Here is a 57,671-nt window from a genome sequence, read left to right as displayed (position 1 = left end):
AAGGTCATATCGTCCGTTTCACGGAAACCGGCATCATCTGGTGTAAACAGCCAATAGTTTAATTGGGGTTCCCGATAAATTGCCATTTGTGCCTTTTTACCGTTGGCATTGGTATATTCCCAAACCCACATTTCGGAAAAATTGTATTGTTGGGCAAATGTATTCGCAGTGAAAAGCAGAAAAATGAAGAAGAATAGTTGTTTCATCACTTTGGGCTTTTAATAAATAAAGTCTTCTTTTTCGCTTCCCAATGCCTGAAATACAGGATAATTCATAGTAATAGTTCCTTCGTAGGATTTCCATTTTTCGGGGTTTTCCGCATCTGCCGAGCTTCCGGTTTTACCTTTTACTTTTATGACTATTTTGTCTTTTTGCAGCGAAACGATTTCGCCCTCGGCTTCAAAAGACAGTTGCACATCCATTGCATTATCCGTTACTCTGGTTATCGAAAATGTAAATCCGTCATTTTCGCCTTTAACCATTTTACCTGCAATGGGGCGTAAGGCAGTAAGGTCTTTTCCGGTAAAGCCAATCAGGATATTGTCTTGCCCGTTATCGACTTGGGCAATGGTAATAGCAATGGTTTCTTTGGAAGCGGTAATGCTCCCGAAACCTTTTTTGAAATGGTCTTGCAGGTTTTCATCGCCTATGGTTACATCTACTACTGCATTGTTGTCTTCGATGTGGTTCACATCCAAGGCATCCACTTTATTACCTGTGGCGGCTTCGATGGTTTTTTCTACCAATGAAGTACCTGCTTTATTACCCGTATCACCACACCCCGACAAAATAAGCGAGGCACCGAATAGTGTAAGGAGTATTTTATTCATAATGTATCGTATTTGTTGTTAAAAATTATCGCCCGATGCTTTTATAACCTGCCGTGTTAAAGCTGTAACTGCCATTTTCGATTGCTGTTATACGGAATTTAATATCCGGACCGGAAATTTCCATTACGGAATAGGCAATGCCATCCACCGCAATATATCCAAGATTGAAAAAGCCGAGCGCATCAAATTTTCCCGGTGGCAAACACACGTCATAAGACGGCCCTAACCAAAAAACAAGCGGTTTACCTTCATCATCTTTACCGCGGTATTCATATTGAAAATCAGGCGTATTGAGATGTGGTCTTTTGTTTCCTGTTGCTTTAAAATCTCTTTTGAACCGGGCTTCATTTTCCTTGTCGTTTCCAAAGCTCATCACACTCGTACCAATAGGCATATTGCTTTTCCATTTGCCACTTTCGGGATGGTTGAGGTAGGAAATGTATTGGTAATCTTTGAAAAAAGCATCAACCGTCATTTCCGAAAAACCTTCTTGTCCTGCGTAAAGTTGCTGAAAAGCGTCGTTCGGCATATAGGCTTCTTTTTTGTCCCAACTGATAAAAAAATAGCTGTTGCCCGAAAATTCCGGAGATGAAACACTAACACTGATTTTTTTAGTCGGATTAGGACAAGGCAAACATTGGTTTTGTTTGAGGTACTTTTCCAAATCAAAATCTGCTATTTTCTTTGCTTCGCCTTTTCCGCCATATTGCGTATGCAGTTGCGGTATGGTCAGCTTGTTCTCCTCTTTGAAATCGCATTTTTCAATGACCAAAATGGAATTTTCTTTTCTATCCGAAAACAAATCCGGTCTTTTGAGAATTTGTGCTATTTCATTTTTATCGTACTTTTTCAGCACTTCGGTACAGCCATTTCCCTTTTCGCATATCGCAATGGTGAGATTGCCTTTTTGTTTCTGCGAACAAGCGGTAAGGCTCATCAGCAGGGATATTATTAAGAGCAAATTTTTCATCTGGATATTATTTACATTTGTTCAATACGAATTCCGCCAATTTTATGGCGGTCGATTTGTTCTTTTCGTTGTCGTTGCTGATGTCTGCCACGATTTCAAACTTTACCCCTTTCTGCAAAACAACCAGCTCGTTGGTAACGACATTCCAGGTTGCGGCATCGCCTAATCCTTCTACGGTTCTGTAACCTTCGGAAACCTCTTTGAACATCCCCGTCAAAGCCCCACCGGTTTTTTTGATTTGCTCTTTACTTACATTCTGCTCTTTTGCCTTTTGCAAAGCTTTATCTGCATCCGCATCGCCCGAATTGCCTTCGGCAATTTCATCAAGAGCATCGTTTGCCGCCTGCATTTGCTCGTCTGTTATGGCTTGGTAGCTTTGGTTAAAGGTTGCAAGCGACATTGGTTTTATGGAGCGGATGCTTACCACATCAGGCAACTCCATTTCCCGGTCCCAACCTCGTACTTTGCCTACCCTGCCATTCTTGAATTTGTACAGAAATTCGTGGTGTTCAGCGTTCTTTAAAACCTTATTGTATTTTGTTTCCATCACGTCTTTAGAAAATCCGGTAGCATTTAAAACATCGGTTTCCTCAAGAAGCGCATCATACTTGCTCAGATAATCCAAAAGGCATTCGTTGTCGCCTTTGGCATTGGTATCATTGGATTTACTATTGATAACGGCATCTAAATTGATTTCGTTGCCGTTTTGTTTCTTGTCATCGTTATTTCCGCAGGAAAACAGAGTAAGGCAAAGCACAGTTATTGCAGCTGATATTTTTATTAATTTCATTTTTTCATTTTTTTAATTTTCTATTCGAGGCACTTTTGGTCTTGGATTATCTTCCAATCTTGGAACGTTCGGCATAGAATTGTCTTCCAATCTCGGTACATTTGGCTTCGGATTATTGCCTGGTTTTATGGGAAGCAGGTCATCTCCTTTAGGATTTACAGGGAGCAGGTTGTCATCGCCTTTAGGTTTCACTGGTAATAAGTCATCATCTGCAGGATCGTCACTTCCAAAAGGGTCTGCTGATGGTTTTTCTTTTACGAGTGTAAAGGTTACGGGAACTTTACCTATGCAGGTTTCTTTTGTAGGCACTTTTATTTCTATTGTATAAAAGGTTTCTATTTTTTTCCTGCTTACAATGGTAATAGTATAGTACATTTTCATACCTCCGGATTTATTGGAATTAAAATCGAGTATGCCTTTGTAGGTATTGTATCCCGTCTTTACCCATCGCATTTCGTTGGAAGGAAACAATTGCGCCGGATTAAAAGGAGATTGAAAGTTGACATTCCCTTTTCCAACGGTTCCAGGTGTAATTTTACTCCGGATAAAAGAACCGATATTGCCGATACCATAGCAATCATTTCCAGCGGAAGCCCCGTATGACACATTCCAAACACCATCTATAGGTTGCAGATACGGGTTGAAAAGACCGATTTGTGTGTAACCATCGCCGCCCCACTCCCTGTCAATATCTTCTCTGGATTTTTTGTCCAAATACAGCAGGTCTTCGCCATTTTTCTTTTTTCCCAATACAATGATGTCATCGGGCTGTATGTCCCTGCCAAAATCATTATTAAACAAGTTGCTTTCAAAATCCGAAAGTTCAAAAGTGCAACCACCACCTTCGGAGCAGTTGGCAATAATGACTTTTTCGGCAAATGCAGATACCGAAATCAGCATCGCAATCATCAAAAAATAGAGTTTCACATCCGGTAATTTTAAGGGTTCAAAATAGCGTTTACAAGTTCGGATGCTTTTTTCTTTGCTAACGCCTCGTCATCGCCAAAATTGGCAGTAATGGTAAAGGCAGCGTCTTTCGCCAGTACGTGCAAGGCATTCATCGGGGTTTCCCAAAATGACATTGTAGCTACGTTTTCGAGCTTTTCCGTTTTGCGCCTGCCTGCATAGTCGGCAATGTATTTTGATTCTACGGTTCCGGTTTCTTTGTTGAAATGTTCCTGCTTCGCCATATTATTTACCTGCATCTGTAACCCTTCATTCGTTCCGTAATATTGCTCAAATTCCGCAAGGGTCATTTTCTTTATAAAGCCAATGCTGAAACTGTTATAATCATCAATCTCGTGTTTGCCACCGGCTACCTTTTTCTTATTTCCGTTAGCCCAGCTATACAATATGGTATATTGTCCTTGTTGGTTAATATTGTTTTCGATGTGTTCGCCAATCTTATCAACAGGCACACCTGCAACTGCCGCTACCATTTCTTTGGTCAGGATTTTTTGCAGGTTGTTTTGCTGGGAAATAATCGTTTCAGCATTGAAATCATTGGGAACACTCACATTTTCGGTATTGCCACTGCAGGAAGCAACGACAAAGGCTACAATGATTAATTTTAGTGCGTTGTTCATTACCGCCAGTTTTATTGTTTGATAAATTCCACTCTGCGGTTCTGCGCCTTTCCCGAAGCAGTGTTGTTCGAGGTTACAGGCTGGCTTTCTCCTTTACCATCGGAAATTAACCGGGAAGCCTCTATTCCAAATTCTCTTACCAAAGTATTTTTTACCGAAGCAGCACGGCTTTGTGATAGCTTCAAGTTGGCATCGTCAGGACCGTCGCTGTCTGTGTGTCCAACAATTAAAATGTTTCCTGATGTGGCTTTAATGGCTTGTGCGGTATTGTTAAGTGTTGCCCAGCTTTCGGGTTTGATGCGTGAAGAATTGACATCAAAGTAAATGGAATTGGTAACGAATTTTCCGGCAGTTTTTATTTCCTGTGTGGCATTCGGTATGTTTCCGGCAAGGCGGATATTGCTCATATACATTCCATCGCCCCACATATTGGTGGAAAAAATAAGATTGTACTGTGCTTTTTTGGAAAGCCCGTTGGGAATGTTGAGCATTTCTTTTCCGTTGAGATAAAGTGTAACCTGTTTTCCGTTGCGGTCTATGGATACACGGTTTATTGCACCGGTATTCCAATCAGATTTGAATGTATTCTCAAACAGCAATTCTTTTTTGGATATATTGGAATTGTACTCGGATTGGGCGGAAATATATACAAATTTTGTACTTCCGTGCGGATGCACATCCAGCTCTATGGAAGGTTCCGATGCAAAGTACATATTGTATTCCTTACGGTCATCCAATGCCACGAAATTAGCCCGTAAGCCACCTTCCATTTCAGACATCGTCTGCGGATCTGCGTAGAGGTCAAACTCAAGTGTAAACTGATCGGGCAGATTTTTAAAGCTATTCGGGAATACAAATCCTTTGCGGGGCATTTTCAGCCAGTTTCCACCTGATGCGGAAATAGTTCTGACATTGGGTCTTTCAAAATCTGCGGACGGATCATATTCGTACATATGCCAGTTGGTATTACCCGTGCCTAATCTTGCCGTTGCAAAATCTTCAAAGAACAGCACATTTTTTCCGGGAATAAAGGTAGAACCCTTGTATTGGCTATAATCTGTATTTCCGTTTTGGGTGGTATTTTGATTAGCACCGGAACTGTTAGTATTGCCGGATTGGGAATTGCTATTATTAGATTTATCTTTTTTCTTGAAGATGTTTTCGATGCCTTCTTCCACTTTGTCGAGACCTTTGTCTACAATATCGCCACTCTTATTTTCTGCCTTCCGCTCTGCAGTATTTTTCGCTGCATTTTTTATCCGGTCAAAGATCTGAGCATTGCCTGTAAATATGCCAAACAATAAAAATGAGGTAAGTAATGATTTTTTCATAACAAAATTTTATTTTTTAATGAATTTTTTGATTTCCTTTTTTTGTTCGTTGATGATTTTGAGGTAATAAATTCCCGATGCAAGATTCTTCACATCTACTGATTTACAGCTGTTTTGCGTTTTCAATAATCTTCCGTTTTGATCGGTTATTTCTATTTTGTCTGCTTTTTCGGAGAGATTCAGGATGTCGGAAACGGGATTTGGATGAATTTTGATATCAGATTTTTTTTCAGAACTTACTGAAAGAACAGATGGGTTTATCCGGAAAGTCCTATCTCCATAAATAGTTCCGTCTATAGTTCCCGTAAAGAAAACATTGCCGTTCAGCTCAAAAAATTCGGCGGAAGATGATGAGCCTATTCCCGGATTGATATCGGCGATCATCGTGATCTGCAATGTTTCCAGATCTATGAAATAAGGCTCTTCTCCATATTGAAGCGTATAGGCGGTAAAAAATAATTTTCCGTCTTTTACCAAAGGTCTGTAGCCTGCCCAGAAATAATCGAGGTTGGTCAGCTTTATCGTTCCGGCTTCTGTGCCGTCAGTTTTATAAAGCTGGTTGGATGTCCCGTCGTGCTGCTGAAAATAGAGCAAGCTATTGTATTCAAAAAGAATTTCCGGCTGACTTCCGCTGTTGTTGTTTCCCGGACAGATCTCTTTTACCATCATTGTTCCGGCTCCGGTCCCGTCGGTTTTCCAAAGTTCCAGACCGTGCATATTGTCTTTTGCTACAAAAAAGATCTGACCTCCCATTTTGGTAAAATTAGATGCCGCCGAATTATCAAAATAATAATTGGAAACATAGATGTCTTTCAGAAGCTGAGTTCCGGAAGCGGTTCCGTCTGTTGTCCAAGGTTCCCATCCGTAAGTTTCGGTAATGGGCGAAAAATAAATTTTCCCATCTATATTTTTGGCGCTGTTCAGCTGTGTATAGCTGCTCAAAGCAGTTGTTGTGGTAAGGTCTATCATACTTTGGTTCACGATGCCGTTGCTCCGCCAGATCGCCCAACCGCCGGATGCTGTTCTTCCATTGAAAAGAAAGTCTGTACCATTCAGCCGGATATAACCTGTAGTATCGGTAAAAGTTGACTTTGGAGTTACCATAACTTCGCTGTTAGGATTTCCGTTCATCCGCCAGAGAAATCTGCTGCTGCCGGATTCCCTTTCCATAAAATAAATCCAGCCATTTTGCTCAAACATTGGAAAAGGTCTGACAATATCAGGATTCCACATCACGAGGTAAGTTCCGACATTAGTTCCGTCTGTCCGCCAAATCTGGTTATTATCGGTCTGGAAATAAGCAACATTCCCGACTTTCAGGAAAGAATACGGAATGCTGCCGATGGTTCCCGGTATAATGTCTTTCAGGAGATGAGTTCCAGCTTCGGTTCCGTCGGAGATCCAAAGCTCTTTTCCGTGAGTCGGATCAATTCCCATAAACAAAGCTTTACCGTTGAGAACAACTTCCGGGCGAAAAGCAAAATCAGCAATTTTTGTAATCTGAGAGGTTCCGGACAAAGAAAGCAGGACAAAAAGCAGAGAGAATTTTTTCATAAAAACATTTTATTTTGAGATTACATATTTAGAGTTAGTGCAGAAGCTTCCGGAAAGTAAACATCTGCGGAATTTTTTTTAGTTTTGTTTACTTCTAAGATATTTTTACACTAATGGACAATGAGCAGAACTTGATTGAACGATTGAAGGCAAGAGATAACGCTGCTCTGGAATTTTTTTATAAAGAGAACTGGTCTGCTTTTCTGCGGTTTTCCCGGCAGTATGATCTGGAAGAGGCGGAAGCAAAAGATATTTATCAGGATGCGGTAATTGCGGTGTATGAAAATGCACAAAAAGGAAAGCTCGATACCCTGGAAGCAAAGCTTTCCACATATCTTTTTTCTGTGGGAAAGTTTATGATCTTCCGGAGGCTGAAAAAGAAAAATAAATGGTATGCGGAAGAATCTGTTGATGAGCTTGCAGATCTTGCAGATTGGGATTTTGACGATGATAATGATGATGCGGAGATAATGAACCTGCGGCAAGCTTTTCTGAAACTGGGAAACCAGTGCAAAGAGGTTTTGAAATTGTTCTATTATGAAGAGAAAAATCTGGACGAAATTTTACAGCTCCTTGATTACAGCAGCAAAGATGTGCTGAAAAGCCAGAAATCCCGCTGTTTGAAAAAATTAAAAGAAATACTAAAAACAAAATGATGGAAAAAGAAAACCTGATAAATGCCTATTTCGAAGGTCGTCTTACTGATGAGCAAAATCTGGAATTTCAGGAGCTTCTGAGATCCGATGCTGTTTTTCTGCAAGAATTTACATTTCAGAAAAAACTGAAAAAAGCAATCGCCACAGAAGAAAGAGCGGCTCTCAAAAAACAGCTTGAATCTTTCGATAAAAAACCTTCTGCAAGAACATTCCCGATGAAATGGATTGCTGTCGCAGCTTCATTCGTTCTTTTGGTTGCGTTGGGAAGCTTGCTTTTTTATAATCACAAACCGGATTACGAAAATCTGTACACGGAAAATTTCCGGGAATTTCCGAATCTCTCACATCCTGTGGTAAGAAGCGGAACTGCGGAAAACGAAACCGACAAAGCTTTTTCTGCGTATGATAAAAAAGATTATCAAAACGCAGTGGTATGGTTCTCAAAGATCGGGAACGATGAAGCCCTTTTTTACAAAGGAATCTCAGAAATGAGCATAAGAGATCATCAAAACGCAGCCGGCGATTTTGCCAAGATCAATAAAGAAAATTTCCCGTTCAGAGAGCATCTTATCTGGTATGAAGCATTAAATTACCTGAAAACAGGGAATGCCGAAAAAGCAAAAGATAATCTTAAATCATTGGAAAACAACAGGATTTATAAAGAAAAAGCGGAGGAACTGTTGTCGGAACTCGATTAAGTTTTTCTAATCTTACAATTAACTACTAAACCCAATAAAACTATAAAAACAATTCCAAAAAGCATCCAAAAAATCCATTGATCAACATTCCCCGATATCGGATCAGTATTTCCGTTCACGATAAATCCTGCCCAAAAATAGGGATGATTTTTCAGCGGATTGTTTTTTACAAATTCCCGTTTTGCATTCGCAAGCGCTTCATCTTTTCGTTGTCCTTTTTTTAGAAATTTGTAGAAATAGCTCATTAATTCAGCCGTTTCTCGGTCGGGAATTTCCCATAAGCTGAAGACGTTGCTTTTGCTTCCCGCCAACGTGAAAGCGTGAGAGATACTCATAATTCCTTCGCCATTCTTCAGGTAGCCGTTCCCGGTATTGCAAGCGCCCAAAACGACCATTTCCGCAGGAATATTTTGGTTATAAAGCTCCTCAAAATAAAGCGGAATATTATTCTGAAACAAAAGACAGGATTTCCGGAAATTGTTCTCATCCAAAATAGAGTGCATCGAAAGATGAAGAATATCCGAAGTTTTGGCTTGTTTGTAAAAATTGGTTTTGGTGGCATCTTTGCCGGAAAATAATTTCCCGGAATAGCGCGTAAGGATGTCCTGTGCTTCTTTTTCCGCAAACTTCAAAGGCGGTGTCCCAAAACCGTTAAACTCTGATCCTGCCTGATAAAAAGGGGCGAATACAGAAATTTTGCTTTGAGTTTTCCGCTTTCCGGAATGATTCATCTGCCAGAGAGCAAGAGAATAATGATAAGAAAGATCGAAATGATCAGACAGGTATTTTCCGTTTTTTTGTAAAGATTCAAAAGGAAGATAATTCAGAAAATCATCAGAGATCAGGATGATTTTTTTTGCGGATATTTTTGGAAGCAGGACTTTTGTCAGGGCTTCGGAATTGTCCGGAAGAACTAAAGGTGTTTTAATTTTTCCTATAAAATCAGTGGTTAATTTTTTTATTCCATTGGCTTTTCCCAATTTCAGCAATTCTATTTTCCCTTTCATTATCGATACTTGAAAAATATCTTCTGTCCCGACATAAAATTTCAGAATTTGCTGGTCTTGTTCCAAGTGGTCCAGTATATTCTGAATGCTGTGTTTGTCCTCTGTCAAAATCCGGAAACTGGCGGAAACATCATCCGAAACATTTCTTTTATGAAGAAATTCTTTGTAAAGGTGCTTGGAAGAATTACGTTCTATGAGCCCGATAATTTCTGCTGTTATGCTCTGATTATTGCGGTGTTTTTCAAAAGCAATGTTCAGCAGTCCTTCCGTAATTTTGGTATGAAGGCTATGCAGCAGTGGATTAAACTCGCCTTTCAAATAAAATTCCCGGAACATCTCCGAAGAGATCAGGAATAATTTTTCCGCTTTTTCCAGATCAGGTTTTTGACGTCCCTTTTTGTACTTATCCAGAAAAATATGCCCCGAACTGACAAAGATATTAATGAAATAATTGGAGTTCAGGTCTTTGAGATCATTAAAACTCAAATCCTTTATTTTGGTTTGCTTTCCTGTCTTTTTCAGGATAATATCTGCAATGCTTTTTTCTGTAAGATCTGCTGCTTTTTCATACGCTCCCAAACCGGCAAAACCCATTGCTTTCATTATATTCAACGAATAAATGCTGGAATTGAAATCTTTTTTCTGCCTTACCAGTTCCAGAGATGAATTAATCCAGAACAGCGCTTTTTCGTAATTTTTCAGCTTCAGGTAAGAAGCGCCGATCTTGGAATAGGCGATCATCCGGTAATGCGGATAATCGGTTTTCAGAGCGTAATCTGCGGATTTTTCCGAAGCGCTGATGCATTTCAGAAAATCCTGTTCGTTGTAATAAAATCCTGCGATCTCCGAGTAGCAGGAATTGATGTAGTTCCGGTCCTCTTCGGTTCCGGAGGCGGTTTCTTTCAGGAAAATATTCAGGATAGCAATAGCTTCATCCGGATTTTTATTCATCAAGGCAACGATCATCTGCATTTTCCTGAACACTCTTCTGGCGTGCGGAAAATTTTTGTCTGTAGCAGGGATCTTATTAAATATTTCCCGGAATTTTTTTTCTGTCCGGTCCAGACCATTCAGATCATTGTAATTATTCTGATAATAAAACAGATCATTATAGGTAGAGATGATCCTGGCTTTCTCAAAAAGATGAGGCGATCCCTCCATTACCTCCAAGGCTTTCTGTGTATAAAAAATTTCGTGTTTCTGATTGTAATTCCCGCTGGCAGAATAAGCGAGCTCAAAATAAATCTTACCAAGCAGCTTTCTGTTTTTAATCAGTTCGTCTTTATGTTCTTTCACAAGAGATTGCAATATTTTTTCTGCTTCCTTATAATTCTCACATTGATTGAGAGAATACGCTTTGGTAAAATAAAAATCCGCTTTCAGCGATGAATCAATGTCCGAATTTTTATAAGAATCGAGAATAGATAACACTTTTTTGCAATCTCCGTTTTCCGTCATTTTTTCTAATTCCGAAAAGGGAATAACACTGCTCTGCTGGGAAAAACCAGCAAAAAAATTAAAGACCAGCAAATAAAATACACCGAACCTGAAAAGCATCTTGTAATGAATGCTTAAATATACCGAAAGAAAAAGAATTAAAGCACCCGGCTTTGATGAAAATCTTGGTATTTTTTATCTGATACGGAATAGGCAGAAAAAATGGAAACTTTCTGAATCTAATCGTCTTTACGCTCCGGTAATATCAAGACAACATTGTACTTATAACGAGCATCTGTAGAAATAGTCGTTCAATATTTTCTATTTTTGTATTTCGATAATAGATTAAGACTTAATTTCAAAGTCTTTTTTAGTCATTAAAAATCAGAATAAGGTTATAAGATGAATGAAATAAAAAAAGTTCCTATCGATAAGGTTGTTAAACCTATTCAGAAATTTATCCAGCAGGAAAAATCAGGCGGATTGATATTAGGTATCAGCGTAATTATTGCATTGATATTGGCAAACTCACCTTTACATCTTCAATACCACCATTTTTTTGAACAGAAATTGGGCTTTCAGTTTAATGGCAGCACTTATCTGGAATATAGCTTCCATCATTGGATAAACGATGGACTGATGGCTATTTTCTTTTTCGTGGTGGGATTGGAATTGAAAAGAGAAATCGTAGCCGGAGAACTTTCCAACCCGAGAAACGCAATGCTCCCTATTGCCGCAGCAATTGGCGGGATGCTCGTTCCTGCGCTTATTTATTTTTCACTTAATCCGACCGGCGAAGTACAAAGCGGCTGGGGAATTCCTATGGCAACGGATATTGCGTTTGCTTTGGGCGTTCTCTATCTTCTGGGCAGTCGTATTCCGTTGGCATTAAAAGTCTTTTTAACAGCTTTGGCGATTGTTGACGATTTGGGTGCTGTATTGGTTATTGCCTTTTTCTACACTTCTGATATTTCGATGATTAATCTGGCTATGGGGTTATTCTTTCTTTTGGCGATGTATATTGGCAATAAAATGGGGGTAAGAAGTATTTTATTTTACGCATTATTAGGTATTGGCGGAGTTTGGTCGTCGTTCTTACTATCGGGGGTTCACGCTACAATTGCAGCAGTTCTTGCAGCATTTACCATCCCTGCCGATGTTAAATTAAAAGAGGATATTTTCATTACAAGGATAAAAAAACATTTGGGACAATTTGCCAATGCAGATCCCGATAACTCGGCTCCGACATTGACCAATGATCAGCTGCACATCCTCGAAAATGTCAATACGGATACCAATAACGCCATTCCTCCATTGCAAAAACTGGAACACGCAATGCACCCCTTTGTGACCTTTGTTATCATTCCCATTTTTGCCTTAGCCAATGCAGGCGTTTCTGTATTGAATATTAATGTTGATGAGCTGCTCAGCACTAATGTTGCTGTTGGTGTCGCCTTGGGCTTATTGGTAGGGAAAGTTGTGGGTGTAGTAGGTTTTACGTGGTTGTGTACAAAACTGAAAATAGCCCCTTTCCCGGATGGTATGAATATTAAAAATCTTTTAGGATTAGGGCTTCTGGCTTCTATCGGGTTTACAATGTCCTTATTTGTAACCGAGCTGGCATTCTCGCACGAAGTATATAAGGTACAGGCAAAAGTCGGCATTTTTGCGGCATCTATTATTGGCGGTGTATTGGGTTATCTGGTATTAAGCAACCAAAGTAAGAAACACAATAACAGCTAAAAACCTACCTATGCCCAATTATTTTGAAAATCCTAAGAGCAAACTTGACCTGTTTCGTCAAAAAATGTACATCATCATTTATGGTGTGAATACTCCTGCTGGAAAAGCTTTTGATATCGGGCTGCTCATTGCTATTTTGTTGAGTGTTTTTACGATAATGGCGGAAACAGTGGAGGGTATTGACCATACTTATCATAAAGAACTTATTGTTTTAGAATGGATTTTTACCATTATTTTCACGCTGGAATATGCCCTCCGGATTTTTGTCAGCAAAAAGCCTTTCCGGTATATTTTCAGCTTTTATGGTATTATTGATTTTCTTTCCATTTTGCCAATGTTCCTTTCCATTTTCATTACAGGAAGCCATATACTGAGCAGTCTGAGGATTTTAAGGTTATTGCGATTATTCAGAATATTCCGTCTTATTGAATTTGTAGAAGAGTCATCAAGACTGAAAGTAGCTCTGATGGCAAGCCGGGCAAAAATCTTGGTATTTCTCTATACGGTTTTGATTATTGCCGTTTTGATTGGCACATTGATGTATTACATTGAGGGACCGGAAAACGGTTTTACAAGTATTCCGAGAAGTGTATTTTATACCATTGTTACTCTTACTACGGTGGGCTATGGCGATATGGTTCCCACAACAGCTTTGGGGCAGTTTTTGTCAATGATACTGATGGTTACAGGTTACGGTATTATTGCTGTTCCGACTGGAATAGTAGGTGTGGAAGTTGCGAAAGAAGTTGGAAAGCGTATCAGTCAGCAACAGCAGGATAAGGATAAGGATAAAGAACATAACAGGCTTAACGGAATTGTTTGCTCCCTTTGCAATCAGGAAGGTCATCGGGATGATGCCCAATATTGCTATAACTGCGGACACCATTTGAATACCTGAACAAACCAATATAACTTATGATCAATAGAATAGTTGACTTCATTAATCTTCACAAAGGGGAGGAAGAAAAAAGCAAAGTCCTCGAAAATGTTTTTAATAATATTTCATTTCGTGGTTCCAACCTGTGGATTTTGGCTTGTGCCATTATTATTGCTTCTATCGGGCTGAATGTAAATTCAACAGCCGTTATTATTGGAGCAATGTTAATTTCTCCATTGATGGGACCGATTGTAGGCGCAGGTTTCGCTTTAGGGACTTACGATTTTTCTCTACTTAAAAAATCAATGAAAAATTTACTGATTGCAACAGTTGTAAGTCTTATGGTGTCTGCGATTTATTTTTACCTTAGTCCATTTAAAGATGTACAGTCAGAATTATTGGCAAGAACCGCACCCAATATTTATGATGTGCTTATTGCATTTTTTGGCGGATTGGTCGGCGTAATTGCCATTACACGGGTAGAAAAAGGAAATCCCATTCCTGGAGTAGCCATTGCTACCGCTTTGATGCCACCTTTATGCACGGCAGGTTACGGATTAGCGACTTTTAATTTTTCCTATTTTGCAGGAGCATTTTACCTGTACACTATCAATTGTTTCTTCATTTGTATTGCCACATTTTTTGTAGTTAAATATTTAAAATATCCCGCTACGAACTTCAAGGGCAAGCGTTATGAAAAACAAATCCGATTGGGCATTACTACGTTGGTAATGATAATGATTATTCCCAGCTTTTATTTAGCTTATAATCTCTTTAATGAGAAGAAATTTACCAATACCGTTGAAGATTTCATCAATACAGAGTTCAGCAGCCGTGGATTTACGGTCATCTTTAAAAAACTAAACTACAATTCCAGTCCACGAACGGTAGACATCGCTTTCCTGAATAAAAAACTCAACAAAGATGAAATAGCGATGTATAACCGATTGCTTGACGAGAAAGGCATTCACAATACCGTACTGACGTTTAGGCAGAATGAGGAAGACATCAAATCGGAAATATTAAGCGAAATCAACAAACAGAATACTTCCGTTTCCGAAAAGGATATAACAATTAGTGACCTGCGGCAGGAGCTGGATAAATATAAAGTCAGCGAACCCAATCTTGTAAAAGAAATGAACATTCTCTTTCCAGATTTTAAAAATATCAAGTTGGGGAAAATAGAAAAATATCCGAATACCGACAGCACAAAAGTTCAGTTCCTGGTATTGTATAATGCCGACAAAAAACTCAAAAACGGAGATAAGGAGAAAATAAAACAATGGCTAAAGGAGCGATTAAGCAATCAACAGGTTTTGCTGGTGCAAGATGAGGAAATGGAATAAGCAAAAGCCGAGATATTTCTTTTTTAGTTGTTCTTTAAAAACAGTCACGCAAAATCGCTGTTAGCAGTAGTACTTGATTATTAGCCCGATAATAAATGAAAAAGGTGAGATTAATTGAAAATATAGTGGTTTTAATATGTCAGCTGCTTTGTTTGAAAAATTATGATGAAGATGTCTTGGCACAAAATAAAGAACAAAAGAAGTGAAGAGCATAAACCAACTAAATACTTTAAAAACTTCTGGATATTTTGAATAATCTGAACATAAAATTAATGCAATTGCCGGTATCATTCGGATTGTTATTTCGGAATAGTTTATAAAATTCGTGCTTCCCGCTTTTCTTAAAGTCTCTCTCGCCATTTCAGGCTTAATTAGCATAATACCTCCAACGCATATAAAGAATATTCCGAAAACAATTATTGTACATTTTGCGATTTCAATTACCATAATTTTTCTTCAATATTTGAATTAATTTCTGTTTTTCCGACTCTGCCATAGTATTACCGCAAACTCTCAATACAACAAAATTACAGAAATATTCTAAAAATGTTAGTTTGTATGACTGTCTATTATTAAAGTTTGTTTAAATACTTTTGAGAACGCAGTGTTGTAAAAAGTTGAAAGGAAATCTCCATCCGCTTACATTTTTCTATCAAACAAGGATATACTTTTATTTATTAACGCCTGAGCTTTTTCTTTCTATAGTTTTGAATGTTATTGTCTTCCGGCTGATTATTATTTCTGTCCCCAAATCGTAAAAGTGTAAACAAATCAGCAACTTTCATTGTATTCTTAAAAATCTCCCCAAAAGCGGAAACAGGAATATTGTTATCTTTTGAAACTTTGTCTACGATTCTGCTCAATTCTTCAACCAATTGTTGATGATTCTCTATTTTCAAATAAGGATTTTTAAGTCTTTCAAACCGGATAGCCTTTTCGAGTGTGTTCTGAACGGAATCCAGATATTTTTTCTTTTCAGCAGCAAAAACCATTTCATTGCTTAGGAGCGTGGAGTTTTTGGTTTTGAAAAGAGAAACTTCTTTTTTCAAACTTTCGATTTTTGTAGTAAGCTCTAAAATTTGTTTCAATTTAGAATCAAGTTCGGTTTTGTTTCTGTGAAGTTTCATATTTTGAATTTTAAAGTTTTTCTCATAATTTTTGATGGTTTTATCTGTTTTGATTTTCTGAAATCCAAGAAAATCCGGTTCTTTCACAATCAGTTCTTCAAATTTTTTAGAACCGATTTCGGATTTCATTTCATTGTATCGTTCTTCCAAAACTTTCAAATCCTCTTCCTTTTTCTTGATTTTAAATTCAACCGCTTCCAATCGCTGAATTCCTGCATTGGATTTTCCTCTTTCCATTTCCAAGCATTCCGCCGCCATATCCTGCATTTTGGAATAATGAAAAGACTGGTGCTTCAAAGTTTTACCCGTTTCCAAATCCTGCCAGTCCGCAACCAAATGAGCGTGATAATTCGGTTTCCATTCTTTAGTGTCCTTGTCGTAATGTCCTTCGTCTTTGTGAATGACAATCTGAAAAATCCTGATTTTCAGTTCTTCTTCTAATCTTTTTGCCAAATTTTGAAGTTCGAGCATTGTTGTATTTTCTTTGATTACCACAACGGCTTCACGAACCGGCATTGCGTTTTTCTGTAATTTTCTGCCTGATTTTTCTTTGCAGTAGGTTTCGATTTTTTGGATTCGGTCTGCGATTTTCTGCTCCATCCAGTATTCGTTTTTCGGGGTTAAATCTTTACGGATATAGTCAAAGGATTTCTTCCTGAAATTATGGATTTCGGAATCGGATTTGGCTGCTTTGAAATTAATGGAAGTTTTCATATTTGCGTTTTTAAATCAATGTATATGTGTGGAATTATATAATGCTGTAAGTATTGAAACCTGTATCTGTTTTACGCAGGTTCTTGATTTACCTGTATTCATTTTACGCAGGTTCGGAAAAGCTGACCTTGTACTATTTTTACAGATTAAAAAGCCTCGCAGAGCGAAGGAGAAACTTTGTTGGGAGGAACGACCTTCAAAGTTGCGAATGAGCTCCTAACTTTTGCGTATAGTTGGTAAAAAATATGCACACGCACTTTCCGCTCATCATCAGCGTTTTCTTTTGTATGATTGAGTGATTTGCTGATTTTCCTGCTGCTCTCTTTGATGATGTTTTTCGATTTCAATTTTGATTCGTTCGACCAAATACTCGTTCAAATCTTTGTGATTTTTGTAGATTTCCGAATAATCTTTGACGTTGGGAAAGGTTTGTAAAATTTCGTTTTTGCATTTCATTCCGGCTTGGTCATTATCTAAAAACAAATTGATTTTGGAATAACCTTTCAAATGCTCTTTGGTCTTATTTAAAAGTGCAATGGAATTCATTACGAGCAAATCTCCTTTATAGGATTTTTGCATTTCTATAAATGATAAGGCATCAATGAAGCCTTCAAAAACGGCTACATTTTTCCCGATTTTGCTTTGATAATTATCGCTATTTTTAATTTGATTTTGAATGTCATTTTTAAAATGAATGATTGAAATGTCTTTTTTCAAAAGTGAACCTTTGTAAAACGAATTTCGCAGTTCCCAACCTCCGGATAGGTTTTCAAATCCAATAGCATAAAGATTTTTTCCTCCGACAGTAAAATGAATTTCTATGACAAATGGATAAATCTTTGATGAAAGTTCTCTTTGCTGAAGATAGTTTTTGAGGTTTTCGTTTTGAAGCTCTTTGATTTCCGTAATTTGATAGTTCGGCTTTGAACTGTTTTGTTTTTGATTTGTGTTTTGCGGTTGAAAAGAAGAAAAATTTTGTTTTTTTGCCCAATCCAAAACTTCTTTTACCGAAACATTCAGATATTTCTGCATAAAATCGGTATTGTTTCCGCCGATTCCTTCCGAATGAAGATACCAAAGGTTTTGTTTTTTATCGAGCTTAAAAGAGGCTTGTATCTCTGTTCCGAATGGATTGAGATACCACGCTTCTTTTTCATTTTGCTTCGTGGGAAAGTGTCCGAGATTTTGGAGGATTTCCTCTAATTTTATCGTGTTGAATTGTTTGCAATTCATTTTGTCGTTTTTAAATGCTATTATTTTTATTTTCTCTTACCTGATTGCCTTTTCATTGATTAACAGGGTTTTAAGACATATTTTCACAATTACCTTTCTTTACCTTCTTACCACATTTTTATTCAGGTAGTTTTAGGTAATATTTTTTACTTTTAATTACCTAAATAAATTATTGATTATTAATTCACTATAAATCACAGGTAACTTGGTAACTTTGGTAAGTATGTTTTACTCAATTTTTCTCTTGATGAGATAACCATACACTTGAAGTTTAGAATGTTTTATCCTTTGATATTTTAAACTGGTGAGTGCTTTGCCAATTTTTATATTATTCAATCGCAATCCTAAAGCGTTGTTAATGACAAGCATAATATCCGTAGCTGTGAGAAATTCTTCGATTTTTTCAGATTTCTCAAAATGAGCCGAAATAAGCTCTTGCTCCATAGAAATTTGTGCATATTTTTCGTTTCGCTTTTCGTTTTCGGCTATATCTGTTGCAGTAAGCTCGGCATTATAATTTTTTCTTTCAAAGGCATTGTAATAAGCCTGTGCCCAGACTTTATTAATGTCAATTTCATTTGAATATGAAAAATCAATTTGAAAGACTTCAAACACCAGCCAACGCACACTTCCTGTTTCATCAGAAAGGAAATCTGTCCGATTGGTAGAACCAACAAAAGAACAAGTTCGCTCAAGGTTTTCGGCTTTTCGGGCATAAGGAAGTCGTACGTTTGCACTGCTTTTGGAAACAAAAGATTTCAGAGTATTAACATCTGATTTAGACAAAACAGCTAATTCGTCCATATTACAGAGCAAATTTTTGCATATTGCAATAATTCCGTCTTTGTCTATGGAAATATTTTCGGTATAATAATTTTCAAGCTTTGATGGAATTAAAAACCTTAAATATGAAGTTTTTCCGGAGTTTTGATGAGCTGCCAATACCAAACACTGCTTGTTTACATATCCTTTTTTTAGTGAACATAGGACTGTTCGTGTAAGCCATTTTTCAAAATGATAAGAGAAAGCCTCGTCATCACTTGTTTTCACATAAGCTGCCAATTTTTTGATATAATCTTGTCCGTCCCATTTTTGCAATCGCTCAAAGTATTCCTGAATAGGATTGTATTTTGGGATTAAATGGCTTCTGACAAGAACTTCCAACTTGTTCATACTTATTTCGATGCCGGATTGTGCTAATTCTATCAACAGTGAATTGATATTCAAAGCCGTCCAATCTTCAGGATGAAATTTCAATTGTATTTCAAGCTCCAACGCAATTTCATTAAACCGAATTCTATATTTTTCGTTCAGATATGTGATTGCCCTATCATAAATTGTTTTTGATGGAGTATCAGATTGATATAAGAATTTTTGCCCGTCCATAACCAATTTATTTATTTCGGTTATGATGATATTTCAGAGCTTCAGTTTCGATTTCCTGAAGCGTTTTCTTCTTACCTTTAGAAATCCATTCTAAAATTTCATCTTCAAAAAAGTAGAGTTTCTTTCCGTTTTTGTAGCAAGGGATTTTTCTTTCTCGTACAAGCGTGTAAATCGTAGGTTTTGCTTTTCCAATTATCCGGCTTACTTCTTCAATACCGATTGGAATACGTTTTTCGGGAAATTCTTGCATTTGTCCTTTCTGAACCAAAGATTTGATTTCTGCAATTTCAATCGTTAAATGGGCAACTGCTTTTGGAAGGTTTTCAAAAGAAATGTCGTTTATGTCCATAACTATCGTTTTTAATTGTTATGGTGCAAATGAAAAAAGTGTTTTTGCAGTGTCCTACAACACAACAAAAACACTTATAAAACACAATGTCTTGTTAATTATTGGTGTTTAAAAACCGGAAAGATTATCTGTAATTTTTATAATTCCTTTTTTCTCATCATCTTTCAAGTGCCGTTTGATACTTTCAACTTCTGCATCTTTCAAGGTTTCAGCAAAAACTATTTTTAGAAAAAGAGCCATTTTCTCTTGTTTCGTCACTTTGAAATGGTTCCAGATATTCCAGCCAAAATGATAGATGTTAAGACTTGATAAATTATTTATTTCAATGGGATTAACGGTTTCAAAATCTATGTTTTGTGAATACTTTGCTATATACTCACATAATAATTTCAAATCATCATCGGTAGTATATAATGCAAATTGTTTCTGAGTATAATGAATTGCGATTTCAATTTTGGTTTGATTTCTGTCACTGATTGCAGCTTGTTGTTGTTCTCTTATTTTTTCAAAATTCTCAATAGAAGTCTTTTCTTCAGGAAATTCAGAATTTCTATTTTTAAAGAAAATTTTTAATATCCTGCTAACTAATTCATCGACGAACAGGCTAAGAATAGCAAAAATTAATATACCGAAACCTGTACAAATCCAAAAAATCATATTCGCTGTGTATTCATCAGCTCCTTTTTCTATAGAAATGAGCCTTCCAAACACTCCGATTAAAACACAAACTATCAGAACAGACAGATATATTACGATATATTCAAAGTGTTTTGTTTTCATTCCGGACTGCTCTTTAATGATTCTAACTTTATCGCTTCTGCTGCTTTATTTTTCTTTTCATCAATCACTTTTGCGTAAACCTGCGTAGTCTTCACATTGGTGTGACCGAGCATTTTGCTGACGGTGTAAATATCCGTTCCGTTCGATAATTGCAAGGTTGCAAACGTATGGCGGAAGCAATGAAAAGTGATATTTTTCTGAATCCCTGCTTTTTCAACCCAATTTTTTAATGGGCGATTAATCCAAGCCGGATTCGTTAAATTCTCAAAAACCAAATCGTTGGGCGATTTTGGTGTTCCGCAAATTTCTAAAGCTTGTTGGGAAATCGGCATATATTCAACGCCTTTTGTCTTTTTTTGAGTGAAACTGATTCTTGGCTGATTGTTTTCAATACTTATTTCATTCCACTTCAATTTCTGAATATCGGAGTGGCGTAAACCTGTTAGTGCAGAAAAAAGAGCCGCACGTTTTAGAACATCATTTTCACAAGGCGTTACAACTAAAGTATTGAGTTCATCAATCGTTAAATATTCTCTTCTCGATTCTTCATTTGGAATTCCCTTTATTTTGGCAGAAATATCTAAAGTAAAATAACCGTCAATAAAAGCTTGTTTTAAAGCGGCTTTGAAAACAGAAAAGTACGTTGATGCACTGTTTTGGGACAAAATCCCTTTTTTATTTCCACCACTAGGTGCGTTTAAAAGAAAATTTTTAAAATCTTCACAAAATTTAATATCAATTTTAGAAAACGAAATTTCACTACCTTGATAAGAGATTAAAAAATCAATCGCTCTTTTCCAGTTTACCCTAATTGATGCTGAACTGTTTTTATGTCGCCTTTTGATTAGAGATTTGAAGTAGTCTACAAAATTCTCCTGCCTTTTTTCATTCATTGTCTCTTGCAGCAAATCAACTTCATTGTAAATATTCTTTTTATCATATTCCCTTTGTCTTATTTTTCGTACAGAATCTGCATAAAACATAGTTTCCTTATCAAGATCACTTTTGCAAATGATAACACCATTATCGTCCCTTTTCGGTTTGAAAGAAATGGAATTTTCGGTTCTTTTCGCAACTCTTTTCTTGTCAAATTCAACGGTGGTAACAGTTCTGTTTAGATACTCACGAATTCTCTGAACTTCTTCTTTTCCAGGCACAATTACAGGATAACTTTCCAAGTAGATATACCATTCTTTTCGATATTCAGACTTCCTGAGTCTTACCGTGACTTTTGTTCTTATTAATTTTTGTTTCATTTTGGATCAAAAATTTCATCAATGTATCTTTTAGGAACGTACACAAAACTTCCGACTTGTTTTGTTGGAATTTTATTTTTCTTAATCACATTACTTACGGTGCTGGGATTTGCTTTATATTTCTCACTAATCTCTGAAATCGTATAGCAGTTCCCAACTTCAAAATCTCTATTTTCTTCTTTTTGTGCTTTCACAAAGTTGTCTGCAGGAGCGAACAATAATTCTAAGTCAAATTTGCTTACTCTTGTAAGTCGGTGTCCAAAATTATGAGCAGGAATCTTTCCATTTTTGATTAATCTATGGATGGTATCCTTCGAAATTCCATAAAGAATCACAGCTTCACTAACAGAAATATACGGTCGTGTTTGAATTTCAGCAATTCTATTACTCTTTTTTTCTAAAAGAGATTGCTTCTCCTTCACTTCCTTGTCTAACTGTTTCTGTCGTCTTCCTTGTTTCTCCGAACAATATTTAGAACAAAATCTTGTCGAAACAGTTTTTGCTTCGAAAGGTTTTTCGCAGAACTCACATAGTTTCGGAATTTTCAGTTGACTAAAACCCATTAAAAAATTATTTTTCGGTTTACGTGCATTTTAAGGCAATTAAGGCTAAATAAGACCTAATAAGGCGCACATTATTCGCATTTAAGGCGCGGTACAAATATGTTACAAAAATAGCATAAAAATCGATCAAAATCAAGCATTTTCAATAATTGTCAAAAATAAAAAATCGCTGTAAATTACTCATTTACAGCGATCTTATGATTATTTCTGATTGATTGTAATCGGCGATTACTTCACTTCTTCGAAGTCAGCATCCTGAACATCGTCAGCACCACCGTTAGCAGCACCTCCTTGTTGTTGTCCAGCATCTGGTCCAGCTTGTTGACCTTGAGCGTACATTTCTTCTGAAGCTGCCATCCAAGCAGCATCTAATGCTTCAGTTTTTGTTTTTGTAGCATCAAAATCTTTAGCATCGAATGCAACTTTCAATTCTGCTGCTGCAGATTCGATAGCCGCTTTTTTGTCAGCTGAAAGTTTGTCACCAAACTCTTTCAATTGCTTTTCAGTTTGGAAGATTAATCCATCTGCTTTGTTGTAAACTTCAACTTCTTCTTTTTTCTTAGCATCAGCAGAAGCATTTTCTTCAGCTTCACGCTTCATTCTTTCGATTTCTTCATCAGAAAGACCTGAAGAAGCTTGGATTTTAATCGATTGCTCTTTACCAGTTCCTTTATCTTTTGCAGAAACGCTCAAGATACCGTTAGCGTCGATATCGAAAGTTACTTCGATTTGAGGAACTCCTCTTGGCGCTGGTGGAATATCTGTTAAATCAAATTTACCAATCTCTTTGTTATCGTTAAACATTGGTCTTTCACCTTGTCCAACTCTGATGCTTACTGCAGGTTGATTGTCAGACGCTGTAGAGAAAACTTCAGATTTTTTAGTTGGGATAGTTGTGTTCGCATCAATTAATTTAGTGAACACAGACCCCATCGTTTCGATACCTAAAGAAAGTGGCGTAACGTCTAATAAAAGTACGTCTTTAACATCACCTGTTAAAACTCCACCTTGGATTGCAGCACCAATTGCTACAACTTCGTCTGGGTTAACTCCTTTTGAAGGCTTTTTACCGAAGAATTTCTCAACTTCTTCTTGGATAATTGGGATTCTTGTAGAACCACCAACCAAGATAACTTCGTCGATATCAGATGTTGATAAACCAGCATCAGATAATGCTTTTTTACAAGGCTCCATTGATCTTCTTACCAAATCAGCAGATAATTGCTCGAATTTAGCCTTAGTTAAAGTTTTCACTAAGTGTTTAGGACCTGTAGCTGTAGCTGTAATGTATGGAAGATTAATCTCTGTTTGAGTAGAAGAAGATAATTCAATCTTAGCTTTTTCAGCAGCTTCTTTCAATCTTTGAAGAGCGATGGCGTCTGATTTCAAATCTACACCTTCTTCAGCTTTAAATTCGTCTGCCATCCAGTTGATAATTACATCATCGAAGTCGTCACCACCAAGGTGCGTATCTCCATTTGTTGATAATACTTCGAAAACACCATCTCCTAAATCTAGGATAGAAATATCGAAAGTACCACCTCCAAGGTCATATACTGCAATTTTTTGATCTTTGTGAGATTTATCTAAACCGTAAGCCAACGCTGCAGCTGTAGGTTCGTTGATAATTCTTTCTACTTTAAGACCTGCAATTTCTCCAGCTTCTTTCGTCGCTTGTCTTTGCGCATCGTTGAAGTAAGCAGGAACTGTAATTACCGCTCTTGTTACTTCTTGCCCAAGATAATCTTCAGCAGTTTTCTTCATTTTCTGAAGTGTCATAGCAGAGATTTCTTGAGGTGTATATTCTCTGTCGTCAATTTTTACTTTAACCGTATCGTTTGGTCCAGCAACTACTTTGTAAGGTACTCTTGTGATTTCTGAAGCGTCATCTTTGAAGTGCGTTCCGATAAATCTTTTGATAGAGTAAACTGTTTTTGTAGGGTTAGTTACCGCTTGTCTTTTTGCAGGATCACCTACTTTTCTTTCGCCATCTTCAGTAAATGCTACGATAGATGGAGTTGTTCTTTTCCCTTCTGCGTTAGGGATAACTACAGGATCTTTACCTTCCATTACTGCAACGCAAGAGTTGGTTGTTCCTAAGTCAATTCCGATTATTTTGCTCATATTTTTATTTTTTTAATTTTAAATTGTTGTTATGCATTTCTCAATCTTTGTGCCATTGGGAAATGCTGACAAAATTTGTTATTAACAATGACATATTGTCAGTTTTAGGAAATGATTTGTTTAAAAAAGACGTCAAAAGAGTCATCATTTTCGAGTTTTAATTTTTTACGAAAACGATAACGTGTGGTATTGACACTATTTGCGGAGATGTTGAGTGCCGAAGCGATTTCTTTTGAGTTAAAACCTTCATAAAATAACGAAATCAAATTAATATCAGCTGTATTTATTTCTGGAAATTGCTGTTTTAATTTAACAATAAGTTCTAGAAGATTAGATTTAGAAATATTCTTAATTTCCGAGCTTTGATTGGTAAGATTTGCAAACTCTAATTTGATCTGGTTAACATCGCTTTGAGTAAGGGTTTCCGTCTTTTTAATCTTGTAGAAAGATCTTCCAAAAAAGTTGTTCAGGCTTTCTGACTGTTTTACAAAAGATGATAAATATTGTTGATTAAGCGTGTCTTGTTCTTGGAGGATTATTTCTTTAAGAGGATTGTTTTGAAGTTCGATTTCGATAATTTTTTTGTCTTTTTCGATGCTAATAAGTTTGCGCTTGTTGTTTTTACGTAATAAATAAATACTGAAGGCAGCAATGACCAGCAACAGAGCCGAAATTATAAATATGATATAATAATTACGTTGCTTAGATTTTAATTGTAATAAAGAAAGCTCTTTGGTTTTGACATCGTTCTCTAGCTCAACCAGTTTAATTTTATCGGTGCTACTTTTTTCGGCTTGCGAAATAGTGAGGTCGTAGTATTTTTTTGTGTGTTCTAAAGCTTTGTACGGATTTCCAATCTCTGCGTAATATTCTTTATAATCGCTATAGATGGTCACAAGATTATCATCTATCTTATATTATTTTAGCACTTCTATATTTTTCGTAGTAGACATAGCCGACATTTTGATAAATTTTTATAAGATTGAGCGTGTCTTTTTGGCTTTCTAAAAATGGAGTAGATTGATGAAATTTTCTGATTTTTCGGTCAAGACTGGGTTATACATTGGCTTGGTTAAGTATGGCTTGACCTTGTTTTTTTATATTGTTAGTCTGCTTTGCTGCAACTTCAGCATCTAGAAAATATTAATAAGCTTTTTTGAGATTTCCCTTTTGTCCCCAAAAAACACCAAGACTAAGATAAGTGTCTGCTAACCATTCTTTATTATTTTGCTTCAGCGAAATTTCTAGATTCTTGTTAAGTAATGAAAGCGGATAATTGGTATCTGTAAAATTATTTTTATTAACAATTCTATTGACTTCGAGGATGGCATTTTCTTGATAAACCATTGTAATGACTTTTTTTAGACTATCACTTTCTTAAAGTTGGGCAGGTATTAAGCTGAAGCTGGCTAATACAATGATAAAGCTTAGTAGATATTTATTTAGCTTGTTGAACATATACCTAGAAAAGTTTTTTTTATCTTAAACAAGCAAATGTATTAAATTATTAAATAAGAAAAAGCTGTCTCCGATGAAGACAGCTGTTCAAAATTTAGAAAAACTTAAAGATTATTCTTTAACAACTTTTTCTGTTGTAACATTCGAGTTTAGATCTTTCATTTTTACAATGTATACACCTTTAGGCAGATTTGCGAATGAAATGCTTGATTGATTAAAGCTTGTTTTCAAACCCTTACCTTGCATATCATAGATTTGCGCCTCTACAATTTTTTCTTTCGAACTGATATAAAGAGTATTTTTAACAGGAGTAGGATACACTTTTATTGTTTTTCTATTTACTTCTGCAGTTGCAAGAGTTGGTGTACATGCACCTGAAATTTGAAATATATTATCTACACCTTTACCATTGTCATAAATTTTTGGAGACCATGTTGCACCATTATTAGTTGATCCCATAGATGATAAGCTATCATCATCGATGTTGTATCCGACCCAACGGATAGGGTAACCATCGTCATTTGTTGTAACACTTAACCAATATTTTTTAGTTAAAACATCAGTTGGGAAATCATAAAGTGTTGGGAAATCAATTTGAATACCTTTAAGATTATCTAGCGTCGAATTAACTAAAATTGTCGAATAGTCATTTCAGTAAGAAAAATCATTAGTTGTCCATATTGTTTACTATGTTGTACCATTGTCAATCGACGATAGTACCTCAAAACTCATTAATTCTAACTCTGCGTCAACGGAGCTAAAATTAGTAAACATCTCCATCTAAGGTTTTGTACTATTTTCTAAACTAAATGTAGGGCTTATTAGCCATTCGTCAATTGGTCCGCTGTCAGGTGGGGCACTACAAACAGCTTCGTAATGGCCGTCTGGTTGCTCCTCAGATATCTGCCAGTTATTAGTTGGATTGGTTTTTACTATTGTCCAGGTAGAAGGAATTGCTCCACCCGAAAAATCTTCGAAAAGATATTGTGCATAGCTAATCTGTATGCAAAACATCAAAAGTAAAAAGAAAGTTTTTTCATATCGTTTAATTTTGGTTCTCAAATTTTAGCAAAAAAAATCAAATTCAATTGTATTTTTTATAGACATCGGATAGGCAATAATGTTAACCAATTGATTATTACATGTTTAGTAAATTCGCTGTTTGTTTCATTTTATAATCAATAATTAATATTAAATCCGAATAAAAATGCGTATTAAAGCGTAAATTTGAGACATATCAAATTCAATTATGGCGCAACAATACAATCCGAGAGATATTACGTGGTTAGGTTTTAATGCAAGAGTATTGCAGGAAGCAAAAGACGAAACAGTTCCGTTACCTCTACGAATTCGCTTTTTAGGAATTTTTTCTAATAATCTCGACGAGTTTTTTCGAGTGAGAGTTGCAGGGCTAAAACGTGCTATGGATTTTAAAACTAAAATTATCCAAGAGTCTTTCTATGAAGCGCCTTCCAAAATTTTAGAAAAAATCAATAAAATTGTAATTACGCAACAAGAAGATTTTGACAAAACTTGGCGCGAGATTCAAAAAGAAATGGGCAAGCAGAATGTTTTTATTAAAGATTCTAAAAACTTGACTGTCGCACAGAAAGATTTTGTTGTTAGATATTTTGATGAAGAGGTAGAAAGTAATGTTATTCCGATTCTGTTGCACGATAACGTTCCAATGCCTTATATGCGTGATAAAAGCTTGTATATTGGGATTGCGATGCGCCGTAAAGAATGGAAATACGAAAGTAAATTTGCGATGATCGAAGTCCCAACAAGGACCAATAGTCGTTTTGTAATTCTGCCAACTGAGGATAAGTCGGAGAAGAATGTCATGCTTTTAGAAGATGTCATTATCTACAATTTACCGCATATTTTCTCGTATTTTGGATATGATGAGTTCGAAGCCAATTGTTTTAAAGTAACAAAAGATGCAGAGTTTGATTTGGATAACGATATCAAAACCACTCTTGCTGACAAAATCGAAAAAGGTATCAAAAGCCGAAGAAAAGGCAAGCCGACGCGTTTTGTTTTTGATAAAGAAATGGACAAAGCGCTATTAGAATTTTTAATTAAAAAATTAAACCTTTCCAAAAAAGATAGCATCATTCCGGGGCAGAAGATTCACAACTTTAGACATTTTATGGATTTTCCAGATGTTTTTAAAGCTTATGAAAAACCTGTCGAACGGACACAATTCACCCATCCAGCATTTGCGCAAAAGGAGAGAGTTACCGATGTTATTGTGCAGAACGATGTCTTGTTGACGTTTCCGTATCATAACTATGTTCCTGTTATCGATTTGTTGCGCGAGGCGGCTATGGATCCGCATGTTAAGTCGATCCAAATAACGGCTTATCGTTTATCGAGCAGTTCCAAAATCGTCAATGCTTTAGTGAATGCCGTTCGTAATGGTAAGGAGGTGACTGTGATGTTAGAATTGCGTGCCAGATTCGATGAAGAAGCTAATCTTGAATGGAAAGAAAAGTTAGAACTCGAAGGTGTTAAAGTTTTGGTCGGAATCCCGAATAAAAAAGTCCACGCTAAACTTTGTGTTATAAAAAAACGAGTGAATAATAAGACGATTCAATACGGTTTTATTAGCACTGGGAATTTTAATGAAAAAACAGCAAGAATCTACGGTGATAGCTTGTTGATGACAGCCAATCGTTCGATAATGGCAGATATTAATAAAGTGTTCAATGTTTTACGAAAGCCAAAAGAAGATCCAATGCCAGTGCTTAAAACTTGTAAATCTTTGTTGGTTTGTCCACAGTTTATGAGAGATAAAATCATTTGGCATATCGATAAAGAAATTGAAGAAGCTAAAGCTGGTCGCAAAGCGGAGATGATTATTAAGGTTAACTCTTTGAGTGATAAGATTTTAATAAACAAAATGTACGATGCAGCCAACGCAGGAGTCGATATCAAAATGATTGTCCGCGGCATCTATTGTGCTGTTAATCAAAAAGATTTTAAAAAGAAAATCCGTGCCATTAGCATTGTTGATGAGTATCTAGAACATGCGAGGATTATGTATTTCTATAACAAAGGAAAAGAAGATTTTTATCTGTCTTCTGCCGATTGGATGGCTCGTAACCTCGATTTTCGAATAGAAGCAGCAACGCCAATTTTACAAAAAGATCTTAAAAAACAACTCAAAGATATGTTGGATATCCAATTGAGTGACAATGTAAAAGCTAGAATTTTGGACAAAAATATCCGTAACGAATATGTTAAAAATGAAGATGGAAAACCAATTCGTTCGCAAATAGAAATTTATCATTATCTAAAAAATCTGTAGATTTATACTATGAAAATTGCAGCTATAGATATAGGAAGTAATGCAGCTCGACTGTTGATAAATGATGTACAAGAAGTTAACGGCAAGCCAGAATTTACAAAACTTAATTTATTGAGAATTCCGCTTCGTTTGGGGATGGATGTTTTTAATTTGGGCGAAATCGGGGCAGAACGTCAGAAGATGTTCATCAATTCTATGAAAATTTTTCATCAGTTGATGGAGGTTTACAATGTCGAACATTACAGAGCATGTGCAACTAGTGCGATGCGCGATGCTAAAAATGGCGCAGAACTTATCGAACTAGCAAAAAAAGAAGCACAAATCAACATCGAAATTATTACAGGTGACGAAGAAGCCACTTTGATTTATGAAAATCATGTTGAGGAAATCCTTGATAAAAAATCAGCCTATCTTTATATAGATGTTGGCGGTGGTTCTACCGAATTGACTTTCTACGAAAACGGAAAAATGCTTTACGAAAAGTCGTTTAATATTGGGACAATCCGATTGTTGCAAGGTTTGGTGACCGATGATATGTGGTTCGAAATGAAGTCCGAAATCAAGAAAAATATTCTTTCTAAAAATAATGTTGTGGCGATTGGTTCAGGCGGTAACATCAATAAAATTTTCTCTTTAAGTAAGACTAAAGACGGGAAAGCGATGTCTGCAGCCACGCTCAAAAAATATTATAAAACGATGAAAGAAATGAGCGTTGTCGAACGTATGTCTTTCTATCAGATACGAGAGGATCGCGCGGATGTTTTGGTGCCTGCACTTCAGATTTTTAATAATGTGATGAATTGGGCGGACATTAATCATATTTTTGTCCCGAAAATTTCCGTTGCAGATGGTTTAATTAAAAGCATTTATTCAAAACTTGAAAAGAAGTAACCACTTTGCAATCATTGCTTTTGTGAACTTTTAAAAGATATTATTTTTCGTCTTTCGCGTTTAAATGTAAAATGCAAAAACCTCCAACTTAGGAGGTTTTTCATTTATAAATTACTGTCGACTACGCTGATGTTTTCTCGGAAAAGTTCCACGGGTTTATCTAGTAAAACAGCAATAATGGTGAGATTATTATCCAATCGATCTTGGGGAATATCGATATACACAATGCCAGGGATTTTGCTCTAATACAATTTGTTGAATACTTGATGATTAATCACCGAACCTTCACCAACAATTCACACCCGCGAAATTTGATTTTTCAACTTTGATGGCGATTGGCCCATTGGGTTTTCCATCCACGAAAAGATATAAGGTTTGTCGGTCTTTGCTAAGTGTTGTCAAACCATCATAGTGCCCACTTGGAAGACTGTCGCCAGTGTTGTGAAAAGCTTCAGCATGTTTGTTTAGCCAGTTTTTAATCTCAGAATTTTGAGTTTTAATAGTCATATTCTGACCATCTTCTGTAAATCCATATTTCTGAAATAAGCCAACATTTTTAGTTTTGCTAACTTCTTCTGCAAGTCGGTAGACTGCCTGTTTTGTATCTTTGGAATTGATAATTTGGTTAAAATCAAAATTAGTTTCTACAACTGCTTCTTCGAATTTTGGTTTTTCTTTAAAGCTGATTTCGACAACGCTAACATCTTGATCGTAATTTGCATTAGTAATATTGATGTCGAGATTTCCTTTTTGATCAGTTCTATAATTTAGTTTCGCAGCTTTATCATTTAACATATTAAGAGCTAAAACTTCTGTTTGTAAACCATGAAGGCTAAGATGTTCTTTGTTGCGATCGAGATAAAGGAATAGTTTTTTTCCATCTTTTGAAAATGCGGATTTTCCCAAATAATTTTTAGAGTCTATACCTCGTCGCGTTCCGTAGATTGCGTCATGATATTTTTTGGTCCAACGACCAAGGTTTTCCAAAATATCGAGTTGTTCTTTCACAATCGTTCCGTCGGCTTTTGGACCAATATCAATGAGGAGATTTCCGCCCATACTAATGACATCTGCGAGAGTTCTGACAATCATATTGGGTGTTTTGTAATGTGTGTCAAAAGGTTGAAAACCCCAAGAATCGTTCATCGTATAACACAGTTCCCAATACTTGTCCTCGGGCGCAATAACCGGAATACCTTGTTCTGGCGTTGCATAATCACCATGTTGGTTGAGCCTAGAATTAATGATAATATCTTTATTAAATTTTCTAAGATTTGTCAATGTTTGCGGCGCTTTCCATTCTTTGGAAGAGTGTTCCCAATCACCATCAATCCAAATTAAATCTGGTTGATATTGTTATGATAATTCGTTAAGTTGATCTTGATGATATTTTATAAAATTATCCCAAGGTTGAGGTTCTTTTGCAATGTCAGAACGTTTTTTAGTTCTTATGGCAACATTATAGTTGTCGTGGTTGATGTAGTTGTTAAAAAATGCCCACGACTCGGATATTCCTTTAACATAATAAATGCCTCAATGTATGAAAATCCCAAGTTTAGCATTCTGAAATTATTGTATTTTGGAAGTTGGTTGGTCGTTTTTCTGTGCCGAAAAAAGTAGAGAAACACTTACGAATCCTGAACAAAATACTTTTTTCATGTCGGAGCTTTGTTATTTTTAATTATATGAAATTTTCGTCAATTTTCCTTTTGTTCGTTCTTAACCTACGTCAATATTAATCTTACAAAAGCTTTGTATTTTTGATAAAAATTATTACCAATGGAATTAGGAATAGGAATGTTTGGGGATTTATCAATAGACCCAACCACTGGAAAATATAGAAATGCTGGTGTCAAAATGCGTGAAATTTTGGACCAAATAAAAGTAATGGACGAAGTCGGAATCGATGTTTTTGCAATGGGCGAGCATCACCGCGAAGATTATGCGGTTTCTTCACCAGAAATCATTTTGGCTGCGGCTTCTAGTATTACTAAAAATATAAAATTAGCAAGTGGTGTAACCGTTTTAAGCTCTTCAGAACCAGTAAAAGTTTACGAAGATTTTGCAACGATTGATCAAATTTCGGATGGTCGCGCTGAGATTGTCGTTGGACGAGGAAGCTTCATCGAATCTTTTCCGCTTTATGGTTATGATTTGTCCGATTATAATGAACTCTTTGAAGAGAAATTAGGTTTACTTTTAAAAATAAATTCTGGAGAAAATGTAAGTTGGAAAGGTCGACTAAGAGCACCAATGAACTATCAAACCGTCTATCCAAGAGCTACAAATAATGGTAAATTACCAATTTGGGTTGCAGTCGGCGGAACGCCAGAATCTGTGTTGAGAGCAGCGACTTTGGGCTTACCTTTAATTGTTGCAATTATCGGAGGAATGCCAATGCAGTTCAAGCCCTTGATTGATTTTTACAAACAAGAATATCTAAAAGCTGGACATCCAGAAAGTGAAATGCAAATCGCCATACATTCGCATACTTTTGTTAGTGAAGATCCACAAGTGATCGAGGATTATTTTGAAAATTACAAAGCGCAAATGGATAGGATAGGAGCGAGTCGTGGTTGGGCGCCTTACACAAAAATGCAATATGACGGTGGACGCAGCGCCGATGGAGCTTTATTTATCGGAAATACTGATGAGGTTGTAGAGAAAATTAACCGTGTTAAAGAAGTTTTAGGATTGACAAGATTTATTGGACACATGGATGTTGGAGATCCGTCACACGATATCATGTTAAAATCTATTGAACTTTTCGGAACTAAAATTTCTGACCAAGTTCGTTAAAATAAAAAGCGCCTTTCAAAATTATTTGAAAGGCGCTTTTGTTATGCTTTATTTTCTTCCGAAGAATCATCAGGCTTTGGTGGTTCTTCTTTTTTAACCACTTTAACCGATTTTGTCTCGATAGTTTTTGTTTTTTCGTCTTCACCTTTTAGATAGGATGGAAGATTAAGTCCAGCCATATTGAATAGATCATTAAGTGGTGGAACAGTTTTCATCATACCAGAAACGAAGTTCGCTGTTGAGGTTGTTCCTTCAGGATTGTTGCCGCCATCCCAAACAGTAACTTTATCAATTTTGATATTTTTAACCGCTTCAACTTGCGTTCTAACCAATTCAGGAAGTTTTTCAATCAACAATAATTGGAATGCACTATTGGTGTCGCCACCAGCTGCTTTAACAACTTGGTCGTAACCTTCTGCCTGCTTAGTCAAAATTTCGTAAAGACCTTTCGCTTCAGCTTCCATTTTTGCGAAGATTGCATCTGCCTCACCTTTCGCTTGAAGTCTAATTTTTTCTGCTTCTGCTTCTGCATCGATGATGGCTTTTTGTTTCGAAATCTCCGCAGGTACAACGATGTTGGCTTGTTGTGTAGAACGCTCTCTTTCTGCTCTCGCAGTTTCTGCTTTTTGTTCCGCTAAATAGGATTCTTCCAAAGCTTTCGCTGCCTGTACTTTTTCTGCTGCAATTGCAATTTTCAAAGCTTCAGCTTCACGCTGTCTTCTTTCAGCATCAGAATTTGCAATCGTAATTTTCGCTTCGTTTTCCCCTTTAATCGCTAATGAGTTAGCTTCCGAAGTCGCAATACGTGCGTCTCTTTCAGCTTCTGCTTTACCAATCGCTTCATCTTTGCCAGCCGATGCAATACTAATTTCTCTATCTTTTTGAGTAATCGCAATTTTTACATCACGATCTCTTTGTGTTTCAGCAATTTGTGTGTCTTTTTCTCTGTCTGCGATTGCTTTACCAGTTTCACCAATTTTAGTTTGTTCAGCAACCGAGATAATCGCTTCGTTAATCGCTTTAGCAGCAGCTTCTTTACCAAGAGCTTCGATGTAGCCAGACTCATCACGGATGTCGGTAACGTTAACGTTGATAAGTTTTAGACCGATTTTCTTTAATTCGGTATCGACGTTTTTAGAAATGTTATCTAAGAATTTATCTCTGTCAGAGTTAATTTCCTCAATCGTCATTGTTGCAATAACCAAACGCAACTGACCAAATAGGATATCTTTAGAAAGTTCCTGAATTTGCTCCGGAGAAAGACCTAACAATCTTTCCGCTGCATTTCCCATGCTATCTGGCTCTGTAGAAATCGCGATGGTGAAACGACAAGGCACATCGACACGAATATTTTGTCGAGAAAGGGCGTTGGTCAAATTGGCTTCAATAGAAATTGGTTTTAAATCCAAATAAGCAAAATCCTGAATGACAGGCCAAACGAAAGCACCACCACCGTGGATACATTTCGCAGAACTGCCGCCAGTCTTACCATAGATTACCAAAATTTTATCCGACGGACAACGTTTGTACCGCGAGATAAGCGCCATAAAGGTTACGAATAGTACAAAGACGAGTACTACAATTAGGATAAAAGTCCCATTAATTCCATCAATCATTTTATAGTTTTATTTAAATTTTTTCAACAATAAGAATTTTGTCTTCGATACGAACCACTTTTACAAGTTTTCCAGATTGGATCGCTTCGGTTTCCGAAACTGCTGTCAACTCGTGGTTGGTCCCGTTAAGTGAAATTAAAACTTTTCCTTGACCTGATTTTTCAGAAGGTATTGTTAAATACACTTCACCACTTTTACCAATCAATTTGCTGATGTCAAAAGTGTTGTCTTCGGACAGTTTTAGGATTTGTTTGATAATGACAAAATATAACGCAATGAAAACCAAACCAACCAAAGCCGCGACAATAACCAAAAATGTTTTGTTCGTAATTGTTTGATAAAATGCTACACCAGCCCAACCAAAACCAAGTAAAAAATTAACCAAGTTTCTGAACGAGAATAACTGGAAAGGCGCATCGGCGTGGTCAAGGTTTCCGTCAAAATCAGCATTGATTCCGTCTGAGGCATCACTACCGATTAGCGTTAAAATGGTCTGAACTAGAAAAATTAAACTCGCTGCAATCGCAATCCACCAAAAGGCTTGCTGCAAAGAGTCCATTCCTTGTAAAAAGTCTAACATAGTTTTATTTAGTATTGTTTAAAAATAGTAAAAAAAATACAGAAATGAAAGCTTTTTTGGAGAATGCTTTTAAGTTTTTGTAAACTTTTTCTTAAATGTTTAGGTTTTAAATAAATGTAATAGGATGAAAAAAACGCTTCAAAAATGAAGCGCTCTATTTTATAATTCTTTTCTAAGTCTAGCAACTGGAATGTTGAGTTGCTCACGATATTTCGCGATCGTACGACGTGCAATGTTGTAGCCTTTTTCTTTTAAAATACCAACCAAAGCATCGTCTGTCAAAGGTTTTCTCTTGTCCTCGTTGTCGACAACTTCTTGTAAGTGATTTTTAATTTCTTTAGTCGAAACCTCTTCACCATCGTCGTTTGTCAAACTATCAGAGAATAGATTTTTAAGATAGACAATTCCGTTAGGCGTGTCCGCGTATTTACTTTTAACAACACGAGAAATCGTCGAAATGTCAAAACCTGTAATGTCGGCAACATCCTTCAAAATCATTGGTTTGATGTTTTTTTCGTCACCAGTTAAGAAGTATTCTTTCTGAAGTTTAACAATGGCAGTTATGGTTTGCAAAAGTGTATTTTGACGTTGATTAATCGCGTCGATGTACCATTTTGCAGCATCTAATTTTTGTTTAATAAACAGCGCTGCTTGTTTGTGTTCTGCGGATTTTTTATCATGAGAATAGGTTGTTAAAATTTCTTTATATTCTTCCGACACGCGCAGAGTAGGAGCATTTTTGCTATTCAGCATTGGGATAACTTGGTTGTCTTTGATCTGAATAACAAAGTCCGGAATAATCTCTTGGTTAATCGTAATCGTTTGCGTGTCAAAGTTGCCGCCGATTCTTGGTGATAATTTTGAAATAACTTCTAAAGCATCCTTAAGATCTTCTTCTTCGATGTCGTATTTCTGAATAATCTTGTTGTAATGCTTGTTACTTAACGCATCAAACTGATTTCTTAAAATATTGGCTGCCAAACTAACCGCAGGATCTGCACTTACTTTTTTCTCAATTTGCAGCAAAAGACATTCGCGAAGATCACGCGCACCAACACCAGCTGGATCTAGCTTCTGAACATAATTTTCAAGGATTTCGGTGACGTTTTCTGCTGTGGTATAAATGCCTTGCGAGAAAGCTAAATCGTCAACAATCGATTTGATTTCACGACGAAGATAACCATCGTTGTCAAGGTTTCCGATAAGATATTCAGCAATTTGTAGATCTTCTCCATCTATCTTAGCTAACCTAATTTGCTCTAAAAGATAGTCGTAAAGACTTTGACCTTCTGTTAACAAAGATTGATTGTCGAACTCTTCATCGTCAGCAGAATAGTTGCTAGATGCTGTTTTGTAACTTGGTTCGTCATCATAAAGATATTCGTCAACATCAAAATCTGTTTCGATGCTTTCGTTGCCTTCGTCATCAAAATCACTTTCTCCAGAATCTTGATAGTCGTCTTCTCTATCGCTATCCGAAACTTTTTCTAAAGCAGGATTCTCTTCCAATTCGCGCTCTAACTCTTCTTCAAATTCTAAGGTATGAAGCTGAATCAACTTCATCAATTGAATCTGTTGTGGGGCTAATTTTTGACCTAGTTTAAGTTGTAAATTTTGTTTCAGCATATCTTTTTTTGCTAATGGCATACATCAGCGTTACGAATTTACAATTTTTTTCTTGAATGCAATAAAGTTTGCACGATTTTTGATACTAATTGTTGATAACAAAAAAGCCTTTCAATTTTGAAAGGCTTTTTTGTATTTTAAATAAGTTAAATCTTACTTTTTAGTAATACCAAGAGTTTCTGGGAAACGTGCAGCTGTAAAGTCTCTAGAGATTGCAGCCTTCTCGAATTTTAGTTTTCCAGATAATGTTTCCAATACTACACCATCATCATTGATGCTAAAGATTGTCCCATGCATACCCGAAGTTGTTACCACTTTTGCTCCTGGTTTTAGAGCTTCTTGGAAAGTTTTTTCTTGCTTTTGCTTACGCATTTGCGGACGAATCATTAGGAAATAAAATCCTACGAACATAAGACCCATCATAATTAATGTTGGTGTCATAGATTGTCCTGCTGGTGCTTGCAAAAATATTGTCATCATGTTCATCTGTTCTTAATTTTAGTTAGTTATTTCTGCTGTGAAGCCGATTCTGATAGGTGCTTTTTCTACGTTAGCATATACGTCAGCTGCTTTTGCAACATTACCATCAAAATCTCCAGAGTCAAACTTAAGTGTAATTTTTCCTGATTTCCCTGGAAGAATTGGTTCTTTTGTAAAGTCTGGAGCAGTACATCCGCAACCTGGTTTAACAGAAGAAATAATTAAAGGTTTTGTACCAGTATTTGTGATCTCGTAAACGTGGCTAACAACATCTCCTTTTTTAATTTTACCAAAAGAAAAATCAGATTCTTTAAGAGCTACTGTTGTTAAAGGGTTTTTTTGAGCTTCTTCCAACATTGCATCTTCTTGTGTTGCATGCACGTGTCCAGCGTGGTCATCAACGCCAAGTGGTGTTGTTTGGTTTTCTACAACCGCCGAACTATTGTCTTCTACAACTGTAGTTTCGTCCTTTTTTTTACAAGCAACAATGCTGATTGCCATTGCTGCGATGGTTAGATACTTAAATGATCTTTTCATAATATATTGGTATTAAGAATTATGCTCTGTTTTTGTCTTTGCTATACTTGTCCAGAATACCATTAATAAAGATGTTTGACTTCTCGGTTGCGTAGACTTTTGCAATGTCAATATATTCGTTAATGATAACTTTGGAAGGCGTTTGTGGGAAATAATCCATCTCTGTAATGGCTGCTACCAATATGATTTTATCCATTAAAGAAACTCTGTCTAGCTCCCAATTAACCAATCTTTCTTCTAATTTCTTTTCTGAATCTTCCCAATTGTTAAGACTTTGACGAAGAAGTTTTTTTGCAAATTCTTCATCTTCATCATCCTTGATTGCTTTTACTAAAGTATGGCTAGGTGTGTCTTCTTTTAGGAAACCGATAGTCTTCTGGATCATCGAGTTAGAGATGTGATAATCATCTGCCCAGCTCATTTCCATTTCTTCGAATCTATCGTGTAGATCGTTGTTTTCGGCAACATATCTTAGAAATAATTTTCCAATGAATTTTTGATCATCTTCAAAAGAAATTTCTTCGCTGGTCATGTACTCGTGGTAACGTTTTCCGGCTTTTATTCTTTGGAAAGTTTTAACAAGAACTTCGTCGTTAAAGTCCCAGATTAGTTCTTTGTGTTTGTCCGTGAAGCTTCTACGTTCTTCATTGTTTTCTAGACTTTCTAAAACTTGGTTTCTAACAAATTTCTGATTCGGATTGATGTCGCTATCGTTTTTAATAAATTTGTTTTTACCAATTTCAATTTGATTTTCGGCAACATGTTTTAATGCTACTAAAAAATTAAGTTGATAGATGTACAGGTTGTAGATTTTGCTCATTTCGTTGATGAGATTTTTTTCTACAGTCTCCTGTCTAATGGGGTTTTGGTAGTATGAATAGAGATTTTCTATTACTTTTTCACGGATTTGTCGTCTTCCAAGCATTTCAAAGAACTTTATTTGGCTACAAAGATAAGCATTTTAATTTTTCTAAAAAGCTGACTTTTGTAGTTTATAGAAGCTGATCATTGGTTTTCTTTTTCAGTTTCGATAAGTCGTAATTGTTCTAGATTTTTGCTAAGACGTTTTAATAATATTCCATAGAAAATTTTGTAGTAAAGTATTATTAATAAGATACTAAGAAGTAATGCGACAATGATCCCAATGATGAAGCCTAGTTTGGTTGTTTCGCTGAGTTGTACGCTTTGTTCTCCCATAACAATACTTAGATAAATACTGAACGAAACAATGTAGACCACTAATAGTATTACATTGATGATAATGAATGCATTAACTTTTCTTTTAAAACTGATAATACGTAAGATAAATTGTTTGAGATTATCCTCAACGCTGATCCTTCTATAACTTTTATAAAATAGATAGACAAAAATACTGGTTAAACTAAGACTCAAAATTTTGATTACTAAATAGATTTTGTCCATCGTATGAAGAATCTCGTTTTGATTCTGTAGGTGTAATCTTGATAATATTTCGCGGAAGTTAACATGATCGTCTTTGGAGACTAAAGAATATATAAGCAATGTGATAAATATAAAAAACTCTAACAAACTTATCCAAAGAAGATACTTCACATAATTTCTAGATTTTGTGTTAAGCATGGCTTCGATGTCAGATTGCTGATAGGCTTCTTCTACTTTTTGGTTCTGCCAAACCGATTTTAGGTCATCTATGTTAAAGTCGTTGTTAGGCATGTTGCGTCATTAATTCTTTTAGCGTCTTTTTTAATCTATTCATTTTTACACGGGCATTAACTTCTGTAATCCCTAATGTCTCGGCGATTTCTTTGTAAGATACGTCGTCCATATACATCATAACAATGGCGCGTTCTACATTTGGGAGAAGTTTTATGACTTTATAGAGTAACGAAATTTGCGCTTGCTTTTCGTCATCTTGTTCTTGCTCATACTCGAAGTGGACTTCATCTAGCTCGCTGGTTAATGGTGATTTCTTTTTTTTTCTGAATAAAGTTATGGCAGTGTTAAGCGCTACACGATACATCCAAGTTGATATTTTAGAATTTCCTTTGAAGCTGTCGTAAGAACGCCATAATTGCAAAACAATCTCTTGGAAGAGATCTTGTTCGTCTTCTAAAGAATTGGTGTACAACCTCGATACCTTTATGATAAGACCTTGGTTGCCTTTGATAAGTTGAGAAAATTCTTTCTGTTTTGAGTCCAATTTTTAGAAAGCGATATTTTTTGAATTATTTTTGATAAAGATAATAGTTTTTGAGCTTATTTTGTGCGAGTTTGCTCAGATATAATTGTTAAATCTTATTTGATCAAAAAATGGTATTTTATTTGTTACCAAAATTCAAAATTATTTTATGGGAGAACAAACTGTTTCGTATATAGAGTTGGTCTATGGTGTGCTAAAAGCTTGGTATGTGCGTCTTGCAGAGATTACACCGAATTTGATTGTTGGTCTGCTTGTATTCTTTTTCTTTTTTAGTACTAGTAAATACTTAAGCAAGGTTGCAGTAAGACTGTTCCATAAAGCTTTTCCGAAAAGTAAAGTAGAATCTGTCACGACTTTAGTCGGTGTATTTCGCTTTTTGATTATGATCATGGGGACTTTTATTTCCCTAGAGATTATGGGCTTTAGCGGTTTCTTTGTTAAATTTTTAGGAAGTTTGGGTGTTGCTGGGGTTATCGCTGGGGTTGCACTAAAAGATTTGGTGTCGAGTATATTTTCTGGGATGTTGGTTGGTATCGATAAAGCTTTTGTAGTAGGAGATTATATTACTATCGGTAATCATTCTGGAACAGTGCAAGAGATTGGTTTTTTAACGACTAAATTAATAACTGACGAAGGTAAAAAAGTCTATGTCCCGAATCAGGTGATTTTTAATGCGCCATTTTATAATGTCACAGCTTCACCACAACGTAAGGTTATTCTTAATTTTGAAATCCCGATGGAGGAAGATTTAGACCAAGTTAAAGAAGGTATAGAAACTGTAATTTCTAATCTTGATAAAGCAAAAGAAATTCATCCAGAAGTTTTATTTACAAATCTGAATGGTGGTCTTATTACGGTGCAAGCAAAATTTTTGGTTGAGCTTGGTTCTAGTCCAAATGTTCTTAAAAGCAATGCTATTGTTTCTATTAAAAATGAAATGACAAAACGCGGCATTAGATTTTCAAGCCCGACAAGCATTAGCTTGGAAAACCATGCGCCTTCTACAGACGCTACTAATTCTTAATTATAAATTTCTGATTGTAGATTTTGCTGTCTTCTATGTAGTGTAAGAAATACATTCCTTTTGGAAGGTGTTCTGTTTTAAAGGTTTTTTTCCAATTTGTAGATTTTGATTCATTATTAACTTTCCTGTTGAATTATAAATTTTGATTTTTGTTTCAAGAGTAGAGTTGATAATCAGTTCATTATTTTTAGAAACTACTAATATTGGTGTTTTCTTGATTTCAGTTGTTGATAAAAATTGTGCAGAGATATCAATGCTATCAATTCCAACGAAGTAAGTTGTTACATTTAAAATAATTCTTATTTCGTCAAAATTTCCAAATGTGGGATATTCTTCAACAGAAAAACTTGACCAACGTTCAGGGTTTCTAAATGATAAATTTGCGGTTGCAACTTCAACACCTTTTAAAAATCCTTTGAATGTAGCATAAAGATTGGTGTCAGGTTTTAGGTATATCGAATTAAACTTAAATGCTGATCCGTCATTAGATTTAATTCTTAAATATTTCATATCCCAATTATCAAGGCTGATAGAACCATCAAGATTTGTAATTCCACCGTACGGAAAGCGCTTGAAATTAAATTCTCCAGTATTGTCAAAAGCGGTTACATCCCAGCCTTAAGCCATGTGTCGTTATTATAAGTGTCTTCAACATGGTCTGTTATGAAGTTGAAATCTATAATGCCATAACTTGGTGCTTTTTGAGCAATTGCAGAGACAGAAAATAAACTTAATAATAGGTAAAAATATTTCATAACTAAACTTTGTTTTAAAGTTAGAAAATATTTAATAAATAAAAAACCTCCAAGATTATTAACATCTGGAGGCTTTCATTTATTTTAAAAATTCTAGAATTATGCTCCTAAAACTTCTTTTACTTTGTTAGCTGCTTCTTCTAGAGTAATTGCAGAGTGAACGTTAAGTCCAGAATCGTCAATCATCTTCTTAGCGATTTCAGCGTTAGTACCTTGTAATCTCACGATTAATGGAACTGGGATGTTTCCGATGCTGTTGTAAGCGTCGATAACACCTTGTGCAACTCTATCACATCTTACGATACCACCGAATATATTGATAAGGATAGCTTTTACGTTTGGATCTTTCAAGATGATGTTGAAAGCCGTCTCAACTCTCTGTGCATCAGCAGTACCACCAACGTCTAGGAAGTTAGCAGGATTACCGCCAGATAATTTGATGATATCCATAGTTGCCATTGCAAGACCAGCACCGTTTACCATACAAGCAACGTTACCATCTAGCTTCACAAAGTTAAGACCAGCGTCGCCAGCTTCCACATCTGTTGGATCTTCTTCTCTCTTATCTCTAAGTTCTGCTAAGTCTTTGTGACGGAATAATGCGTTGTCATCCAAAGATACTTTGGCATCAACTGCGATAATTTTGTTATCTGAAGTCTTAAGAACAGGGTTGATTTCGAAAAGAGATGCATCGATACCAACATAAGCATTGTAAAGCGACGTGATAAATTTAACAAACTCTTTGAAAGCTGTACCTTCTAATCCTAAGTTGAAAGCAATTTTTCTCGCTTGGAAACCCTGAAGACCTACAGCTGGATCTACAACTTCGTTGTGGATTAGGTGTGGTGTTACTTCAGCAACGTGCTCGATATCCATACCACCTTCAGTAGAATATACGATCATGTTTTTCCCTTGCGCTCTGTCTAGCAATACAGAAACATAAAATTCTTTAGTCTCTGACTCACCTGGATAATATACATCTTCAGCGATTAGTACAGAGTGTACTTTTTTACCTTCTGCAGACGTCTGAGGCGTTACCAATTGCATACCTAGGATGTTGTTAGCGTTTTCTTTAAGCTTATCCATGTTAGGAGAGAACTTAACACCACCACCTTTACCACGACCACCTGCGTGGATTTGAGCTTTAACTACCCACGCTTGTGCGCCTGTGTCAGCAGTTAATTTTTCAGCAGCAGCTACAGCTTCATCAACATTATTCGCAACAATACCGCGTTGGATCGCAACACCGTATTTTGATAAAATCTCTTTAGATTGGTATTCGTGAAGATTCATAATATTTTTATTGTTTTATTTACAATTTTTAAGATTTACAAATTTAATAAATTTGAGGGAATAAAATAATTTAAACTCAAATTTTTAATTTGACATTTAACATAGGATTAATACTTTGCGCCAACTTCTTTACAAATTTGCAAATATTCGTTAGGCATTTTCGAAAATGTTCCCGTTTCAAAATACTCATCCGAGTGCGGAATATACATAGTATAATCCTTTCCAATTGGGATAATCGGAATAAAAAATAACTCAATATACTTTTTGTAAACCGTGATTATCGCATTAACGGGAAATCCATTTTTCGTGATTTTTCGCTCCTCTTTAGCTACAGGTTTGGAGTTAATTCCGAAAATGAAAAAGAACATTATTATTAATTAAATTTTATTCTTTGCAAAATACCAAATCAACATTGCCCAACTGATAATCATAAACAGCCCGCCAAGTGGTGTAATTGGACCTAAGAATTTTAAATTAACACCCCAATAATCTTGAAAACTCAAAAAATAAATACTGAACGAAAACAAAAACGTCCCGATAATCATAGCTAACGAAATCCATTTGTGACTTCCAGTATCAAATTTTAAAATATATCCAACAATTAAAAGAAAAAATGCAGCGTACATTTGGTATCTAACTCCAGTTTCGAAACTTTCTAGACGTTCTACAGAAAGTATTTTCTTAAAAGCGTGTGCGCCAAATGCGCCTAATATCACCGAAAGCATTCCGTAAAATGCACCAAATATTAATGTAAATGTTTTCATTTTTTAAATTTATTTTTGAGTCATTAATAAAAATATTTTCCCCGCTGTTGTTAAAATGCCGAGAATTATAAAAAGCCATGCAAATCTTTTGCTAGGTGCAAATCCAGGATGTTTTGTCACTTTTAAAAAGATGCCGAATCCTAATATAAAGATGGATAATCCGAGTCCGAACATATTCTTATTTTTTTGATCTTAAATTTTCTAACTCTGCAATCACTTCGTGGTGACTCACCGTTTTATCTTTAAAGTAGGTTACAAAATGTTGTTTCTCTTCTTCGGTTGCTCCAAATTGATTAAGAATGTTAAACAAGTGCATCTTCATATGACCTTTTTGGATTCCCGTTGTCACCAAAGAACGTAACGCACCAAAGTTTTGAGCCAATCCCGAAACCGCCAAAATACTCATCAATTCTTGCGCAGATGGTTTTCCTAAAAGCGCCAAAGAAAATTTAACCAAAGGATGAAGATTGGTCAAACCACCAACAACACCAACCGAAATTGGCAGATCGATCCAAAATCTAAAAATACCATTGTCTGTCGTACAATGTGTCAGCGACGAATATTTTCCGTTGCGAGATGCATAAGCGTGTGCACAAGCTTCAGTTGCACGGAAGTCGTTTCCAGTTGCGATAACCACAGCGTCGACGCCGTTCATAATGCCTTTGTTGTGCGTTGTTGCACGATAAGGCTCGATCTCGGCGATGTTAACAGCTTGTTTAAATTTCCATGCAAATTCTTCGTTAGAAATGCCGCTGTCGTCCTTCAGCTCATCAATCGGGCAAGAAACTTCTGCACGAACAATACAATCTGGTGTAAAGTTGGACAAGATATTCATCACAACTTGTAGCGAATCTTTTTCCGCTTGTGTAAAGTCCGCTTCGTTAGCTACTTCTTCTTTCAAAGTTTTTCCGAATTGCTCCAGACAAGAGTTGATGAAGTTAGCACCCATGGAGTCTACAGTATCAAAACTTGCTTTCAGTTGGAAGTAATTTGGCATTTCCTCCGTCTTATCAATCAAACGAATGTTAAGAATTCCACCGCCACGTTTTCTCATGTTGGCAGTAATATCTTCGGTTGCTTCGAATAATTTTTTCTTTAATTTAAAATTGAAAAAATGTTGAAGTTTGTGAGGTTCAACATTTAAGATAAAATGCGTGTGCCCCAATTTTTTTGTGTTGATAATGGTTGTTTTGAAACCGCCTTTATCCAACCAAAATTTTGCTGCTTTGGATGCTGCTGCAACAACAGAGCTTTCTTCAACTGCCATTGGAAGCGCCAAAAGTTTTCCGTCAATCAAAAAATTCGGGGCAATCCCGTAAGGCATATAAAAGTTGGAAATCGTGTTTTCCGAAAACTCTTCGTGTAGTTTTTGTAAATCGGGATCGTTATTCCAATATTGTTGTAAAATTTGTTCGTAACTTCTGTCATTCGATAGATACTCGCTGATAAGCCAATCTATCTTTCTTTGCTTGGATAATTTTGAAAATCCTTCTACCGGTTGATGATTCATTTAATACGAATTTAAGTTTCAAAGATAAGGAATTCGTTTCAGCTAAAGTCTAGGAATAAGCTTTTGAAAGTCTGAAAATTGTCATTTTTTTTACATTTTTCTAATAATGATTTTGAATCTTAAGTCTTTCGGCAGAATTTGTTTTAAAACAGAAAATAATAAGCTCAATAATTGTTTTTCTCAATAGAAATCAATTTTAAATTTAATTAAAGAACAAAAACTCTTTTAATAAATAGCCGTATTTTTGCACTCTTTTTTAAGCAGAATATCATGTCGGAAGTTTCTAAAATGTCGTCGCAACCCATCAAATTATCAGAATATCGTAGAGCAGTTTTTGGCTATTTCTTTTGTCAAGGTATTTGCTTTGCATCGTGGGCAAGCCGCATTCCGACGATTAAAGAAAATCTCCACCTTAGTGAAGGACAATTGGGAACGATGCTTTTGATGTTGCCGATGGGACAACTTTTTACAATGGCATTAGCTGGAAAAGTCAATACAAAATATGGAAGCGCAAAAGTTATCACGATCGTGTCTATATTATACGCGTTGATTTTGGTGAGTATTTCTTTTGCAACCAATGTTTATATGTTGGCAGCTTCATTAATGCTTTTCGGTGTTGCAGGAAATATGGCGAGCGTCGCGGTTAACACGCAAGCTGTCGCTGTAGAGAAAATGTATGGCAAATCGATAATGACGGTTTTCCATGGTGGATGGAGTTTGGCAGGATTCTTCGGCGCATTAATTGGACTTTTAACTATTAATTTTCATATTAACACGACTTATCATTTTTTAATCATATTTGGTATCATCATTATTAATACGATTTGGAATGTTAAATATCTTGTTCCTAAAATTGAGCATGCAAGTTCTGCTGGTAAAAAAGTGAAGTTCCGACCAGACTCTATTTTAATACAATTAGGAATTGTCGGTTTCTTTAGTATGGCAACAGAAGGCGCGATGTTCGACTGGACGGGCGTTTACTTTAAAGATGTTATTAAATCACCAGCGTCTTTGGTTATTTTAGGCTATACATCATTTATGATTATGATGGCGATGGGACGTTTTCTTGGCGGACTTCTCATTACAAAACTAGGAAACAGAAAAGTTTTAATGATTAGTGGTTTGCTCATGTTTATCGGAATGATGATGTCGGTGTTGTTTCCGTTTGTGGTGACTTCAACTATTGGCTTTATGTTGGTTGGTTTGGGAGTTGCTTGTTGTGTGCCGACGGTCTATAGTTTGGCGGGGACGCATCCGAGTATTCCGCCAAGTATGGCAATTGCGTTGGTGTCAAGTATTAGTTTCTTAGGATTTTTGATGGGACCACCGTTAATTGGTTACATTGCTGAGTTGTCAAGTTTGCGTTGGAGTTTTACTTTATTTTCGATGTTTGGACTGGCAATGGTCGTGATGATGTTTGTGAGTTCTTACTTCAAAAAATCATAAATTTCTGTTAAGTCAGACTTTGCTCCATTTTTAAATTTTTGGATTAAATTTTTCTAAGTTCTTCATTAATAAATCTTTTTGAGTTATACGGCTCCCAAAAAGTGTATTTTTCTTAACATAGATCAAGCTATAAAGTTATCATAAATCAATGTTTACTAAGCAGTTGCGGTGCTATATTTGCAATAGAAATTTAAACAAACAAATAAAACAAATATTATGGCAACTAAATGGTTATTAGACCCAACACACAGCGAAGTAAATTTTAAAGTTAGACACATGATGATCTCTAATGTTAAAGGAGAATTCAGAAACTTTAATGCAGAAATCGAAGCTAACGATGACACATTCCAAAATGCAAAAACAACTGCTTTTATCGATGTAGATTCAATTTATACAAACAATACAGATCGTGATAATCACCTTAAGTCTGCTGAATTCTTTAACGCAGAACTTAACCCAAAAATCACTTTCGAATCAGATTCACTTAACCAAGATATTACTGGTAACTTAACAATTAACGGTGTTACAAAACCAGTGAAATTGGAAGTAGAATTTGGTGGTATTAATGTTGACCCTTGGGGAAATACAAAAGCAGGTTTCACTTTCGAGGGAAAAATTAGCAGAAATGATTTCGGTCTTAACTGGAATGCAGCACTAGAAGCTGGTGGTGTTATGGTTGGCGATGATGTAAAAATCTCGGGTGACCTACAGTTTGTAAAACAAGCTTAAACTTATCAATCTATATATCACAGAAAGATTTAAGAAGTGTTCATTCGCTTCTTAAATTTTTCGTTTTTAAATATGAACTTAAACGATCTAAATCAAATATCCGAAGGCTTTCAGAAGACACCAAAAATGCCCGTTCTTTTTTTGGGACATGGCTCTCCGATGAATGCGATTGAGGATAATGTTTTTGTGCAAGGCTTTAGAAATATTTCGAAAGAAATCCCAACGCCTAACGCAATTTTGTGCGTTTCCGCACACTGGTTTACAGAGGGAACTTTTGTAACAGCGATGCAACATCCGAAGACCATTCATGATTTTTATGGTTTTCCAAAAGAATTATTCGATGTAGAATATCCTGCGCCTGGCAGTCCCGAATTGGCGCACAAAACCGTTGAACTTCTATCTCCGGCTTTGGTGGAAGAAGATCATAATTGGGGATTGGACCACGGTGCATGGTCGGTGGTTCGACATATGTTTCCAGAGGCTAATATTCCGGTGATACAGCTAAGCATCGACTATACGAAGTCGCCGCAATATCATTTTGAATTGGCGCAACGTCTTAACAAATTGCGTGAAAAAGGAATTTTAATAATTGGTAGTGGTAACATTGTCCATAACTTGAGAATGATCGATTGGCAGAATATTAACACGGTAGGTTCTGGCTGGGATTGGGCAATTGAAGCCCGCGAAAAAATAAATCATTGGTTGATGGATGGTGACTTCCAAAAGTTAATCGATTATCAAAAACAAGGTACGAGTTTGCAATATGCAGTCCCGTCGCCAGATCATTTTTTACCATTAATCTACACTTTGGGATTAAAGGACAAATCAGAAAATCTTTCGCTTTTTAACGATGCATTAATCGGCGGCAGTCTTAGTATGACCAGTGTTCTGGTTCATTAATTTAGTTTTCATAGTTTTATTTTTTTAGGTTTTGTTCCAAAAGAGCAAAACCTTTTTTTTGTAGGGCGACTCGCAAAAAATAAAAATCCCGAGAATTTCGGGATTTTTATTTTATTCTTCAGATTCCATTGGAGGATCTTGGAAGTAGCCTTCTTTTTCAAGGTCTGCGATGACCTTTTCGGCAGTTTTTACACCCCATTCTTCTCCTGCCTTCATGCTTTCCTGCATAATTTGCGGAAGTATGCTCATACTTTTTTTACCAACAGGTGTATTATAAAATTTGATTAGCTGATCAATGTCTTCGGAAGTATAATATTTTGAATAAATACCAACCATTTTTTCAAGCAAATCATTATAATTTATTTTTTCTCGGATTTTTGTCCAAAAAATAGTTGGGACAGTTGGATTCGTTTCCGCATAGTGATTCATCATCTGGGTAAACATCAATTCTACATTTTTTGTCATACCCATAACTTCCATTAGTTTTTCAACCTTTTGTTCTTTTGTTTGTGCGGAAGATAATGCTGAAACCAAAAATGCCGATACTAAAAATATTTTTTTCATGTTAAACAGTTACGTTTAGTTTTTTATTTCTAATTAAATCTGCAATCGCCAACATATCTCTTCCGATAAGTCTGTCTTCTTCTAATTTTGGAACAACACTTCTAATAATGCTAAAGTTTTCTTCAATTATTTTTGAACATTTTGCAGGTCTACGGAATTCTAATCCTTGCGCTGCAAACATCAATTCTACTGAAAGAATATTCACCAAATTATCCAAAACTTGATTGAACTTTCTTCCTGAAATACTTCCCATTGATACGTGATCTTCTTGACCTAAACTTGTTGGTATAGAATCCGCGGAAGCTGGGAAACAAAGTGTTTTGTTTTCTGTTACTAAAGCTGCTGAGGTATATTGTGGAATCATAAATCCTGAATTAAGCCCAGAACTTTCTGTCAATAATCTTGGAAGCCCAAATTTTCCTTCTAATAAAAGATAACTTCTTCGGTCGGAAATATTTCCTAATTCTGCAGCGGCTAAAGTTGCGTAGTCAAGCGGTAAAGCCATCAATTGTCCATGGAAGTTTCCACCAGAGATTGATTCTTCGGCGCTTAACACGATTGGATTATCGGTTACAGAATTTAGTTCTGTTTCCGCCATCATTTTAAGATGTTCAAAAGCATTGCGACTCGCGCCATGTACTTGTGGAACGCAACGCATAGAGTATGGATCTTGTACACGATCACAGAATTCATGCGATTTTAGGTTGTCAGAACCTTTTAAGAATTTCAGCATTCTAGCCGCCACTTTTTTACTTCCAGCAAATGGACGAATCTCATGCAACTCTTTCTTAAAAGGACTTGCCGAACCTCTGTAAGCTTCAAGACTCATCGCGGCAGTCATATCAGCAAGGTCAAGAAGATATTCCATTTTTTCTAAACCTTTGATGGCATGTGCTAGAATAAATTGTGTTCCGTTAATTAAACCCAAACCTTCTTTTGGTCCAAGTTTCAAGGCTTTTAATTTATGTTTTTTAAGGGCAATTTCTGTGTCAAAAATTTTATCACCGTCCCAAACTTGACCAAGACCAAGCAGTGGAAGAACCAAATGTGACAAAGGCGCCAAATCTCCCGACGCGCCAACAGAACCTTGCTCAGGCACAACAGGGATAATATCTTTTTCCAGCATTAAAATCAAACGCTCGATAACGTCTAAAGAAACACCCGAAAATCCTTTTGACAACGCATGAACTTTAGAAATAATCATAATTTTCGAAAGTTCTTTATCAATCGGTTTTCCAACACCGACAGCATGAGAAATGATGAGATTGTGTTGAAGTTGTGCTGTTTCTTCTTCTGAAATCTTCACATCGCAAAGTGGTCCAAAACCAGTGTTGATGCCATATACTGTATCATCCGACGCAACAATTTTTGCAACATTTTTTTGAGACTTAAGAATTTGATCTTTTGCCGTTTTATTAAGTTTTGCTTTAGCAGTGTCTTTACAAATTTCTAAAACATCTTTATAAGAGAATTGGTCAATACCGTATATCATTATCGTAAATTTTGGTTAAAAATAATGAAATTTACTGAGCTTTTCAAAGTGAGTTATTTAGTATTTTTGTTGTATGAATTCCGATTTAGAACTTCAACTAAAAACCTTGGCCTCGGATCCAGGCGTTTACAGATACTATGACAAGAACAATCAGTTGTTATATGTTGGTAAGGCTAAAAATTTGAAAAAGAGAGTTTTATCCTATTTTAATAAAAATCTATCGAGTTACCGAACCAAAATTATGGTTGGGAAAATTTTTCGATTAGAGACAACCATTGTCAACAGCGAATATGAGGCACTTTTATTAGAAAATAATTTGATAAAGGAGCATCAGCCGTTTTACAATGTGATGTTAAAGGACGATAAAACCTATCCTTGGATTTGTATTAAAAATGAGCCTTTTCCACGGATTTTTATGACTCGAAATGTTATTAAAGATGGTTCGGAATATTTTGGTCCTTATGCCAAGATTCGGCCTGCGAAGATTCTTTTGGATACAATCAAGCATATTTATAAACTTCGAACTTGCAACCTAAATCTTTCGGCGGACAAAATAGAAACTGGAAAATATAAAGTTTGTCTAGAATATCATATTAAAAATTGTGAAGGACCTTGCGAAGGCTTGGAATCTGAAGAAGAATACAACGAAAAAATTGATGCGATACGAGGTATTATTAAAGGTGATTTCCGGAAAGCTAAAGATTATTTGACGACTCAAATGATGCGTTATGCTGTCGATTTAAAATTTGAAAATGCACAAATGATTAAGGAAAGAATCGACGCTTTGGAAGATTATCAAACCAGAAATACGATTGTCAATCCTAATATTGATGATGTTGATGTATTTGGGATGACGAGCGATGAGACGGCGGCTTATGTTAATTTCTTTAAAATTAGAAACGGAAACATTATCCAAAGTTTTACCACAGAAATTAAAAAGATTTTGGATGAAACCGATGAAGATATTTTGGAAGAAGCTTTAATCGAAATTCGACAAAAATTTGGTTCGGATTCTAAAGAGATTTTAATTCCGTTTCATTTGAGTGTTGAGATTCCGAATGTTAAATTGATTGTTCCAAAAGTCGGTGATAAAAAGCGTATCGTAGAATTGTCGGAGAAAAATGCCCGAGAATATCGTTTAGAAAAATTAAAAGCAGTACAAATTGTTGATCCCGATCGCCACACCAACCGAATCATGGCTGAGATGAAAGCTTTACTCAGAATGCCTGTGGAACCACGACATATCGAAGGATTTGATAACTCGAATATTCAGGGGACTAATCCGGTTTCGGCTTGTGTTGTTTTTAAAGATGGAAAACCAAGCAAAGCAGATTACAGAATTTTTCATCCCAAAACGGTGGAAGGAGCAAACGACTTTGCAACGATGGAAGAAGTTATCTATCGTCGTTACAAAAGAATGTTGGACGAAGGTGAAGAATTACCACAGTTAATTTTGATAGATGGTGGTAAAGGTCAACTGTCTTCTTCGGTGAAGAGTCTTAAACTACTCGGTCTTTACGGTAAAATTACAATTGTTGGTATTGCAAAACGTTTAGAAGAAATCTTCTTCCCGAATGATCCTATTCCGTTGTATTTGGATAAAAAGTCCGAAACTTTAAAAATTTTACAAAGAGTACGAGATGAAGCGCACCGATTTGGCGTAAGACATCATAGAACACGACGTAAAAATTCAACAATAAAATCGGAGTTGGAAGAAATACCTGGTGTCGGTCCAAAATCAATCGAATTACTTTTGTCTAAACTAAAATCTGTAAAAAGAATAAAAGAATCGAGCCTCGAAACTTTAGAAGAAATCCTCGGAAAGTCCAAAGCAAAAGTGGTTTGGGAATATTTTAATTCTGGAGAATAGTTTTTTGAATGATTAAAATTAGTTCTTGTTAGATTTTTGTTTCTTTTTTTCTTCACCTAATCTCGCGATATTGCTGTCTATACTTTGGAAATTAAAAGCGCAAAAAAACACCATTATTTGTGTTGCGTCCTTATTGGAACGAAGTAGTCTTGCAAAACTAGAATTTACCTCCATCGTATTTTTTTTCGTTGTCGGTTACTTGTAACATTTGTTTTTGTTTAAAAGAAAACAATTTCGCCATAATAAGATTCGGGAATTCTTGTATTCCGGTGTTGTACAAATTGACGCTATCATTAAGAAACTCTCGTCGGCCAGCAATAATATCCTCAAGTTGAGTAATCCGTTGTTAAAATGCCATAAAGTTATTGTTTGCTCGCAAAATAGGATAGTTTTCGGCAACTAGCATAACAGATTTTAGGCTTTTATCAAGTTGATTGGTAATATTTACTTTTTCATCAGCAGATGCTGCATTGTAATATTTTGCCCGCAGTTTTGTAAGTTGCTCAAGCGTTTTGGCTTCGTAATTTTTTGATTCTTTTACGACAGCGATAAGATTTGGGATTTCGTCGGCACGTTGTTTTAGGACGACATCAATATTCGCAAATGATTTTTCAATATTGTTTTTTAAGAAAATAATTTTATTAAAAACGCTAATAACAAAGCCAATTGTCAAAAGAATGACAACGCCAATGATGAAATAAAATAATATTTGTTCGTTCATGTTTTTTAAAAATTATTCGCCAGACTCGGATTGTATTGCTTCGTCTGCATGCTCATCGTCATCAGAAGAATGGTTGATGACTTCTATTTTAAATTTTTCTTCTTTTGGTTTTTTAGTTTTAAAAATGAAAAATTAGGTTTTGTAATGTCCAATTTACGACCATCCATGGACGTTGGTGTCACTATGATAATAGCCATTAAAACTGCAAATACTGCAGCGTAGGCTTTTGCTTGATTCAATAAAGGGACAGAATCATTATACAAATTAATTTCGTCAATATCGCCAACTCCAAAGGTTTTGTTATAATCATCATAAGCGACAATCGCTTTGTTGTCTTCTAAACTCACATTCCCTATTAGAAGTACTTCTTTTTTATCTTTTAATAAATATTGAGTAACACGCTGGTTGTTATCATAATATTGCTGATCTTCTTCTAACCAAAGAAACGAAATGTTTGCACCTTTAACCAAGATTGAGCCGGTGTCATCGGTCAATGTAAAATCTTCGCAAACCGTTCTATCAAGTCTTGTTGTTTATGAAGTTTTCCCTTCTTTATTTGTGCTTTCGTCTTCTATGGTATATCGAAAACCGATACAATTTTTGCTTCCAATTGGTGAAATACTAGGATTTATTTGATGACATTTGCCTTGTAATTCTGCCAATCCCATGGCGACAGATCGTATTTTGGAATTTGGTAGACTAGCTTGGGTTTTTAGAAAACGTTTGTTGTTAGTCGATGCCATGATGGCTGCAACAAAGATTGCTATGAATACTAGGATTATTCCGCCTTGTCCAAAGAAATATAGTGACAAACCTCCAAACAGAAAAAAGGCGATTGTAAAAAGGAGTTCTTTAGCTTTTCTGCTATTAGATTTTGGTTTGATATTGTATTTTTCATTAAAACTTCGATTACTAACATAGTCAGTGCTTTCATTTTTTCTAAAAGAAGAAATTATGATCCCGATTATTCCAAGTAAGAAAACCGATAATGACAATATTATTAAAGCTAAAAAGGCGTAACGCGAATTAATTAACCAAACAATATATATAATAGCAGGATCTACCAAAAAAAAAGCAAGTGCTAGCTTATTGTTCATTCTCAATAAAGCACTAGAAATAATATAGTGAAATAATGCGATGCCTACAGAAAATGCCAGCAAAAAAATAAGCATTGGAAGAGGAACTTTTTCGTTGGTTAATGATGCTATAAACTCGGACATACTAAAGTGTGCATTTTATAAATTGTTTGGTACTGTCAATATAATTAGCTTTTGCTTCCCAACCAAAATTTATTTTCTGTTTTGTTGAATCTGGTAAATACTCAAAAAATTTTGCTTTGTATAGTTCTTCGGTTTTAAAATCATCATAATTCAGAGATTTAGAAATTGAAACTGGCTCCAGATGTTTTTTGAACAGAAGCTTTGCATAATTATCACCTTTTAGCCAAAGCATCATATTTCCGTTATTAGCCACACCTAGCAAAAATACCAAACCATGGACGTCACCATGGACGTTATATAATTTAGTAAACCGCTTTTGTTCTTGCGCTTCTTCAAAACATTGCTCTATGTCTTTGGTTGGTAACTGGATTTTTGTTTTATAAAATTTGTTAGCACGATAATCAAAATATGATAAAACCAGCTCAATTGGTAATCGCATTGGTTCTCGTGCTTCTGGGAAGTAGTAGGCATGTCCCCAGGTGTTTCCAAAACGATTGACTTCGTCTTGACTTTTATAAAAACTGGTACCAAGTTCATCGTGAGGATAATTAAAACTTACTTCTTCAATATACATCGGGTAGGAGGGTGGCACAGTAACACTTGAGTCAAAATTGTAACGATCCCAACTTTTGTAGAAAAACAAGTAACCAATATTAGCGATAACCATCAAGACAACAATCGCTGAAAGGCATTTATTAAAAGTATTTAGTCTTTTCAACATAGGTTAATGATTAAAGCCTTTAGCTAATTGATTCGCATACCATAAAACTCCAAAAAATAATAGCGATATAACTATTAATATGATCATCAACCAAAATGCTAATGATTTTTTTGAGGTTTTATAAGAAATCACATAAATAATTTGGAAAATAGTGATTGTGAAGATCCAACATGTTAAAACTGTAAAAAAAACGATTCTTCCGTGGGACCTTGCAAAATAAAAATGGCTGTCAAAATACAGATCATTACCACCAATGCGACAGAAATTGGTTTGTTAAGATTTGTGTTTTGTACTTTGTTTTCCATTTTGAAGAGCTAGCAAAGCATTTATAAGTTCTGAAATTAAAAAATATTTTTAATATTAATTTCAAAATTTAAGTAAAATGTTTTAAAACAAAAAAGCAGCGAGAGATTCGCTGCTTTTGGAGATTTTATTTTTTCTGAAAAACTTGTTTAGAAAAACTTCCATCGGACTGCGGAAATTCAATAACAATATTACCGTTTTCTGTATAAGCTAAAGTTTTTTGATTGTTCTCCAAAACGACATGGAAGATCCCAGGTTTGCTACTTTCTGTTAATTTCGCAAAAGGTGTTGAACTTTGTGACGAGACTAATATCAATTGATTTTGTCCTAACTTAATAAGTTGATAGTTGAGTTGTCCATTCGTGAAATTTAAGGATTTCTCTTGCGAAGTTGCAATCGAAGTTGTGTTAACATTCTCACTAATCGTTGCAACTGGAGTAGTTTCTTTATTACTTTCTAAACTTGTTGTGGTTTTAGGGTTAGAAATTGTTAGTGTTTTTGTTGCATTTTTTAATGCATCGGGATAACCAGTTTCAAAGTCTTTATCATCAGTACTGCCTTTTAGCTCCTGTATAATCTTATTATTACAATCCTTAAAAGTAATTTTTACTTTATTTTTTAAAAAAGAACTATCATCTAGGAGGTCTGCTTTAAGAACTGCGCAAGAATTATTATCCTCTTGGATGATTTTATATTTTTTTGACTTTAATTGCTGAATAAGAGTATTTCGAAGATTGAATTTATCCATCTTCTTTTCAAAAGAATTGGGTACGTAGATATATTCGTAATCAGAAATGTTTTGAGAGAATACAATTGATGAGGTTCCTATTAAAATTGATACAAATAGTTTTTTCATGCTTTTAAAATTAGAATACGAATATATAAATACTTTTTGTTTGATATGCCGTGTTTTCTCTATTCATGAAAAATAAATGATTTCACTAATTATTAGTTTTTTATGATAAGATTTAAAGCTATTTTCATGTTTATTTTACAAAAAGTTTAAAAATATTTTGCAAATTTCAAAATTAATATTACATTTGGTGAACATTCAAATCACACACACATATTTAAAATTTACCAAATCAAAAATGTGAAAAAACCTTTTCTTAATTAGAAAAGGTTTTTATTTTGAAGTTAAAGGTGTTTATTATTTTGATGAATTTAGGAAAACTCCCTTGTCGTTAAACTCTAATACCATGCCGTTACTTAGGTCAATTCGTTGTTTATTATTTTCCTTTTCCCATCCTACAATTTGTTGTTTTAGGTAATTTGCTTTGGTATAATCCCAGACATTTTTAGGAACAATCGACATTGGGATTTCTTGTTTAGTGTTACTCTCAATGTCTTCAAGTATATTTTGATGATCAAAATCTAATTCCATTTTATTGCCGAGAGTTACATTATATTCTGTCCCGAATTTTGTTTCTTCCTGTGTTACTTTGGCTATGGGCGTGTTAGGAAAATGTTTTTTAACAAAGTTGGTAATGGTTTTAGGCGTTTTGTTGATTTCAACTTCTTTTTCTTGTGCATTGACAAACAAAGTACAACAAAACGTACATAGATAGATTACAGTTTTCATAAGATTTAGTTTTAATCAAATCTAAGAAAAAAAATCCCTTCTATATACTTAATTTATGGAATTAATGACTCACAGACTTTAGACCTACAATCGAACCAATTAATGTACTGATGAAAAATATACGCCAAAAAGTTACAGGCTCTTTAAAAACAAAAATTCCAACCAATACAGTTCCAACAGCGCCAATGCCCGTCCAGACTGCATAGGCGGTTCCTATTGGCAGACTTTGTGTCGCCTTTATAAGTCCTAACATACTTATAGTTAAACAAATTAAAAATCCAGCGTACCAAAGATAAGATTCTGTTCCTGATGTTTCTTTAGCTTTGCCGAGACATGATGCGAAGCCAACCTCGAAGAATCCTGCAATAATTAATATAATCCAGTTCATTTTTTAAAAAATTTGCGCAAATTTCTTAAAAAAATATGCGATAAACATTTTACAAATGATAAAAACTTATTTTATTTGAGCCCTGATTCTACTCAAGCTAACTTGTGTAATCCCAAGATATGAAGCAATATGCCGAAGAGCAGCGCGTTGTAGCAAGTTGGGACCACCCAATCTTCTAGCAGCTCAATGTTTTCGTAGTTTTTCTTGTTATAGACGTAGTTGTTCATCGGGATTAGAGGCTGACCTTCTGTACCAAACCAAAAAGTAACTTCCTGACCCTCAAAATCTGTAAAAGCCCTTACCAAACCATCTTTCACAAAGTAGAGATGTTTTTCGGTTTTATCAGCCGATAATATAATAATGCCTTTTTGTAAGTCTAAATGCTCAAAATGCTGGCACATCAATTTATTGATGTCTTCCGACAGAGGGCATACATTATTAATAATGTTATAGAGTACTATGTCTATTAATTCTACATACGAATCTAAGCATAAAAATTATTTCGGGCAATCCTCGCGCCTTTCTGAAGTCCTTGCTAGCTCGGTCGGGCTGT

60 protein-coding genes and 1 pseudogene (1 of these 61 running past the window's edge) are annotated in these 57,671 nt (G+C 35.6%); 13 read left to right on the top strand and 48 right to left on the bottom strand.

What is annotated here, in order from left to right:
- The 8 genes in view from RT037_RS06920 to RT037_RS06885 are tightly spaced (at most 25 nt apart) and all read right to left on the bottom strand, a layout consistent with a single transcriptional unit that may run on beyond the window.
- Positions 1–206: the 5' end (the start) of a hypothetical protein gene (locus RT037_RS06920; protein ID WP_313029298.1), read on the bottom strand. Its footprint begins 454 nt before the window's first position; only the first 206 of its 660 coding nucleotides appear in the window; it begins with the start codon at positions 204–206; its stop codon lies off the left edge, out of view.
- Positions 207–218: 12 nt separating this feature from the next.
- Complete coding sequence (locus RT037_RS06915) at positions 219–830, bottom strand: hypothetical protein (RefSeq protein WP_313029295.1); 612 nt, start codon at positions 828–830, stop codon at positions 219–221.
- Positions 831–855: 25 nt separating this feature from the next.
- The gene (locus RT037_RS06910) at positions 856–1,800 is read right to left on the bottom strand and encodes a hypothetical protein (protein ID WP_313029292.1); all 945 of its coding nucleotides are present in this window, start codon (positions 1,798–1,800) and stop codon (positions 856–858) included.
- A 7-nt stretch (positions 1,801–1,807) separates the two neighbouring features.
- On the bottom strand, positions 1,808–2,590 hold the full coding sequence (locus RT037_RS06905) for a hypothetical protein (RefSeq protein ID WP_313029289.1): 783 nt from the start codon (positions 2,588–2,590) through the stop codon (positions 1,808–1,810).
- 12 nt (positions 2,591–2,602) lie between these two features.
- Positions 2,603–3,517, bottom strand: coding sequence for a hypothetical protein (locus tag RT037_RS06900; protein WP_313029286.1), 915 nt, complete (start codon positions 3,515–3,517; stop codon positions 2,603–2,605).
- Positions 3,518–3,528: 11 nt separating this feature from the next.
- A complete protein-coding gene (locus RT037_RS06895) occupies positions 3,529–4,176 on the bottom strand; it encodes a hypothetical protein (RefSeq protein ID WP_313029283.1) in 648 nt (215 codons plus the stop codon).
- 11 nt (positions 4,177–4,187) lie between these two features.
- On the bottom strand, positions 4,188–5,507 hold the full coding sequence (locus tag RT037_RS06890) for an OmpA family protein (protein ID WP_313029280.1): 1,320 nt from the start codon (positions 5,505–5,507) through the stop codon (positions 4,188–4,190).
- Positions 5,508–5,516: 9 nt separating this feature from the next.
- Positions 5,517–7,025, bottom strand: a complete 1,509-nt coding sequence (locus tag RT037_RS06885; RefSeq protein WP_313029278.1) for a T9SS type A sorting domain-containing protein — start codon at positions 7,023–7,025, stop codon at positions 5,517–5,519.
- A 149-nt stretch (positions 7,026–7,174) separates the two neighbouring features.
- Between RT037_RS06885 and RT037_RS06880 the strand changes: the two genes are divergently transcribed.
- Both RT037_RS06880 and RT037_RS06875 read left to right on the top strand, forming a co-directional pair.
- The gene (locus tag RT037_RS06880; protein ID WP_313029274.1) at positions 7,175–7,717 is read left to right on the top strand and encodes a sigma-70 family RNA polymerase sigma factor; all 543 of its coding nucleotides are present in this window, start codon (positions 7,175–7,177) and stop codon (positions 7,715–7,717) included.
- Positions 7,714–8,415, top strand: coding sequence for a hypothetical protein (locus RT037_RS06875; protein ID WP_313029271.1), 702 nt, complete (start codon positions 7,714–7,716; stop codon positions 8,413–8,415). Before RT037_RS06880 ends, RT037_RS06875 begins: the two co-directional genes overlap by 4 nt.
- On the opposite strand, the gene RT037_RS06870 is transcribed toward RT037_RS06875, so the two are convergent.
- On the bottom strand, positions 8,412–10,880 hold the full coding sequence (locus RT037_RS06870; RefSeq protein ID WP_313029268.1) for a CHAT domain-containing tetratricopeptide repeat protein: 2,469 nt from the start codon (positions 10,878–10,880) through the stop codon (positions 8,412–8,414). The genes RT037_RS06875 and RT037_RS06870 overlap by 4 nt on opposite strands.
- Before the next feature lie 381 nt (positions 10,881–11,261).
- Here RT037_RS06870 and nhaA point away from each other — a divergent pair, with 381 nt between their 5' ends.
- The 3 genes from nhaA to RT037_RS06855 are packed head-to-tail and all read left to right on the top strand — an operon-like array spanning position 11,262 to position 14,825.
- The gene (gene nhaA / locus RT037_RS06865) at positions 11,262–12,602 is read left to right on the top strand and encodes a Na+/H+ antiporter NhaA (RefSeq protein ID WP_313029265.1); all 1,341 of its coding nucleotides are present in this window, start codon (positions 11,262–11,264) and stop codon (positions 12,600–12,602) included.
- A gap of 10 nt (positions 12,603–12,612) precedes the next feature.
- Positions 12,613–13,500, top strand: a complete 888-nt coding sequence (locus RT037_RS06860; RefSeq protein WP_313029263.1) for an ion transporter — start codon at positions 12,613–12,615, stop codon at positions 13,498–13,500.
- 17 nt (positions 13,501–13,517) lie between these two features.
- Positions 13,518–14,825, top strand: coding sequence for a DUF389 domain-containing protein (locus RT037_RS06855; RefSeq protein ID WP_313029262.1), 1,308 nt, complete (start codon positions 13,518–13,520; stop codon positions 14,823–14,825).
- A 60-nt stretch (positions 14,826–14,885) separates the two neighbouring features.
- Here RT037_RS06855 and RT037_RS06850 read toward each other — a convergent pair whose 3' ends face one another.
- The 13 genes from RT037_RS06850 to RT037_RS06790 form a co-directional block, all read right to left on the bottom strand.
- Positions 14,886–15,272, bottom strand: a complete 387-nt coding sequence (locus RT037_RS06850) for a hypothetical protein (RefSeq protein ID WP_313029261.1) — start codon at positions 15,270–15,272, stop codon at positions 14,886–14,888.
- A 230-nt stretch (positions 15,273–15,502) separates the two neighbouring features.
- Complete coding sequence (locus RT037_RS06845) at positions 15,503–16,666, bottom strand: hypothetical protein (protein ID WP_313029258.1); 1,164 nt, start codon at positions 16,664–16,666, stop codon at positions 15,503–15,505.
- Between the two features lie 270 nt (positions 16,667–16,936).
- Positions 16,937–17,899 carry a toprim domain-containing protein gene (locus RT037_RS06840; RefSeq protein WP_313029256.1) on the bottom strand — a complete coding sequence of 321 codons (963 nt, stop codon included), beginning with the start codon at positions 17,897–17,899 and terminating at the stop codon, positions 16,937–16,939.
- A 228-nt stretch (positions 17,900–18,127) separates the two neighbouring features.
- Positions 18,128–19,285, bottom strand: a complete 1,158-nt coding sequence (locus tag RT037_RS06835) for a VapE domain-containing protein (protein ID WP_313029253.1) — start codon at positions 19,283–19,285, stop codon at positions 18,128–18,130.
- Between the two features lie 7 nt (positions 19,286–19,292).
- A complete protein-coding gene (locus tag RT037_RS06830; RefSeq protein ID WP_313029251.1) occupies positions 19,293–19,634 on the bottom strand; it encodes a helix-turn-helix domain-containing protein in 342 nt (113 codons plus the stop codon).
- A 108-nt stretch (positions 19,635–19,742) separates the two neighbouring features.
- Positions 19,743–20,414: a hypothetical protein gene (locus tag RT037_RS06825; RefSeq protein WP_313029248.1), complete on the bottom strand. Its 672-nt coding sequence runs from the start codon at positions 20,412–20,414 to the stop codon at positions 19,743–19,745.
- The gene (locus RT037_RS06820; protein ID WP_313029245.1) at positions 20,411–21,670 is read right to left on the bottom strand and encodes a site-specific integrase; all 1,260 of its coding nucleotides are present in this window, start codon (positions 21,668–21,670) and stop codon (positions 20,411–20,413) included. The genes RT037_RS06825 and RT037_RS06820 overlap by 4 nt, the downstream gene beginning before the upstream one ends.
- Positions 21,667–22,233 (bottom strand): helix-turn-helix domain-containing protein, encoded by a 567-nt coding sequence (locus RT037_RS06815; RefSeq protein WP_313029243.1) that lies wholly within the window; start codon positions 22,231–22,233, stop codon positions 21,667–21,669. Before RT037_RS06815 ends, RT037_RS06820 begins: the two co-directional genes overlap by 4 nt.
- A 228-nt stretch (positions 22,234–22,461) precedes the next feature.
- A complete protein-coding gene (gene dnaK, locus RT037_RS06810) occupies positions 22,462–24,357 on the bottom strand; it encodes a molecular chaperone DnaK (RefSeq protein ID WP_313029240.1) in 1,896 nt (631 codons plus the stop codon).
- 104 nt (positions 24,358–24,461) lie between these two features.
- The gene (locus RT037_RS06805) at positions 24,462–25,253 is read right to left on the bottom strand and encodes a helix-turn-helix transcriptional regulator (RefSeq protein ID WP_312324304.1); all 792 of its coding nucleotides are present in this window, start codon (positions 25,251–25,253) and stop codon (positions 24,462–24,464) included.
- A 247-nt stretch (positions 25,254–25,500) separates the two neighbouring features.
- On the bottom strand, positions 25,501–25,704 hold the full coding sequence (locus RT037_RS06800; protein ID WP_313029236.1) for a hypothetical protein: 204 nt from the start codon (positions 25,702–25,704) through the stop codon (positions 25,501–25,503).
- A 222-nt stretch (positions 25,705–25,926) separates the two neighbouring features.
- Entirely contained in the window at positions 25,927–26,274 is a 348-nt protein-coding gene (locus tag RT037_RS06795) for a T9SS type A sorting domain-containing protein (RefSeq protein WP_313029234.1), read from the bottom strand.
- Positions 26,275–26,595: 321 nt separating this feature from the next.
- Positions 26,596–26,877, bottom strand: a complete 282-nt coding sequence (locus RT037_RS06790) for a choice-of-anchor J domain-containing protein (RefSeq protein ID WP_312324718.1) — start codon at positions 26,875–26,877, stop codon at positions 26,596–26,598.
- Between the two features lie 187 nt (positions 26,878–27,064).
- On the opposite strand from RT037_RS06790, the gene ppk1 reads away from it, so the two are divergent.
- The gene (ppk1, locus tag RT037_RS06785) at positions 27,065–29,128 is read left to right on the top strand and encodes a polyphosphate kinase 1 (RefSeq protein ID WP_313029231.1); all 2,064 of its coding nucleotides are present in this window, start codon (positions 27,065–27,067) and stop codon (positions 29,126–29,128) included.
- Between the two features lie 9 nt (positions 29,129–29,137).
- Positions 29,138–30,019 (top strand): exopolyphosphatase, encoded by an 882-nt coding sequence (locus RT037_RS06780; RefSeq protein WP_312324256.1) that lies wholly within the window; start codon positions 29,138–29,140, stop codon positions 30,017–30,019.
- A 285-nt stretch (positions 30,020–30,304) separates the two neighbouring features.
- Here RT037_RS06780 and RT037_RS06775 read toward each other — a convergent pair whose 3' ends face one another.
- A complete protein-coding gene (locus RT037_RS06775; protein ID WP_313029353.1) occupies positions 30,305–31,351 on the bottom strand; it encodes an alpha-L-fucosidase in 1,047 nt (348 codons plus the stop codon).
- Positions 31,352–31,798: 447 nt separating this feature from the next.
- Between RT037_RS06775 and RT037_RS06770 the strand changes: the two genes are divergently transcribed.
- Entirely contained in the window at positions 31,799–32,818 is a 1,020-nt protein-coding gene (locus RT037_RS06770) for an LLM class flavin-dependent oxidoreductase (RefSeq protein WP_313029229.1), read from the top strand.
- 41 nt (positions 32,819–32,859) lie between these two features.
- Here the strand turns inward: RT037_RS06770 and RT037_RS06765 are convergent, their stop codons facing one another.
- The 8 genes from RT037_RS06765 to RT037_RS06730 form a co-directional block, all read right to left on the bottom strand.
- On the bottom strand, positions 32,860–34,434 hold the full coding sequence (locus RT037_RS06765) for an SPFH domain-containing protein (protein WP_313029228.1): 1,575 nt from the start codon (positions 34,432–34,434) through the stop codon (positions 32,860–32,862).
- Positions 34,435–34,447: 13 nt separating this feature from the next.
- Entirely contained in the window at positions 34,448–35,014 is a 567-nt protein-coding gene (locus tag RT037_RS06760; protein WP_313029227.1) for an NfeD family protein, read from the bottom strand.
- Between the two features lie 159 nt (positions 35,015–35,173).
- Positions 35,174–36,640: an RNA polymerase factor sigma-54 gene (rpoN, locus tag RT037_RS06755; RefSeq protein ID WP_313029226.1), complete on the bottom strand. Its 1,467-nt coding sequence runs from the start codon at positions 36,638–36,640 to the stop codon at positions 35,174–35,176.
- Between the two features lie 153 nt (positions 36,641–36,793).
- Positions 36,794–37,126, bottom strand: coding sequence for a preprotein translocase subunit YajC (yajC, locus tag RT037_RS06750; RefSeq protein ID WP_079667438.1), 333 nt, complete (start codon positions 37,124–37,126; stop codon positions 36,794–36,796).
- 12 nt (positions 37,127–37,138) lie between these two features.
- Entirely contained in the window at positions 37,139–37,657 is a 519-nt protein-coding gene (locus tag RT037_RS06745; RefSeq protein ID WP_313029221.1) for a DUF1573 domain-containing protein, read from the bottom strand.
- 19 nt (positions 37,658–37,676) lie between these two features.
- Positions 37,677–38,582 carry a transcription antitermination factor NusB gene (gene nusB, locus RT037_RS06740; RefSeq protein ID WP_079667440.1) on the bottom strand — a complete coding sequence of 302 codons (906 nt, stop codon included), beginning with the start codon at positions 38,580–38,582 and terminating at the stop codon, positions 37,677–37,679.
- A gap of 80 nt (positions 38,583–38,662) precedes the next feature.
- A complete protein-coding gene (locus RT037_RS06735) occupies positions 38,663–39,349 on the bottom strand; it encodes a beta-carotene 15,15'-monooxygenase (protein ID WP_313029218.1) in 687 nt (228 codons plus the stop codon).
- Complete coding sequence (locus RT037_RS06730; protein ID WP_313029216.1) at positions 39,342–39,836, bottom strand: sigma-70 family RNA polymerase sigma factor; 495 nt, start codon at positions 39,834–39,836, stop codon at positions 39,342–39,344. The genes RT037_RS06735 and RT037_RS06730 overlap by 8 nt, the downstream gene beginning before the upstream one ends.
- Before the next feature lie 148 nt (positions 39,837–39,984).
- Between RT037_RS06730 and RT037_RS06725 the strand changes: the two genes are divergently transcribed.
- On the top strand, positions 39,985–40,860 hold the full coding sequence (locus RT037_RS06725) for a mechanosensitive ion channel domain-containing protein (RefSeq protein WP_313029213.1): 876 nt from the start codon (positions 39,985–39,987) through the stop codon (positions 40,858–40,860).
- On the opposite strand, the gene RT037_RS13850 is transcribed toward RT037_RS06725, so the two are convergent.
- The 6 genes from RT037_RS13850 to RT037_RS06700 all read right to left on the bottom strand — a co-directional run bounded on the left by RT037_RS13850 (position 40,850) and on the right by RT037_RS06700 (position 45,182).
- Complete coding sequence (locus RT037_RS13850; RefSeq protein ID WP_374329154.1) at positions 40,850–40,915, bottom strand: hypothetical protein; 66 nt, start codon at positions 40,913–40,915, stop codon at positions 40,850–40,852. The genes RT037_RS06725 and RT037_RS13850 overlap by 11 nt on opposite strands.
- Positions 40,894–41,370: a hypothetical protein gene (locus RT037_RS06720; protein WP_313029211.1), complete on the bottom strand. Its 477-nt coding sequence runs from the start codon at positions 41,368–41,370 to the stop codon at positions 40,894–40,896. Before RT037_RS06720 ends, RT037_RS13850 begins: the two co-directional genes overlap by 22 nt.
- Before the next feature lie 344 nt (positions 41,371–41,714).
- Positions 41,715–42,908 (bottom strand): ADP-forming succinate--CoA ligase subunit beta, encoded by a 1,194-nt coding sequence (gene sucC, locus RT037_RS06715; RefSeq protein WP_079667445.1) that lies wholly within the window; start codon positions 42,906–42,908, stop codon positions 41,715–41,717.
- A 107-nt stretch (positions 42,909–43,015) separates the two neighbouring features.
- Positions 43,016–43,276, bottom strand: coding sequence for a hypothetical protein (locus tag RT037_RS06710; RefSeq protein WP_313029207.1), 261 nt, complete (start codon positions 43,274–43,276; stop codon positions 43,016–43,018).
- Positions 43,277–43,285: 9 nt separating this feature from the next.
- Positions 43,286–43,672, bottom strand: coding sequence for a DUF423 domain-containing protein (locus RT037_RS06705; RefSeq protein ID WP_079667447.1), 387 nt, complete (start codon positions 43,670–43,672; stop codon positions 43,286–43,288).
- 178 nt (positions 43,673–43,850) lie between these two features.
- Positions 43,851–45,182, bottom strand: coding sequence for a hydroxymethylglutaryl-CoA reductase, degradative (locus tag RT037_RS06700; protein WP_313029203.1), 1,332 nt, complete (start codon positions 45,180–45,182; stop codon positions 43,851–43,853).
- Between the two features lie 270 nt (positions 45,183–45,452).
- Here RT037_RS06700 and RT037_RS06695 point away from each other — a divergent pair, with 270 nt between their 5' ends.
- The 3 genes from RT037_RS06695 (at position 45,453) to ygiD (ending at position 48,257) form a co-directional block, all read left to right on the top strand.
- Positions 45,453–46,628: an MFS transporter gene (locus tag RT037_RS06695; RefSeq protein ID WP_313029201.1), complete on the top strand. Its 1,176-nt coding sequence runs from the start codon at positions 45,453–45,455 to the stop codon at positions 46,626–46,628.
- 216 nt (positions 46,629–46,844) lie between these two features.
- Complete coding sequence (locus RT037_RS06690; RefSeq protein ID WP_313029198.1) at positions 46,845–47,357, top strand: YceI family protein; 513 nt, start codon at positions 46,845–46,847, stop codon at positions 47,355–47,357.
- A gap of 72 nt (positions 47,358–47,429) precedes the next feature.
- Positions 47,430–48,257 carry a 4,5-DOPA dioxygenase extradiol gene (gene ygiD, locus RT037_RS06685; RefSeq protein ID WP_312323817.1) on the top strand — a complete coding sequence of 276 codons (828 nt, stop codon included), beginning with the start codon at positions 47,430–47,432 and terminating at the stop codon, positions 48,255–48,257.
- Positions 48,258–48,368: 111 nt separating this feature from the next.
- Here ygiD and RT037_RS06680 read toward each other — a convergent pair whose 3' ends face one another.
- Positions 48,369–48,821 (bottom strand): DUF2059 domain-containing protein, encoded by a 453-nt coding sequence (locus tag RT037_RS06680; RefSeq protein WP_312323818.1) that lies wholly within the window; start codon positions 48,819–48,821, stop codon positions 48,369–48,371.
- Between the two features lies 1 nt (position 48,822).
- Positions 48,823–50,313 (bottom strand): histidine ammonia-lyase, encoded by a 1,491-nt coding sequence (gene hutH / locus RT037_RS06675; RefSeq protein WP_313029194.1) that lies wholly within the window; start codon positions 50,311–50,313, stop codon positions 48,823–48,825.
- Positions 50,314–50,386: 73 nt separating this feature from the next.
- Here hutH and uvrC point away from each other — a divergent pair, with 73 nt between their 5' ends.
- Complete coding sequence (gene uvrC, locus RT037_RS06670) at positions 50,387–52,183, top strand: excinuclease ABC subunit UvrC (RefSeq protein ID WP_313029192.1); 1,797 nt, start codon at positions 50,387–50,389, stop codon at positions 52,181–52,183.
- 157 nt (positions 52,184–52,340) lie between these two features.
- On the opposite strand, the pseudogene RT037_RS06665 reads toward uvrC, so the two are convergent.
- The 9 genes and pseudogenes from RT037_RS06665 to RT037_RS06625 form a co-directional block, all read right to left on the bottom strand.
- Positions 52,341–52,904: pseudogene (locus RT037_RS06665) on the bottom strand (LemA family protein).
- A gap of 83 nt (positions 52,905–52,987) precedes the next feature.
- On the bottom strand, positions 52,988–53,398 hold the full coding sequence (locus RT037_RS06660) for a hypothetical protein (RefSeq protein ID WP_313029189.1): 411 nt from the start codon (positions 53,396–53,398) through the stop codon (positions 52,988–52,990).
- A 39-nt stretch (positions 53,399–53,437) separates the two neighbouring features.
- Entirely contained in the window at positions 53,438–54,124 is a 687-nt protein-coding gene (locus RT037_RS06655; protein ID WP_313029186.1) for a hypothetical protein, read from the bottom strand.
- A gap of 1 nt (position 54,125) precedes the next feature.
- Complete coding sequence (locus RT037_RS06650) at positions 54,126–54,845, bottom strand: DUF2931 family protein (RefSeq protein WP_313029184.1); 720 nt, start codon at positions 54,843–54,845, stop codon at positions 54,126–54,128.
- Positions 54,846–55,018: 173 nt separating this feature from the next.
- Positions 55,019–55,150 carry a hypothetical protein gene (locus RT037_RS06645; RefSeq protein ID WP_313029181.1) on the bottom strand — a complete coding sequence of 44 codons (132 nt, stop codon included), beginning with the start codon at positions 55,148–55,150 and terminating at the stop codon, positions 55,019–55,021.
- Between the two features lie 125 nt (positions 55,151–55,275).
- On the bottom strand, positions 55,276–56,004 hold the full coding sequence (locus RT037_RS06640; protein ID WP_312324401.1) for a hypothetical protein: 729 nt from the start codon (positions 56,002–56,004) through the stop codon (positions 55,276–55,278).
- Between the two features lie 294 nt (positions 56,005–56,298).
- Positions 56,299–56,730 carry a PepSY-like domain-containing protein gene (locus tag RT037_RS06635; RefSeq protein ID WP_312324400.1) on the bottom strand — a complete coding sequence of 144 codons (432 nt, stop codon included), beginning with the start codon at positions 56,728–56,730 and terminating at the stop codon, positions 56,299–56,301.
- A 61-nt stretch (positions 56,731–56,791) separates the two neighbouring features.
- Complete coding sequence (locus RT037_RS06630) at positions 56,792–57,118, bottom strand: multidrug efflux SMR transporter (protein ID WP_312324399.1); 327 nt, start codon at positions 57,116–57,118, stop codon at positions 56,792–56,794.
- A 92-nt stretch (positions 57,119–57,210) separates the two neighbouring features.
- The gene (locus tag RT037_RS06625) at positions 57,211–57,519 is read right to left on the bottom strand and encodes a hypothetical protein (protein ID WP_312324396.1); all 309 of its coding nucleotides are present in this window, start codon (positions 57,517–57,519) and stop codon (positions 57,211–57,213) included.
- Positions 57,520–57,671 lie beyond the last annotated feature (152 nt).

The organism is Soonwooa sp., from assembly GCF_032062245.1.
In the GTDB taxonomy this organism is placed as follows: Bacteria; Bacteroidota; Bacteroidia; order Flavobacteriales; family Weeksellaceae; genus Soonwooa.
The sequence above is the reverse complement of the archived record's forward strand: the minus strand, read 5'-3'. Positions and strand labels throughout refer to the sequence as shown.

Coding starts and splice junctions, on each gene's coding strand:
- RT037_RS06915 (WP_313029295.1), bottom strand. CDS start 830: ATGAATAAAATACTCCTTACACTATTCGGTGCCTCGCTTATTTTGTCG.
- RT037_RS06910 (WP_313029292.1), bottom strand. CDS start 1,800: ATGAAAAATTTGCTCTTAATAATATCCCTGCTGATGAGCCTTACCGCT.
- RT037_RS06905 (WP_313029289.1), bottom strand. CDS start 2,590: ATGAAATTAATAAAAATATCAGCTGCAATAACTGTGCTTTGCCTTACT.
- RT037_RS06895 (WP_313029283.1), bottom strand. CDS start 4,176: ATGAACAACGCACTAAAATTAATCATTGTAGCCTTTGTCGTTGCTTCC.
- RT037_RS06890 (WP_313029280.1), bottom strand. CDS start 5,507: ATGAAAAAATCATTACTTACCTCATTTTTATTGTTTGGCATATTTACA.
- RT037_RS06880 (WP_313029274.1), top strand. CDS start 7,175: ATGGACAATGAGCAGAACTTGATTGAACGATTGAAGGCAAGAGATAAC.
- RT037_RS06875 (WP_313029271.1), top strand. CDS start 7,714: ATGATGGAAAAAGAAAACCTGATAAATGCCTATTTCGAAGGTCGTCTT.
- RT037_RS06870 (WP_313029268.1), bottom strand. CDS start 10,880: ATGACGGAAAACGGAGATTGCAAAAAAGTGTTATCTATTCTCGATTCT.
- nhaA (WP_313029265.1), top strand. CDS start 11,262: ATGAATGAAATAAAAAAAGTTCCTATCGATAAGGTTGTTAAACCTATT.
- RT037_RS06860 (WP_313029263.1), top strand. CDS start 12,613: ATGCCCAATTATTTTGAAAATCCTAAGAGCAAACTTGACCTGTTTCGT.
- RT037_RS06855 (WP_313029262.1), top strand. CDS start 13,518: ATGATCAATAGAATAGTTGACTTCATTAATCTTCACAAAGGGGAGGAA.
- RT037_RS06850 (WP_313029261.1), bottom strand. CDS start 15,272: ATGGTAATTGAAATCGCAAAATGTACAATAATTGTTTTCGGAATATTC.
- RT037_RS06845 (WP_313029258.1), bottom strand. CDS start 16,666: ATGAAAACTTCCATTAATTTCAAAGCAGCCAAATCCGATTCCGAAATC.
- RT037_RS06840 (WP_313029256.1), bottom strand. CDS start 17,899: ATGAATTGCAAACAATTCAACACGATAAAATTAGAGGAAATCCTCCAA.
- RT037_RS06835 (WP_313029253.1), bottom strand. CDS start 19,285: ATGGACGGGCAAAAATTCTTATATCAATCTGATACTCCATCAAAAACA.
- RT037_RS06830 (WP_313029251.1), bottom strand. CDS start 19,634: ATGGACATAAACGACATTTCTTTTGAAAACCTTCCAAAAGCAGTTGCC.
- RT037_RS06825 (WP_313029248.1), bottom strand. CDS start 20,414: ATGAAAACAAAACACTTTGAATATATCGTAATATATCTGTCTGTTCTG.
- RT037_RS06820 (WP_313029245.1), bottom strand. CDS start 21,670: ATGAAACAAAAATTAATAAGAACAAAAGTCACGGTAAGACTCAGGAAG.
- RT037_RS06815 (WP_313029243.1), bottom strand. CDS start 22,233: ATGGGTTTTAGTCAACTGAAAATTCCGAAACTATGTGAGTTCTGCGAA.
- dnaK (WP_313029240.1), bottom strand. CDS start 24,357: ATGAGCAAAATAATCGGAATTGACTTAGGAACAACCAACTCTTGCGTT.
- RT037_RS06800 (WP_313029236.1), bottom strand. CDS start 25,704: ATGGTTTATCAAGAAAATGCCATCCTCGAAGTCAATAGAATTGTTAAT.
- RT037_RS06795 (WP_313029234.1), bottom strand. CDS start 26,274: ATGGGATCAACTAATAATGGTGCAACATGGTCTCCAAAAATTTATGAC.
- ppk1 (WP_313029231.1), top strand. CDS start 27,065: ATGGCGCAACAATACAATCCGAGAGATATTACGTGGTTAGGTTTTAAT.
- RT037_RS06780 (WP_312324256.1), top strand. CDS start 29,138: ATGAAAATTGCAGCTATAGATATAGGAAGTAATGCAGCTCGACTGTTG.
- RT037_RS06770 (WP_313029229.1), top strand. CDS start 31,799: ATGGAATTAGGAATAGGAATGTTTGGGGATTTATCAATAGACCCAACC.
- RT037_RS06765 (WP_313029228.1), bottom strand. CDS start 34,434: ATGATTGATGGAATTAATGGGACTTTTATCCTAATTGTAGTACTCGTC.
- RT037_RS06760 (WP_313029227.1), bottom strand. CDS start 35,014: ATGTTAGACTTTTTACAAGGAATGGACTCTTTGCAGCAAGCCTTTTGG.
- rpoN (WP_313029226.1), bottom strand. CDS start 36,640: ATGCTGAAACAAAATTTACAACTTAAACTAGGTCAAAAATTAGCCCCA.
- yajC (WP_079667438.1), bottom strand. CDS start 37,126: ATGAACATGATGACAATATTTTTGCAAGCACCAGCAGGACAATCTATG.
- RT037_RS06745 (WP_313029221.1), bottom strand. CDS start 37,657: ATGAAAAGATCATTTAAGTATCTAACCATCGCAGCAATGGCAATCAGC.
- nusB (WP_079667440.1), bottom strand. CDS start 38,582: ATGCTTGGAAGACGACAAATCCGTGAAAAAGTAATAGAAAATCTCTAT.
- RT037_RS06735 (WP_313029218.1), bottom strand. CDS start 39,349: ATGCCTAACAACGACTTTAACATAGATGACCTAAAATCGGTTTGGCAG.
- RT037_RS06725 (WP_313029213.1), top strand. CDS start 39,985: ATGGGAGAACAAACTGTTTCGTATATAGAGTTGGTCTATGGTGTGCTA.
- RT037_RS06720 (WP_313029211.1), bottom strand. CDS start 41,370: ATGAAATATTTAAGAATTAAATCTAATGACGGATCAGCATTTAAGTTT.
- sucC (WP_079667445.1), bottom strand. CDS start 42,908: ATGAATCTTCACGAATACCAATCTAAAGAGATTTTATCAAAATACGGT.
- RT037_RS06710 (WP_313029207.1), bottom strand. CDS start 43,276: ATGTTCTTTTTCATTTTCGGAATTAACTCCAAACCTGTAGCTAAAGAG.
- RT037_RS06705 (WP_079667447.1), bottom strand. CDS start 43,672: ATGAAAACATTTACATTAATATTTGGTGCATTTTACGGAATGCTTTCG.
- RT037_RS06700 (WP_313029203.1), bottom strand. CDS start 45,182: ATGAATCATCAACCGGTAGAAGGATTTTCAAAATTATCCAAGCAAAGA.
- RT037_RS06695 (WP_313029201.1), top strand. CDS start 45,453: ATGTCGGAAGTTTCTAAAATGTCGTCGCAACCCATCAAATTATCAGAA.
- RT037_RS06690 (WP_313029198.1), top strand. CDS start 46,845: ATGGCAACTAAATGGTTATTAGACCCAACACACAGCGAAGTAAATTTT.
- ygiD (WP_312323817.1), top strand. CDS start 47,430: ATGAACTTAAACGATCTAAATCAAATATCCGAAGGCTTTCAGAAGACA.
- RT037_RS06680 (WP_312323818.1), bottom strand. CDS start 48,821: ATGAAAAAAATATTTTTAGTATCGGCATTTTTGGTTTCAGCATTATCT.
- hutH (WP_313029194.1), bottom strand. CDS start 50,313: ATGATATACGGTATTGACCAATTCTCTTATAAAGATGTTTTAGAAATT.
- uvrC (WP_313029192.1), top strand. CDS start 50,387: ATGAATTCCGATTTAGAACTTCAACTAAAAACCTTGGCCTCGGATCCA.
- RT037_RS06655 (WP_313029186.1), bottom strand. CDS start 54,124: ATGTCCGAGTTTATAGCATCATTAACCAACGAAAAAGTTCCTCTTCCA.
- RT037_RS06650 (WP_313029184.1), bottom strand. CDS start 54,845: ATGTTGAAAAGACTAAATACTTTTAATAAATGCCTTTCAGCGATTGTT.
- RT037_RS06645 (WP_313029181.1), bottom strand. CDS start 55,150: ATGGAAAACAAAGTACAAAACACAAATCTTAACAAACCAATTTCTGTC.
- RT037_RS06640 (WP_312324401.1), bottom strand. CDS start 56,004: ATGAAAAAACTATTTGTATCAATTTTAATAGGAACCTCATCAATTGTA.
- RT037_RS06635 (WP_312324400.1), bottom strand. CDS start 56,730: ATGAAAACTGTAATCTATCTATGTACGTTTTGTTGTACTTTGTTTGTC.
- RT037_RS06630 (WP_312324399.1), bottom strand. CDS start 57,118: ATGAACTGGATTATATTAATTATTGCAGGATTCTTCGAGGTTGGCTTC.
- RT037_RS06625 (WP_312324396.1), bottom strand. CDS start 57,519: ATGTGCCAGCATTTTGAGCATTTAGACTTACAAAAAGGCATTATTATA.